General features: G+C 69.7%; 53 protein-coding genes and 1 pseudogene (2 of these 54 cut by a window edge). 25 read left to right on the plus strand and 29 right to left on the minus strand.

The window, feature by feature from the left end:
* The 7 genes from ACIQZN_RS31940 to dacB all read right to left on the minus strand — a co-directional run.
* Nucleotides 1-497 carry the 5' portion of a hypothetical protein gene (locus ACIQZN_RS31940; protein ID WP_404001426.1) on the minus strand. It extends 403 nt beyond the left edge of the window, so only the first 497 of its 900 coding nucleotides appear in the window; its start codon is at nt 495-497; the stop codon falls past the left edge of the window.
* A gap of 157 nt (nt 498-654) precedes the next feature.
* Complete coding sequence (folE, locus tag ACIQZN_RS31945; RefSeq protein ID WP_404001429.1) at nt 655-1260, minus strand: GTP cyclohydrolase I FolE; 606 nt, start codon at nt 1258-1260, stop codon at nt 655-657.
* Between the two features lie 149 nt (nt 1261-1409).
* Entirely contained in the window at nt 1410-3434 is a 2025-nt protein-coding gene (gene ftsH, locus ACIQZN_RS31950; protein WP_404001432.1) for an ATP-dependent zinc metalloprotease FtsH, read from the minus strand.
* A 193-nt stretch (nt 3435-3627) separates the two neighbouring features.
* Nucleotides 3628-4167, minus strand: coding sequence for a hypoxanthine phosphoribosyltransferase (hpt, locus tag ACIQZN_RS31955; RefSeq protein WP_147971393.1), 540 nt, complete (start codon nt 4165-4167; stop codon nt 3628-3630).
* Nucleotides 4168-4267: 100 nt separating this feature from the next.
* The gene (gene tilS / locus ACIQZN_RS31960) at nt 4268-5350 is read right to left on the minus strand and encodes a tRNA lysidine(34) synthetase TilS (RefSeq protein WP_404001434.1); all 1083 of its coding nucleotides are present in this window, start codon (nt 5348-5350) and stop codon (nt 4268-4270) included.
* A gap of 189 nt (nt 5351-5539) precedes the next feature.
* Nucleotides 5540-6673, minus strand: coding sequence for a zinc-dependent metalloprotease (locus tag ACIQZN_RS31965; protein WP_404001437.1), 1134 nt, complete (start codon nt 6671-6673; stop codon nt 5540-5542).
* A 49-nt stretch (nt 6674-6722) separates the two neighbouring features.
* Entirely contained in the window at nt 6723-8213 is a 1491-nt protein-coding gene (gene dacB / locus ACIQZN_RS31970; RefSeq protein WP_404001440.1) for a D-alanyl-D-alanine carboxypeptidase/D-alanyl-D-alanine-endopeptidase, read from the minus strand.
* 86 nt (nt 8214-8299) lie between these two features.
* Between dacB and ACIQZN_RS31975 the strand changes: the two genes are divergently transcribed.
* Nucleotides 8300-8794 (plus strand): inorganic diphosphatase, encoded by a 495-nt coding sequence (locus ACIQZN_RS31975; protein WP_018520452.1) that lies wholly within the window; start codon nt 8300-8302, stop codon nt 8792-8794.
* Between the two features lie 143 nt (nt 8795-8937).
* The gene (locus tag ACIQZN_RS31980; protein WP_404001443.1) at nt 8938-10632 is read left to right on the plus strand and encodes a threonine/serine exporter ThrE family protein; all 1695 of its coding nucleotides are present in this window, start codon (nt 8938-8940) and stop codon (nt 10630-10632) included.
* A gap of 46 nt (nt 10633-10678) precedes the next feature.
* On the opposite strand, the gene ACIQZN_RS31985 is transcribed toward ACIQZN_RS31980, so the two are convergent.
* Nucleotides 10679-11383, minus strand: coding sequence for a DedA family protein (locus tag ACIQZN_RS31985; RefSeq protein WP_404001446.1), 705 nt, complete (start codon nt 11381-11383; stop codon nt 10679-10681).
* Nucleotides 11384-11483: 100 nt separating this feature from the next.
* The gene (locus ACIQZN_RS31990; protein WP_404001449.1) at nt 11484-12242 is read right to left on the minus strand and encodes a MerR family transcriptional regulator; all 759 of its coding nucleotides are present in this window, start codon (nt 12240-12242) and stop codon (nt 11484-11486) included.
* A gap of 129 nt (nt 12243-12371) precedes the next feature.
* Between ACIQZN_RS31990 and ACIQZN_RS31995 the strand changes: the two genes are divergently transcribed.
* Together ACIQZN_RS31995 and ACIQZN_RS32000 are read left to right on the plus strand one after the other, a co-directional pair.
* Nucleotides 12372-13649, plus strand: coding sequence for an ion channel protein (locus tag ACIQZN_RS31995; protein WP_404001452.1), 1278 nt, complete (start codon nt 12372-12374; stop codon nt 13647-13649).
* A 97-nt stretch (nt 13650-13746) separates the two neighbouring features.
* A complete protein-coding gene (locus tag ACIQZN_RS32000) occupies nt 13747-15171 on the plus strand; it encodes a glutamate decarboxylase (RefSeq protein ID WP_404001598.1) in 1425 nt (474 codons plus the stop codon).
* A 15-nt stretch (nt 15172-15186) separates the two neighbouring features.
* Here ACIQZN_RS32000 and ACIQZN_RS32005 read toward each other — a convergent pair whose 3' ends face one another.
* Genes ACIQZN_RS32005 through ACIQZN_RS32015 form a run of 3 tightly spaced genes read right to left on the minus strand, consistent with a single transcriptional unit; the run spans nt 15187 to nt 18233 of the window.
* Nucleotides 15187-15804 carry a PadR family transcriptional regulator gene (locus ACIQZN_RS32005; protein WP_404001601.1) on the minus strand — a complete coding sequence of 206 codons (618 nt, stop codon included), beginning with the start codon at nt 15802-15804 and terminating at the stop codon, nt 15187-15189.
* 53 nt (nt 15805-15857) lie between these two features.
* Complete coding sequence (locus ACIQZN_RS32010) at nt 15858-17315, minus strand: aldehyde dehydrogenase family protein (RefSeq protein WP_404001455.1); 1458 nt, start codon at nt 17313-17315, stop codon at nt 15858-15860.
* Nucleotides 17316-17369: 54 nt separating this feature from the next.
* A complete protein-coding gene (locus tag ACIQZN_RS32015) occupies nt 17370-18233 on the minus strand; it encodes a helix-turn-helix domain-containing protein (RefSeq protein ID WP_404001458.1) in 864 nt (287 codons plus the stop codon).
* A gap of 347 nt (nt 18234-18580) precedes the next feature.
* Here ACIQZN_RS32015 and ACIQZN_RS32020 point away from each other — a divergent pair, with 347 nt between their 5' ends.
* On the plus strand, nt 18581-19081 hold the full coding sequence (locus ACIQZN_RS32020; protein ID WP_404001461.1) for an ATP-binding protein: 501 nt from the start codon (nt 18581-18583) through the stop codon (nt 19079-19081).
* Nucleotides 19082-19187: 106 nt separating this feature from the next.
* Here the strand turns inward: ACIQZN_RS32020 and ACIQZN_RS32025 are convergent, their stop codons facing one another.
* On the minus strand, nt 19188-19424 hold the full coding sequence (locus tag ACIQZN_RS32025) for a DUF397 domain-containing protein (protein WP_018102227.1): 237 nt from the start codon (nt 19422-19424) through the stop codon (nt 19188-19190).
* Between the two features lie 249 nt (nt 19425-19673).
* Here ACIQZN_RS32025 and ACIQZN_RS32030 point away from each other — a divergent pair, with 249 nt between their 5' ends.
* Nucleotides 19674-20183, plus strand: a complete 510-nt coding sequence (locus ACIQZN_RS32030) for a hypothetical protein (protein ID WP_404001464.1) — start codon at nt 19674-19676, stop codon at nt 20181-20183.
* Between the two features lie 18 nt (nt 20184-20201).
* On the opposite strand, the gene ACIQZN_RS32035 is transcribed toward ACIQZN_RS32030, so the two are convergent.
* Both ACIQZN_RS32035 and ACIQZN_RS32040 read right to left on the minus strand, forming a co-directional pair.
* Entirely contained in the window at nt 20202-22340 is a 2139-nt protein-coding gene (locus ACIQZN_RS32035) for an FUSC family protein (RefSeq protein WP_404001466.1), read from the minus strand.
* Between the two features lie 61 nt (nt 22341-22401).
* Nucleotides 22402-23559 (minus strand): DUF2786 domain-containing protein, encoded by a 1158-nt coding sequence (locus tag ACIQZN_RS32040; RefSeq protein ID WP_404001469.1) that lies wholly within the window; start codon nt 23557-23559, stop codon nt 22402-22404.
* A gap of 116 nt (nt 23560-23675) precedes the next feature.
* Between ACIQZN_RS32040 and ACIQZN_RS32045 the strand changes: the two genes are divergently transcribed.
* Nucleotides 23676-25361 carry a bifunctional 3'-5' exonuclease/DNA polymerase gene (locus ACIQZN_RS32045; protein ID WP_404001472.1) on the plus strand — a complete coding sequence of 562 codons (1686 nt, stop codon included), beginning with the start codon at nt 23676-23678 and terminating at the stop codon, nt 25359-25361.
* Nucleotides 25362-25482: 121 nt separating this feature from the next.
* Here the strand turns inward: ACIQZN_RS32045 and ACIQZN_RS32050 are convergent, their stop codons facing one another.
* Together ACIQZN_RS32050 and ACIQZN_RS32055 are read right to left on the minus strand one after the other, a co-directional pair.
* Nucleotides 25483-26355, minus strand: coding sequence for a carbohydrate-binding protein (locus ACIQZN_RS32050; RefSeq protein ID WP_404001475.1), 873 nt, complete (start codon nt 26353-26355; stop codon nt 25483-25485).
* Nucleotides 26356-26477: 122 nt separating this feature from the next.
* Complete coding sequence (locus ACIQZN_RS32055) at nt 26478-27848, minus strand: alpha-lytic protease prodomain-containing protein (RefSeq protein WP_404001478.1); 1371 nt, start codon at nt 27846-27848, stop codon at nt 26478-26480.
* 166 nt (nt 27849-28014) lie between these two features.
* Here ACIQZN_RS32055 and ACIQZN_RS32060 point away from each other — a divergent pair, with 166 nt between their 5' ends.
* Nucleotides 28015-28698 carry a phosphotransferase gene (locus ACIQZN_RS32060; RefSeq protein ID WP_404001481.1) on the plus strand — a complete coding sequence of 228 codons (684 nt, stop codon included), beginning with the start codon at nt 28015-28017 and terminating at the stop codon, nt 28696-28698.
* 8 nt (nt 28699-28706) lie between these two features.
* Here ACIQZN_RS32060 and ACIQZN_RS32065 read toward each other — a convergent pair whose 3' ends face one another.
* Genes ACIQZN_RS32065 through ACIQZN_RS32075 form a run of 3 tightly spaced genes read right to left on the minus strand, consistent with a single transcriptional unit; the run spans nt 28707 to nt 29550 of the window.
* On the minus strand, nt 28707-29063 hold the full coding sequence (locus ACIQZN_RS32065) for a hypothetical protein (protein WP_404001484.1): 357 nt from the start codon (nt 29061-29063) through the stop codon (nt 28707-28709).
* Nucleotides 29063-29326, minus strand: coding sequence for a hypothetical protein (locus ACIQZN_RS32070; RefSeq protein ID WP_404001487.1), 264 nt, complete (start codon nt 29324-29326; stop codon nt 29063-29065). Before ACIQZN_RS32070 ends, ACIQZN_RS32065 begins: the two co-directional genes overlap by 1 nt.
* Nucleotides 29323-29550, minus strand: coding sequence for a hypothetical protein (locus ACIQZN_RS32075; protein WP_404001490.1), 228 nt, complete (start codon nt 29548-29550; stop codon nt 29323-29325). The genes ACIQZN_RS32070 and ACIQZN_RS32075 overlap by 4 nt, the downstream gene beginning before the upstream one ends.
* Before the next feature lie 152 nt (nt 29551-29702).
* On the opposite strand from ACIQZN_RS32075, the gene ACIQZN_RS32080 reads away from it, so the two are divergent.
* From ACIQZN_RS32080 to ACIQZN_RS32090, 3 genes are read left to right on the plus strand one after another with little or no spacing between them, the layout of a single operon-like run.
* A complete protein-coding gene (locus ACIQZN_RS32080) occupies nt 29703-30551 on the plus strand; it encodes a helix-turn-helix domain-containing protein (protein WP_404001493.1) in 849 nt (282 codons plus the stop codon).
* Nucleotides 30526-30735 carry a DUF397 domain-containing protein gene (locus tag ACIQZN_RS32085; RefSeq protein WP_404001496.1) on the plus strand — a complete coding sequence of 70 codons (210 nt, stop codon included), beginning with the start codon at nt 30526-30528 and terminating at the stop codon, nt 30733-30735. The genes ACIQZN_RS32080 and ACIQZN_RS32085 overlap by 26 nt, the downstream gene beginning before the upstream one ends.
* A 36-nt stretch (nt 30736-30771) precedes the next feature.
* Nucleotides 30772-30975 (plus strand): DUF397 domain-containing protein, encoded by a 204-nt coding sequence (locus ACIQZN_RS32090; RefSeq protein WP_404001498.1) that lies wholly within the window; start codon nt 30772-30774, stop codon nt 30973-30975.
* A 42-nt stretch (nt 30976-31017) separates the two neighbouring features.
* Here the strand turns inward: ACIQZN_RS32090 and ACIQZN_RS32095 are convergent, their stop codons facing one another.
* The gene (locus tag ACIQZN_RS32095) at nt 31018-31608 is read right to left on the minus strand and encodes a TetR family transcriptional regulator (protein WP_404001501.1); all 591 of its coding nucleotides are present in this window, start codon (nt 31606-31608) and stop codon (nt 31018-31020) included.
* Nucleotides 31609-31751: 143 nt separating this feature from the next.
* Here ACIQZN_RS32095 and ACIQZN_RS32100 point away from each other — a divergent pair, with 143 nt between their 5' ends.
* From ACIQZN_RS32100 to lptA, 10 genes and pseudogenes are all read left to right on the plus strand, one after another.
* Nucleotides 31752-32012: a hypothetical protein gene (locus ACIQZN_RS32100; protein WP_404001504.1), complete on the plus strand. Its 261-nt coding sequence runs from the start codon at nt 31752-31754 to the stop codon at nt 32010-32012.
* Between the two features lie 254 nt (nt 32013-32266).
* Entirely contained in the window at nt 32267-32620 is a 354-nt protein-coding gene (locus ACIQZN_RS32105) for a VOC family protein (protein ID WP_404001507.1), read from the plus strand.
* Nucleotides 32621-32921: 301 nt separating this feature from the next.
* Entirely contained in the window at nt 32922-34814 is a 1893-nt protein-coding gene (locus tag ACIQZN_RS32110; protein ID WP_404001510.1) for a hypothetical protein, read from the plus strand.
* 125 nt (nt 34815-34939) lie between these two features.
* A complete protein-coding gene (locus ACIQZN_RS32115) occupies nt 34940-35725 on the plus strand; it encodes an SDR family oxidoreductase (protein WP_404001514.1) in 786 nt (261 codons plus the stop codon).
* 123 nt (nt 35726-35848) lie between these two features.
* Nucleotides 35849-37357 carry a glycoside hydrolase family 43 protein gene (locus ACIQZN_RS32120; RefSeq protein ID WP_404001517.1) on the plus strand — a complete coding sequence of 503 codons (1509 nt, stop codon included), beginning with the start codon at nt 35849-35851 and terminating at the stop codon, nt 37355-37357.
* Between the two features lie 146 nt (nt 37358-37503).
* Entirely contained in the window at nt 37504-38628 is a 1125-nt protein-coding gene (locus ACIQZN_RS32125) for a TRM11 family SAM-dependent methyltransferase (RefSeq protein ID WP_404001520.1), read from the plus strand.
* A 147-nt stretch (nt 38629-38775) separates the two neighbouring features.
* Nucleotides 38776-38920: pseudogene (locus tag ACIQZN_RS32130) on the plus strand (alpha/beta hydrolase); the annotation flags it as partial.
* A gap of 466 nt (nt 38921-39386) precedes the next feature.
* Nucleotides 39387-40715, plus strand: a complete 1329-nt coding sequence (locus tag ACIQZN_RS32135; protein ID WP_404001523.1) for a hypothetical protein — start codon at nt 39387-39389, stop codon at nt 40713-40715.
* 23 nt (nt 40716-40738) lie between these two features.
* Nucleotides 40739-40957, plus strand: a complete 219-nt coding sequence (locus tag ACIQZN_RS32140) for a hypothetical protein (protein ID WP_404001526.1) — start codon at nt 40739-40741, stop codon at nt 40955-40957.
* A 299-nt stretch (nt 40958-41256) separates the two neighbouring features.
* Nucleotides 41257-41682, plus strand: coding sequence for a lipopolysaccharide transport periplasmic protein LptA (gene lptA / locus ACIQZN_RS32145; protein WP_404001528.1), 426 nt, complete (start codon nt 41257-41259; stop codon nt 41680-41682).
* A 248-nt stretch (nt 41683-41930) separates the two neighbouring features.
* Here lptA and ACIQZN_RS32150 read toward each other — a convergent pair whose 3' ends face one another.
* Entirely contained in the window at nt 41931-42305 is a 375-nt protein-coding gene (locus ACIQZN_RS32150) for an FKBP-type peptidyl-prolyl cis-trans isomerase (protein WP_404001531.1), read from the minus strand.
* A gap of 177 nt (nt 42306-42482) precedes the next feature.
* Here ACIQZN_RS32150 and ACIQZN_RS32155 point away from each other — a divergent pair, with 177 nt between their 5' ends.
* Entirely contained in the window at nt 42483-42689 is a 207-nt protein-coding gene (locus ACIQZN_RS32155; protein ID WP_404001606.1) for a hypothetical protein, read from the plus strand.
* 4 nt (nt 42690-42693) lie between these two features.
* Here ACIQZN_RS32155 and ACIQZN_RS32160 read toward each other — a convergent pair whose 3' ends face one another.
* The 5 genes from ACIQZN_RS32160 to ACIQZN_RS32180 form a co-directional block, all read right to left on the minus strand.
* Complete coding sequence (locus ACIQZN_RS32160) at nt 42694-43077, minus strand: transposase (RefSeq protein ID WP_404001534.1); 384 nt, start codon at nt 43075-43077, stop codon at nt 42694-42696.
* A gap of 338 nt (nt 43078-43415) precedes the next feature.
* Entirely contained in the window at nt 43416-46397 is a 2982-nt protein-coding gene (locus tag ACIQZN_RS32165; RefSeq protein WP_404001536.1) for a DEAD/DEAH box helicase family protein, read from the minus strand.
* Between the two features lie 17 nt (nt 46398-46414).
* A complete protein-coding gene (locus ACIQZN_RS32170) occupies nt 46415-48292 on the minus strand; it encodes a site-specific DNA-methyltransferase (protein ID WP_404001604.1) in 1878 nt (625 codons plus the stop codon).
* A gap of 91 nt (nt 48293-48383) precedes the next feature.
* The gene (locus tag ACIQZN_RS32175) at nt 48384-49154 is read right to left on the minus strand and encodes a DUF4391 domain-containing protein (RefSeq protein WP_404001539.1); all 771 of its coding nucleotides are present in this window, start codon (nt 49152-49154) and stop codon (nt 48384-48386) included.
* On the minus strand, nt 49151-52363 hold the full coding sequence (locus ACIQZN_RS32180) for a helicase-related protein (protein ID WP_404001542.1): 3213 nt from the start codon (nt 52361-52363) through the stop codon (nt 49151-49153). The genes ACIQZN_RS32175 and ACIQZN_RS32180 overlap by 4 nt, the downstream gene beginning before the upstream one ends.
* Before the next feature lie 193 nt (nt 52364-52556).
* On the opposite strand from ACIQZN_RS32180, the gene ACIQZN_RS32185 reads away from it, so the two are divergent.
* Nucleotides 52557-53120: an HD domain-containing protein gene (locus tag ACIQZN_RS32185; protein ID WP_404001545.1), complete on the plus strand. Its 564-nt coding sequence runs from the start codon at nt 52557-52559 to the stop codon at nt 53118-53120.
* Here ACIQZN_RS32185 and ACIQZN_RS32190 read toward each other — a convergent pair.
* Nucleotides 53108-53575 carry an NUDIX hydrolase gene (locus ACIQZN_RS32190; protein WP_404001548.1) on the minus strand — a complete coding sequence of 156 codons (468 nt, stop codon included), beginning with the start codon at nt 53573-53575 and terminating at the stop codon, nt 53108-53110. The two genes, ACIQZN_RS32185 and ACIQZN_RS32190, sit on opposite strands and share 13 nt — an antisense overlap.
* Nucleotides 53562-54335, minus strand: a complete 774-nt coding sequence (locus ACIQZN_RS32195; RefSeq protein WP_404001551.1) for an XRE family transcriptional regulator — start codon at nt 54333-54335, stop codon at nt 53562-53564. Before ACIQZN_RS32195 ends, ACIQZN_RS32190 begins: the two co-directional genes overlap by 14 nt.
* A 96-nt stretch (nt 54336-54431) precedes the next feature.
* Between ACIQZN_RS32195 and ACIQZN_RS32200 the strand changes: the two genes are divergently transcribed.
* Together ACIQZN_RS32200 and ACIQZN_RS32205 are read left to right on the plus strand one after the other, a co-directional pair.
* Complete coding sequence (locus ACIQZN_RS32200; RefSeq protein ID WP_404001554.1) at nt 54432-55124, plus strand: HAD family hydrolase; 693 nt, start codon at nt 54432-54434, stop codon at nt 55122-55124.
* A gap of 105 nt (nt 55125-55229) precedes the next feature.
* On the plus strand, nt 55230-55461 hold the beginning of the coding sequence (locus tag ACIQZN_RS32205) for a radical SAM protein (protein WP_404001557.1). Its footprint extends 671 nt past the window's final position; the window shows 232 of its 903 coding nt (coding positions 1-232); it begins with the start codon at nt 55230-55232; its stop codon lies off the right edge, out of view.

The raw sequence follows: 55461 nt of genomic DNA on the forward strand, positions 1-55461 counted from the left end.
TGCCTCATATGGTGGGCATCGCCCCCGACGTACTGGCGCAGGGCATCCGCAAGGTACGAGGAAACCACTCGCACGCGGAACCCTGGAACATCCCGCCCGAGATAGCCAGACGGGCGTGTCACGGCCTCCAGCCGGGCACGCAACCCTGTGGCCGCGCTCAGGCACCGGGCGTACTCGGCTGCGAACGCCTCGTCGTTCACCACGAGCGAGACGTAGTTCGTACCCACCGTTCCGTCGGCACACGTCGCGCCGACGAAGTAGCCGAATTCGTACCCGGGCCTGATGGTCAGCCTCTCCCGGCACAGCTTCCTGGCGTGTGCCCAGGCCAGCACTGTCCCGGCCGAGTCCCGGGCGTGCACCCAGCCGTCAGGGGTCCCGAGCAGTTGGTCCGGGGCCACGGTGAACGTCGTGTGGCTGGTCCTCACGTCCACCGCGGCACGCCCCTTGACAGCGCTCACGGCGACGACGTCGGTCGGAACCGTACGGTCGCCGTCCAATGTCCACAACCGCGAACCCACACTCACGCTCGCGGCCCGACCGCGCCCTCCGACGACGTTCACCGTCTGCCGACTCGGTAATCCCCCCATGACCAACCTCCCGAATCACACGGCCATGCCTGATTCGGGAGGTTACGTCGCAGCACTGACAATCCGGCTATCGCGCCAGTATCAGGCTCATCGCCTCGGCCCGGGTGGATGCGTCACGCAGCTGTCCGCGCACCGCGGACGTCGTCGTCTTCGCACCCGGCTTCCGGATGCCGCGGACGGACATGCACATGTGCTCCGCCTCGACGACGACGATCGCACCGCGCGCCTCCAGGATCCGCATCAGCGCATCCGCGACCTGCGTGGTCAGCCGCTCCTGGACCTGCGGTCGCCGGGCGAAGACATCGACAAGACGCGCCAGCTTGGACAGACCCGTGATCTTGCCGCTCTCCGCAGGGATGTATCCGACGTGTGCCACCCCATGGAACGGGAGCAGGTGGTGCTCGCAGAGGCTCATGATCTCGATGTCCTTCACCAGGACCATCTCGTCGTGCCCCAGGTCGAATGTCGTCGTCAGGACATCCTCGGGCTCCTGCCGCAGACCGGCGAGGATCTCCCTGTACGCCCGCGCCACCCGCCCCGGCGTCTCCTTCAGGCCCTCGCGGTCGGGGTCCTCGCCCACGGCCAGCAGCAGCTCCCGGACAGCGGCCTCGGCACGTTTCTCGTCGAACTCGCCGATCGGCCCCTGGGGGTCCAGCGTCACCGGGTCGGTCATGTGTGCCTCGTTCCTTGAGCGGTCACTGCGGGGGCATCCGCGCAGGTGTACGGAAAAGCCGCGCCCCCAACAGGCTAGAACCTGGGGGACGCGGCATCCATTCCGGGCCTGGTGGGAGCCCCGTGACGGGGGACACACCGGGTCGGTGACTAGCTCTCGGGACGCTCCTCGGGGAGGGTCTCCGTGCTCGGGACGGTGTCCGTGACCGAGCCGGCGGCCGTGCTCGCGCCGTTGGTGAGGGCGAGCTCCTTCGGGGAGAGGACCGGCGGACGGGTGGACGGGGTGCGCCGGGCGGAGCCGGTCCACGCGGGGCGGGCCGGGCGCTTGACGATCGGGGCGAAGATCTCGGCGATCTCCTCCTTGCCCAGGGTCTCCTTCTCCAGGAGGCGGAGGACCAGGGTGTCCAGCACGTCGCGATTCTCGACGAGGATCTCCCACGCGTCGTTGTGGGCGGTCTCGATGAGCTTCTTGACCTCTTCGTCCACCAGCGCGGCGACCTCTTCCGAGTAGTCGCGCTGATGGCCCATCTCGCGGCCCACGAACGGTTCGGTGTTGTCGCCGCCGAACTTGATCGCGCCGAGCCGCTCGGTCATGCCGTACTGCGTGACCATCGCGCGGGCCGTTGCCGTGGCCTTCTCGATGTCGTTCGCGGCGCCGGTGGTCGGGTCGTGGAAGACCAGCTCCTCGGCCGCGCGCCCGCCCAGCATGTACGCGAGCTGGTCGAGCATCTCGTTGCGCGTCGTGGAGTACTTGTCCTCCTCCGGGAGCACCATCGTGTAACCGAGGGCGCGGCCGCGGGAGAGAATCGTGATCTTGTGGACCGGGTCCGACTGGGGGGAAGCCGCCGCGACCAGGGCGTGTCCGCCCTCGTGGTACGCGGTGATCTTCTTCTCCTTCTCGGACATGATCCGGGTCCGCTTCTGCGGACCCGCCACGACGCGGTCGATGGCCTCGTCCAGCATCGCGTTGTCGATGAGCTTCTGGTTGCTGCGCGCCGTCAGGAGCGCGGCCTCGTTCAGCACGTTCGACAGGTCGGCACCGGTGAAGCCGGGCGTGCGGCGGGCGACGGCGCCGAGATCGACGTCCGGGGCCACCGGCTTGCCCTTCTGGTGGACCTTCAGGATCTCCAGACGGCCCTGCATGTCCGGCCGGTCGACCGCGATCTGCCGGTCGAAGCGGCCCGGGCGCAGCAGCGCCGGGTCGAGGATGTCCGGGCGGTTCGTGGCGGCGATCAGGATGACGCCGCCCTTCACGTCGAAGCCGTCCATCTCGACGAGCAGCTGGTTGAGCGTCTGCTCGCGCTCGTCGTGACCGCCGCCCATGCCGGCGCCGCGGTGGCGGCCGACGGCGTCGATCTCGTCGACGAAGACGATCGCCGGGGCGTTCGCCTTGGCCTGCTCGAAGAGGTCGCGGACGCGGGAGGCGCCGACACCGACGAACATCTCCACGAAGTCGGAGCCGGAGATCGAGTAGAACGGGACGCCCGCCTCGCCCGCGACGGCGCGCGCGAGCAGGGTCTTGCCCGTACCGGGAGGCCCGTAGAGCAGGACGCCCTTGGGGATCTTGGCGCCGACGGCCTGGAACTTGGCCGGCTCCTGCAGGAACTCCTTGATCTCGTGGAGCTCCTCGACCGCCTCGTCCGAGCCCGCCACGTCGGCGAACGTCGTCTTCGGGGTGTCCTTGGTGATCAGCTTGGCCTTGGACTTGCCGAACTGCATGACCTTGGAGCCGCCACCCTGCATCTGATTCATCAGGAACAGGAAGACGACCACGATGAGGACGAACGGCAGCAGTGAGAAGAGGATCGAGACGAACGGGGACTGCTTCGACGGCGAGACGGTGTACCCGTCCTTGATGTCGCCGCTCTCGTACTTCTTCTGGAGCATGTCGGCGAGCTGGACGCCCTGGTTGCCGATGTAGCTCGCCTGGAACTTGCTGCCGGACTCGCCGGACAGCTTCTGACCGTCCTTCAGTTCGATCTTGATGATGTGATCGTCACCGGTGGTGAGCTTGGCCTGGTCCACCTGGTTCTTGCTGATCGCCTGGATCACCTGTCCGGTGTCCACCGTCTTGTAGCCGCCGCCCGAGCCGACGACATTCATCAACACGACCACGGCGAGGACGGCCAGCACGATCCACATGACCGGCCCACGGAAGTATCGCTTCACGTCCATCCATACGAGGCGAAGACGCCCCGTCCCTCCTGCCCGTAGGTAAATGCTGCTGTGAGTAAAGACTGTTCTTCGGACGGTACCCCAGCATGGTCACCGGCGTCCGCCTCGGACGTCCGGCAATCGCGCCTCGAAGGCTCAACGGCGGGCGGCCCGTGAGGGTTCCCGGCGGGCCCTGCGACGGGTCCGCGGGCCCTCAGCCTCCGTATACGTGCGGGGCGAGGGTCCCGACGAAGGGGAGGTTGCGGTACTTCTCCGCGTAGTCCAGCCCGTAGCCGACGACGAACTCGTTGGGAATGTCGAAGCCGACCCACTTGCAGTCGAGCGCGACCTTGGCCGCGTCCGGCTTGCGGAGCAGGGTGCAGATCTCCAGCGAGGCGGGCTCGCGCGAGCCCAGGTTCGACATCAGCCAGGACAGCGTCAGACCGGAGTCGATGATGTCCTCGACGATCAGGACGTGCTTGCCCTTGATGTCGGTGTCCAGGTCCTTGAGGATCCGGACGACACCGGAGGACTGGGTGCCCGCGCCGTACGAGGAGACGGCCATCCAGTCCATGGTGACGGGGGTGGACAGCGCACGCGCCAGGTCCGCCATGACCATGACGGCGCCCTTGAGGACCCCGACGAGGAGCAGGTCCTTGCCGGCGTACTCCGCGTCGATCTTCGCGGCCAGCTCCACGAGCTTCGCGTCGATCTCTTCCTTGGTGAGGAGCACCGACTGGAGGTCGGCGCCCATGTCCTTCTCGTTCACCCGCGTCTCTTTCTGTGCCTGCCGGGTCCGGGGGTGGAGTCCCGGGCCTGCGCGGCCGTCGCCCTGCATGTCAGCCGCTCGTGCGTCAGCTCTGCCGGATGACCAGTCTGCCACCCTGCCGCAGGGCTTCGACGCGGCCGGGGAGGTTGATGGCCTGCTGGCCGCGCCAGCCGGTGACCAGGCGGTCCACTTCCTCGATGTGCCGGGCGAAGAGCGAGCCAGCAGGGGAACCCGCCTCTATGGCGGCCCGGCGCAGCACCCGGCGGCGTACGGCGGGGGGCAGCTCGTACAGCTTGGCGCACTCCAGCCGGCCCGCGTCGTCGCGTACGTCACGGTCGGCGGCGGCGGCCCAGGTGTCGAGGGCGTCGGCGTCGTCGCGGGAGAGCTGGGCCGTACGGGCGAGGGCTTCGACCACGCCCTTGCCGAGGGCCTTCTCCAGGGCGGGCAGGCCCTCGTGGCGCAGCCGGGAGCGGGTGTAGGCGGGGTCGATGTTGTGGGGGTCGTCCCAGACGGGCAGGGACTGGGCGAGGCAGGCGGTGCGGGCGGTCTGCCGGTCGAGCTGGAGGAAGGGGCGGCGGTAGCGGCCGGCCGGGCCGGAGGCGGCGGCCATGCCGGACAGCGAGCGGATGCCGGAGCCGCGGGCGAGGCCCAGCAGGACGGTCTCGGCCTGGTCGTCGCGGGTGTGGCCGAGGAGGACGGCGGCGGCGCCGTGGTGTTCGGCGGCGGCGTCGAGCGCGGTGTAGCGGGCGTCGCGGGCGGCGGCCTCGGGTCCGCCCTCGCGGCCGACGTGGACGGCGACGGCCTCGACGGGGCCGAGGCCCATGGCGGCGAGCCGGGCGGCGACCTCGGCGGCGCGGGTGTCGGAGCCGTCCTGGAGGCCGTGGTCGACGGTGACGCCGCCGGCCCGGACCGGGAGTTTGCGGGCCTCGAAGGCGAGGGCGGAGGCGAGCGCCATGGAGTCGGCGCCGCCGGAGCAGGCCACCAGCACCAGGGGGGTGTCGGGGCGGGCGGGGAGCGTGCCGAGGCGGCTGCCCCCGCCGGCCGGGGCGAGCTCGGGGTGCGGGGCGTGCCCGGCGCGTTCGTTCTGTTCGGCGTGTTCGGCGATGACGTCGTGGAGTACGCGGCGGACCGCCAGGCGTATCGCCGCGACCGCAGGATGGGGACCCATGTCCGGTGCCCTTCGTGAGGAGCTTGAGGGGTGTCTCGGAGTGCCGGGACGGGAAGGAGTGCCGTCACTCAGAGTGCGTCGATGGTGACAGAGCAATGCCGTTCATCGAGCATTGCACGCCTTCCCATGCCCCTACGGTCCCTCGGATGGGTGATTACCGGCGCGTTGCCTTCGTACCGGGGACCTTGATCACGACTCTGCCTTACGGTGCACCCTCGCGATCCAGTCCGCGGGGCGGGCGATCTCCGCCTTGGTGGGGAGGGTGTTGGGCGAGGTCCACACCCGGTTGAAGCCGTCCATGCCGACCTCGTCCACGACGGCGCGCACGAAGCGTTCGCCGTCCCGGTACTGGCGCAGCTTGGCATCGAGGCCGAGCAGCTTGCGCAGGGCCTGGTCGAGGCGGCTCGCGCCGCGGGCGCGGCGCTGCTGGAACTTCTCGCGGATCTCGGCGACGGAGGTCACGACCTCGGGGCCGACGCCGTCCATGACGTAGTCGGCGTGTCCTTCGAGGAGGGACATCACGGCGGTGAGGCGGCCGAGGATCTCGCGCTGGGCGGGGGTCTGGACGAGCTCGACCAGGCTGCGCCCGCCGTCCTCGCCCTCCTCGCCCTCGGGCCGGCCGCCGGAGAGGGACTGGACGGCCTCGCGCAGCCGCTCCAGGAAGGTCATCGGGTCGACGTCGGTCTCGTCCAGGAAGGACTGGATCTCGCCCTGGAGGTGGTCGCGGAGCCAGGGCACCGCGGTGAACTGGGTGCGGTGGGTCTCCTCGTGGAGGGCGACCCAGAGCCGGAAGTCGTGCGGGTCGGCCTCCAGCTCGCGCTCCACGTGGACGATGTTGGGCGCCACGAGCAGGAGGCGGCCGCCGCCGTCGGCGGAGGCGGGGAGCTCGCGGGAGGCGGGGGCGAAGGTCTCGTACTGGCCGAGGACGCGGGAGGCGAGGAAGGACAGCAGCATCCCGACCTCGACGCCGGTGACCTTGGAGCCGACCGCTCCGAGCACGGCGCCGCCCGCGCCGCCGGAGCGCCGTTCCTCCATCTTCTCCAGGAGGGGGCGGAGCAGTTCGCGGAAGCCGGCGACGTTGGCCTTGATCCAGCCGGTGCGGTCCACGACGAGGACGGGGGTGTCCTCGGGCTCGGTTCCCTCGGGGATCATCCGGGTGAAGGCGCGGACGTGCTCCTCCGCCGCCTTCGCGTGCCTGCGCAGCTCCGCGACGACCTCGCGGGCCTCCTCGCGGCTGATCTCGGGGCCCGGCCGCACAAGCCGGGTCGCGGTCGCGACCGCGAGGTTCCAGTCGACCATCCCTGCACCACCGATGCTCGTCATGCGTCAACCGTACGTGCTCGCCCCTTGATGCGGTGCGGTGTTGACGGGCTCATCGCTTCCCGGCGCCGAGTGCGGTGGCGAGTTTGTCGAGGGCCTTCTGGGCCTCGGTGGGGGCGGTGGTGCCGGAGGCGAGGAAGGCGAAGGCGAGGAGCCGTCCCCGGGTGTCGACCACCGTGCCGGCGAGGCTGTTCACGCCGGTGAGGGTGCCGGTCTTGGCGCGGATGAAGCCGGTGCCGCCGGACGCGCTGGTGTAGCGGCTGCTGAGCGTGCCGCTGAATCCGGCGACGGGGAGGCCGGTGAGGACGGGGCGCAGTTCGGGGTGGGCGGGGTCGGCCGCCCGGGCGAGGAGGCCGGCGAGCAGGGCGGCGGTCACCTTGTCCTCGCGGTTGAGCCCGCTGCCGTCGGCGATGTTCACGCCCTTCAGGGGCAGGCCGAGCTTCTTCAGGCGGGCGGTGACGGCCCGTCGGCCGCCCGTGAAGTCGGCGGGCTGCCCGGCGGCGATGGCGGTCTGCCGGGCCAGGGCCTCGGCGATGTCGTTGTCGCTGTTGGTGAGGGCGCGTTCGACCAGGCCGGAGAGGGGCGCGGAGAGGTGGGTGGCGACGGTGCGGGACGTCTTGGCGGGGCGGCCGGGGGCGGGTGCGCCCTTGGTGGTGACGCCGGCGTCCTTCAGGTATCCGGCGAAGGCGCGGGCGGCGTCGCCCGCCGGGTCCTCGGTGCGCGCGGCGGGTCCCTTGACGGAGTCGTCCTGGCGGCCCTCGTTCAGCATCAGGGCGCTCATGGGCGCGATGTTCTCGTTGGGGCCGATCGGGTGGTGCGTGGGCCCCGAATAGGCGGAGGCGTCGTAGCGCAGCCGTACGGAGGGGGTCTTGCCGGTCTTGAGGGCGCGGGCGGCCTCGGTGGCCAGGGCGCGCAGGGCGGCCTTGTCCAGGGTGGGGTCGCCGCCGCCGACGAGGGTGACGGTGCGCAGGTCGTCGGAGGCGCGCACGGTGGTGGGGATGCGGTGGGCGGGGCCGAGGGCGCCGAGGGCGGCGACGGTAGTGGCGATCTTGACGGTGGAGGCGGGCGTCATGGGGGCGTCGGCGCCCTTGCCGTAGAGCCGCTTGCCGGTGGCGGTGTCGATGACCACGGCGCCGCGACGGGAGCCCAGCGCGTCGTTCTCCAGCAGCGGGTCCAGGACGGCGCGCAGGTCGCGGGTGGCGCCGGCCGGGGCGTCCTGTGTGCCGGTGCCGGGGGCGGACAGGGCGGCGAGGACGGCGGGGGCGCTGGGGGCCGGGGCGGGGCCCTCGGGGTCGCCGCCGTCGTGATGTACGCCACCTGTGCCTTCGGCGGCGACCGCCCGGTCCCGCTCGGCCTTACGCTGACCCGAGTCCCAGGGTCCGGCGGCGAGGACGACGCCGGCCGCGAGGGCCAGTCCGACGACGGCGGACACGGCCGTGAACTGCCAGTCGTTCACTCCGCCGCGTACGCCCAGGCGGGCCGCGATACCGCCGCCGGGCCTGCCGGGCGGTTCCGTCGACGGTCTTTCCACCGGCTCGGCCACCGTTGACCAGCCCCTTTCGCGAGCACACATCTGCGTGAGGGACACTTAACCACCAGTCGTATGTGTTGATCATGGAGGAGCCACCCGTGGAGTTCGACGTCGTTATCGAGATCCCGAAGGGTTCGCGCAACAAGTACGAGGTGGATCACGAGACCGGCCGGATTCGTCTGGACCGTCGGCTCTTCACCTCGACCAGCTACCCGGCGGACTACGGCTTCGTCGAGGACACCCTCGGTGAGGACGGCGACCCGCTGGACGCGCTGGTGATCCTGGAGGAGCCGACGTTCCCGGGCTGCCTCATCAAGTGCCGTGCGATCGGCATGTTCCGGATGACCGACGAGGCCGGCGGCGACGACAAGCTGCTGTGCGTCCCGGCGTCCGACCCCCGGGTGGAGCACCTGCAGGACATCCAGCACGTGTCGGAGTTCGACCGCCTGGAGATCCAGCACTTCTTCGAGGTCTACAAGGACCTGGAGCCGGGCAAGTCCGTCGAGGGCGCCGACTGGGTCGGCCGCGCCGAGGCCGAGGCCGAGATCGTCGCCTCCCGCAAGCGCCTGGAGGCGCAGGGCGGCGCGCACTGACGTTCCGCTTCGTGTGAGCGGGCTACGAAACGGGCGGTACACCCACGCGGGTGTGCCGCCCGTTCCGTGTGCCCTCCCTTGGGCGTGGCCATACTGGGCAGGAGTGCGGCCGAGGACGCGCAGCCGAGGAGGAACGAGGTCGAGTGGTGGCGGAACCGGGCGGTTTCGATGACGAGAAACCCCAGTCCGACGAGGCGCACAGCGCCTTCTCGCAGCCTGCCGGGACCGAGCCGGCGGCTCCGCCCGAGGAGGACCACCCGACGTCGGAGTTCGCCCTTCCGGCGGGGGTGACGCCCGAGTCCCCGGCCCCGGGTTCCGGTTCCGGTACGGGTTCCGCTTCCGGGTCCGAGGCGGCTTCGGCGTTCGCCACGCCGAGCACGTACAACTTCCGGGACTCCCCGCCGGCGTTCACCCCGGCGTACGGGGTGCCGATGGTCCGGCTGACCAAGGAGGCGCCCTGGCAGGACCGGATGCGCACGATGCTGCGGATGCCGGTGGCCGAGCGCCCGGCCCCGGAGCCGGTCCAGCGGCACGATGAGGAGGCGGGGCCCCCGGTTCCGCGCGTGCTCGACCTGACGCTGCGTATCGGGGAGCTGCTGCTCGCGGGCGGTGAGGGCGCCGAGGACGTCGAGGCGGCGATGTTCGCGGTGATGCGGAGCTACGGGCTCGACCGCTGCGAGCCGACCGTGACGTTCACGCTGCTGTCGATCTCGCACCAGCCGTCGCTGGTGGACGACCCGGTGACGGCGAGCCGTACGGTACGCCGCCGGGGCACCGACTACACGCGGCTCGCGGCGGTCTTCCGGCTGATCGACGACATCACCACGGCCGACGACGAGGTGTCGCTGGAGGAGGCGTACCGGCGGCTCGCGGAGATCCGGCGCAACCGGCACCCGTATCCCGGCTGGGTGCTCACGCTGGCCGCCGGCGGGCTGGCCGGGGCGGCGTCCGTGCTGGTCGGCGGTGGTCCGCTGGTGTTCCTGATCGCGGCGCTCGGGGCGATGCTCGGTGACCGGCTGGCCTGGCTGTGCGCGGGGCGCGGGCTGCCGGAGTTCTACCAGTTCGTGGTGGCGGCGATGCCGCCCGCCGCGATGGGCGTGGCGCTGACGCTGACGCACTGGTCGGACGTACGGCCGTCCGCGGTGATCACCGGTGGACTGTTCGCGCTGCTGCCGGGGCGGGCGCTGGTGGCGGGCGTGCAGGACGGCCTGACCGGGTACTACATCACCGCCTCGGCGCGGCTCCTGGAGGTCATGTACTTCTTCATCGCGATCGTCACCGGGGTGCTGCTGGCGCTGTACGGGGGGCTTCAGCTGGGGGCCGAGCTGGACCCGGAGGCGCGGTTCATCACGCATGACCGGCCGGTGATCCAGATCTTCGCGTCGATGCTGCTGACCCTGGCCTTCGCGATCCTGCTCCAGCAGGAGCGGGCGACGGTGCTCGCGGTGACCCTGAACGGCGGAGTGGCCTGGATCGTCTACGGGGCGATGGCCCGGACGGGCAACCTGTCGGCGGTGGCCGCGACGGCCGCGGCCGCCGGGCTCGTCGGGCTGTTCGGGCAGCTGTTCTCGCGCTACCGCTACACGTCGTCGCTGCCGTACATCACGGCGGCGATCGGGCCGCTGCTGCCCGGTTCGGCGACGTACTTCGGTCTGCTGGGCGTCGCGCAGAACGAGCTGGACCGGGGCCTCGCCTCGCTGTCCACGGCGGTGGCGACGGCCCTGGCCATCGCCATCGGGGTGAACCTGGGGAGCGAGATCTCCCGGCTGTTCATGCGGGTGCCGGGCGCGGTCGGCGGCGCGAACCGCCGCGCGGCCAAGCGGACGCGCGGCTTCTGACCGGGGCGCCCCTCAGGGGCGTACAGAGCTCAGGGGCGTACGGCGCTCAGCGCTTGGCGTGGCGGCCGCGGCGGCCGGCGGACGGGTCCTGCGGGGGCACCTCGCCGCTGCCGGCGGCGGGGCCCTCCTTCTTGGCCTTGCTGCGGGCGCGCAGGAACTCGATGGCGATCGGGACGACCGAGATCAGCACGATCAGGACGAGCATCGCCTCGATGTTCTTGTGGACGAACTCGACGTTGCCGAGGGCGGCGCCGAGCAGCGTCACGCCGACGCCCCAGAGGACGCCGCCGATCACGTTGAACACGATGAACGAGCGGTAGTTCATCCGGCTGACGCCCGCGATGATCGGGGTGAAGGTCCGCACGATCGGCACGAAGCGGGCCAGGATCAGCGACTTCGGGCCGTGCTTCTCGAAGAACTCGTGGGCCTTCTCGACGTTCTCCTGCTTGAAGAGGCGGGAGTCGGGGCGGCTGAAGAGCGAGGGGCCGACCTTGCGGCCGAAGAGATAGCCCACCTGGTCGCCGATGATCGCGGCCAGCGCGACCAGGACGCAGACCAGCCAGAGCGGGGTGTGCAGCTTGTCGGTCGTGACCAGCAGGCCCGTGGTGAACAGCAGGGAGTCACCGGGCAGGAAGAAGCCGATGAGCAGCCCGGACTCGGCGAAGACGATGACCAGGACGCCGGCCAGGCCGAACTGTCCGATGAGATAGTCCGGGTCCAGCCAGCTCGGTCCGAGCGCAAGCGTATTCAAGGGTCCGGGCTCCAGGATGAGGTCGATGGGCGGCTGCGTGGCCGCCCCAAGCTATCAACGCCTCGGGACGGCCCCGGGTTCCACCCGCCTCCGTGACCGTTTACGCCCGGCGGTGCGCGTTCGCCTCGATCGCGTCGCGCAGGTGCTCGGCCAGGCCCGGCCGCATGGAGTCGTAGAACGCCTTGAACTGCGGATCGGCGACGTACATCCCGCCGAGGCCCCGGTGGATCTCGTAGGTGCACTCGTAGAACCAGGTCGAGATGTGCAGCCGGTGCTCCTCGGCGAGGTCCGTGGCGCGCTCGCCGTCGGCCGGCTCGCCGGCCTCCATCAGTGCGTCGTAGCGCTCGCCCCAGGAGGCGACCTCGGCCTTCATCCGCTGCCAGTCCTCCTTGGTGTAGCGGGCGGCGCGGCGCTGCGACTCGGCGTAGGTGTCGGTGGAGCCCCAGCGGCGCTCGGCCTCCTCGGCGTACTGGTCGGGGTCCTTGTCGCCGAAGACCTCGAACTTCTCCTCAGGGGTGAGGTTGATGCCCATCCTGCGTGCCTCCATCGCTGTCTCTACGGCGGCGGCCATCCGCTGGAGCTCCGCGATCCGGTGCGACAGCAGCGCGTGCTGGCGGCGCAGGTGCTCCTGCGGGTCCGCGTCCGGGTCGTCGAGCAGGGCCGCGATCCCGTCCAGCGGGAAGCCGAGCTCCCGGTAGAAGAGGATCTGCTGCAGCCGGTCCAGATCGGCGTCGTCGTAGCGCCGGTGGCCCGCGTGGCTGCGCCCGCCCGGTGAGAGCAGGCCGATGGTGTCGTAGTGGTGCAGGGTGCGCACCGTGACCCCGGCATAGCCGGCGACCTGTCCCACGGAGTGCTCCATGGCTCCCCGCTCCTTCCTGTGTGGGTACGGGTACGAGCCTGGGCCCTCACGCCGCGTGAGGTGCAAGTCCCGCCCGCCGCCCGCACCATTTGAACGGTTTTACGGCTTTCGCATCGCTATGGTGTGCCGATGCCGACCGATTCCGTCGTCGCCGCCGAGCCCGCCCCCGCCGCCCGCCGGCTGCTCGTGCTCATCGTGCCCGCCCTGGCCGTGGGCGTGGTCTCGGCCCTGGTCCTGCTCGGGGTCAGCCTGCTCGCGGAGCAACTCCAGGACGTGCTGTGGGAGACGCTGCCCGACGCGCTGTCCGTGGGGCGGTACTCCTCGCTGTGGATGATCGTGATGCTGACCGCCATCGGCCTGGCGGCCGGTCTGGTCATCCGGGCCGTGCCGGGCCACGCCGGTCCGGACCCGGCGACCATGGGTCTCGTCGAAGCGCCGCTGCCGCCCTTCGTGGTGCCCGGCGTACTCGTGGCAGCCGTTCTCACCCTGGCGGGCGGGGTCAGCCTGGGCCCGGAGAACCCGATCATCCTCGCCAACATCGCCCTGGCCACCTGGGCCGGCCGCCGGTTCGCCCCGGGCGCGCCCGGCGAGGTGTGGCTCGCGCTCGCCGCCGCCGGCACCGTCGGCGCCCTCTTCGGCACCCCGGTCGCCGCCGCCCTGATCCTCACCGAGACGCTGGCCGCCTCGCCGGGCCCCGGCGCGCTCTGGGACAAGCTGTTCGGGCCGCTCGCGGCCGGGGCCGCCGGATCGCTCACCATGTCACTGGCCGCCCACCCCAGCTTCGACCTGTCGCTGCCCCCGTACGGGCACACCGGCTGGAGCGACCTGCTCGCCGCCCTCGTCATCGCGTCGGCCGGAGCGGTCCTCGGCCTCGCGGCGGTGTACGCGTTCCCCCTGGTCCACCGCTTCTTCCGGGCCCTGCCGCACCCGGTGCTCGCCCTGACCCTGGGCGGCCTCGCGCTCGGGCTGCTCGGGGCGCTCGGCGGGCACCTGACGCTGTTCAAGGGGCTGGACGAGGTGAAGACGATCGCCGCCGATCCGGACGGCTGGTCGGCCGCCGAGTTCGGGACGATGGCGGTGGTGAAGACGGCGGCCCTGGTGATCGCCGCGACCTGCGGCTTCCGGGGCGGCCGGATCTTCCCGGCGGTGTTCTCGGGCGTCGCGCTCGGCCTGTGCGCCCACGCCCTCGTCGGCGGGGTGCCGGTGGCGCTCGCCGTAACGTGCGGGGTGCTGGGCGTCCTGCTGGCCGTCACCCGGCAGGGCTGGCTGAGCCTGTTCACGGCGGCCGTCCTCGCCTCCGACACGGCCCTGCTCCCAGTGCTGTGCGTGGCCTCGCTGCCCGCCTGGCTGCTGGTGACCGGCCGGCCGCTGATGCAGCTGCGCGAGGACGGTACGGCGATGCGCTGAGCCGGACGGCCCAGCACCGGATGTCGGACCCGGAGGCCGTCCGTATCGTCGGATTCGTCCGGTATCGCGGGCGCGAGCCGAGAAGGGCAGGTCCGTGATGCCGCTCCACCGGGGCTCCGCGCACGAGGGCGAACCGTCGGCCGAGCAGCGCAAGCTGGCGCTCAACCCCTTCTACGGGGTCGCCGACCCGGTCGCCGGAATGGAGGCGGCGCCGCCCCGGCACCGGATGCCGGACGGACCGCTGCCGCCCCACACCGCGTACGGGCTGGTCCACGACGAGCTGATGCTGGACGGCAACTCGCGGCTCAACCTCGCCACCTTCGTCACCACCTGGATGGAGCCCCAGGCCGGGGTGCTGATGGGCGAGTGCCGCGACAAGAACATGATCGACAAGGACGAGTACCCGCGCACCGCCGAACTGGAGCGGCGCTGTGTGGCGATGCTCGCCGACCTCTGGCACGCCCCCGACCCCTCGGCGGTCGTCGGCTGTTCCACCACCGGGTCCAGCGAGGCGTGCATGCTCGCCGCGATGGCGCTCAAACGCCGCTGGGCGGCCAAGAACGCCGACCGCTACCCGGCGAGCGCCAAGCCCAACCTCGTGATGGGGGTGAACGTGCAGGTGTGCTGGGAGAAGTTCTGCACGTTCTGGGAGGTCGAGCCGCGCCTCGTCCCCATGGAGGGCGACCGCTTCCACCTCGACCCGCAGGCCGCCGTGGAGCTGTGCGACGAGAACACCATCGGCGTCGTCGGCATCCTCGGCTCCACCTTCGACGGCAGCTACGAGCCCGTCGCCGAGCTGTGCGCGGCCCTGGACGACCTCCAGGAGCGCACCGGTCTCGACATCCCCGTCCACGTCGACGGGGCCTCCGGCGCCATGGTCGCGCCGTTCCTCGACCCGGACCTGGTGTGGGACTTCCGGCTTCCCCGGGTCTCCTCCATCAACACCTCCGGCCACAAGTACGGCCTGGTCTACCCGGGCGTCGGCTGGGCGCTGTGGCGCTCGCCCGCCGAGCTGCCCGAGGAACTGGTTTTCCGGGTGAACTACCTGGGCGGCGACATGCCCACCTTCGCGCTGAACTTCTCCCGGCCCGGCGCCCAGGTCGTCGCGCAGTACTACACCTTCCTGAGGCTGGGCCGGGACGGCTACCGGGCCGTGCAGCAGGCCGCCCGGGACGTGGCGACGGGGCTGGCGGAGAAGATCGAGGAACTGGGCGACTTCCGGCTGCTCACCCGGGGCGACCAGCTGCCCGTCTTCGCGCTCACCACCAAGCCGGAGGTGACGGCGTACGACGTCTTCGACGTGTCACGGCGGCTGCGCGAACGCGGCTGGCTGGTGCCCGCGTACACCTTCCCCGCCCACCGGGAGGACCTCTCCGTGCTCCGGATCGTGTGCCGCAACGGCTTCTCGTCGGACCTGGCGGAACTGCTCCTGGAGGACCTGCGCCTCCTGATGCCCGAACTCCGCGCCCAACCGCACCCGCTGACCCGGGACCAGAACGCGGCGACGTCCTTCCACCACTGAACCAGGGCAATACACCTAGCCCGTCGCGTACGGGTTCTCCTCGCCCTCCGCGAGTACGCCGACGAACGGGTCGCCCTCGCCCGCGAAGACGTAGGCGCCGGCCTCGATCCGGGCGATCAGGCCGCGCGTCCACTCCGCGCCCGCGTCCGCCGAGTGCACCCAGAAGTTCATGACCTCGCCGATGTGGCCCAGCTGCTCCGGGCCGCCCTCGGGGAGGTAGTGCTCGGTGACGGCGGCGCGCCAGGCCGCGAGGTTCTCCAGACGCTCCCGGAGCAGGGCCACCGCCTCGGCGCGTTCCAGGTCGACGATGAAGCCGATGCCCGCCGAGAGGACGTCCATCCGCTGGTCGTACGAGGTGAGCGAGGCGCGCAGCAGGGTGAAGTACTCCTCGGTGCCGCGCCCCGTGATCTCGTACTCGATGCGCGGCGGTCCGCCCACGGTGCTCTGAGCCACCTCGTGGGCGAGGAGCAGGTCCTGCTTCGCGAGCTGCTTCAGCGCGTGGTAGACGGAGCCGGGCTTGGCGTTGGACCACTCGTGGGCGCCCCAGTACTCCAGGTCGTTGCGGACCTGGTAGCCGTGGGCCCGGCCGTGCTGGCGCACGGCGCCGAGGACCAGCAGCCGGATCGCGGACATGCCCTCCACCTCTCTGGTCAACCCGACCAGCGTATCGGGCCGAGCCCGCGAGGTCAGAAGGGGAAGACGCTGCGGCCGTGCTGGACGGAGATCCACTTCTGGGTGGTGAACGCGTCCACCGCCGCGTCCCCGTTCATCCGGCCCAGGCCGGAGTCCTTCTCGCCGCCGAACGCGATGCCCGGGTCGTCGTGCACGGTGGAGTCGTTGACGTGGAACATCCCGCTGCGGATGCGCTGGGCGAAGCCGACGCCCCGGCCGGTGCTCGCGGTGTGCACGGCGCCGCTGAGGCCGTACGGGCTGTCGTTGACGATCCGGACCGCCTCGTCCTCGCCGTCGAACGGCACCAGCAGCGCGACCGGGCCGAAGATCTCCTGGTGCAGCAGCGGGGAGCCCTCGGCCAGCCCGGTGAGCACGGTCGGCTCGACCAGATTGCCGCGCACCCGCCCGTGCACCGGCGCCTCGGCGCCCTCGGTGATCGCCTGGTCGACCAGGGCGGCCAGCGAGTCGGCGTGGAAGGTGTTGATGACCGGGCCGATGTGGGTGTCCGGCTCGCGCGGGTCGCCGGTCTTCAGGGCGGCGACGCGGGCGCAGAACTTCTCCGTGAACTCGGCGGCCACCGGGCGGTCCACCAGGATGCGGTTGGCGGCCATGCAGACCTGGCCGGAGTAGATGAACCGGCTGAAGACGGCGGCGTCGACCGCGTAGTCGATGTCGGCGTCGTCGAGCACCACCAGGGCGCTGTTGCCGCTGAGTTCGAGAATGGTCCGCTTGAAGAGGGCGCCCGCGGTGGCGGCGACATGGCGGCCGACCCGGTCCGATCCGGCGAAGGAGATCACCTGGGGCACGGGGTGCTCGATGAACGCGTCGCCTATCTCGGCTATGTCGGTGACGACCACGTTGAGCAGCCCGGCCGGCAGCCCGGCCTCCTCGAAGATCCTCGCGACGAGCCCGCCGCCGACGACCGGCGAGTTCTGGTTGGCCTTGACGACGACCGCGTTGCCGAGGGCGAGGGCGGGTGCGACCGACTTCATCGTCACCAGGAGCGGGAAGTTGAAGGGGCTGATGACGCCGACGACCCCGACCGGCAGCCGGTAGAGGAGGTTCTCCCGGCCGTCCGCGGCGGAGGGCAGGATGCGGCCCTCCGGCGAGAGCGCCTGCCGGGCGGCCTCGCGCAGGAACTCCTGGGTGAGGCTCAGCTCGTACGCGGCCTTGGTGCGGGTGCCGCCCAGCTCGTCGATGATCGCTTCGGTGATCTCGTCGGCCAGTTCCTCGGTGACGCGCAGCGCGCGCTCCAGGACGTCCCGGCGGCGGTACGGGCTCGCCGCCGCCCACTCGCCCTGCGCGCGCTCGGCGGCGCGGTAGGCGCTGTCCACCTCGGCGGCGGTGGCGATGGTGATCGCGGCGAGCTTCTCGCCGTTGTACGGATTGAAATCGATGATGTCCCAGGAGCCGGTGCCCGTCCGCCATTCACCGTCGATGTACTGGCCGGCCAGCTCTTGGAAGAAGGACATGCGATCCCTTAACTCAGGTGCAGACTCCTGTAGGAGTGTCATCGTACTGAAAATTCAGGAGAGTTGGAGAAGTCCTCGGAGCAGGTCACGACTCTCCTCCGGGTCCGGGCTCTCCTCGTGGAGCCGCGTCATCGCCTTTTCGTACTGGGCGACTTCCTCGTCCTTGTCCAGATAGAGCGCGCTGGTCAGCTGCTCCAAATACACGATGTCCGACAGATCGGATTCCGGGAATCGCAGCATGGTGAACGATCCGCTCTCGCCGGAGTGCCCGCCGAAACTGAACGGCATCACCTGGAGCGTGATGTTCGGCTGTTCCGACATATCGATCAGATGCCGCAATTGCGCACGCATCACTTCGCGTCCGCCGTACGGTCGGCGCAGCGCCGCCTCGTCCAGCACGGCGTGGAAGTGGGGCGCCCGTTCGGAGACGAGGACCTTCTGCCGTTCGAGGCGGAGTGCGACGCGGCGCTCGATCTCGGCGGGGGGCGCGCCGCGCATGCCCCGGGAGACGACCGCGTGGGCGTAGTCCTCGGTCTGGAGGAGTCCGTGCACGAACTGGACCTCGTAGATGCGGATGAGCGAGGCCGCCCCCTCCAGACCGACGTACGTCTGGAACCAGCCGGGCAGTACGTCCCCGAAACTGTGCCACCAGCCCGCCACATTGGCCTCACGGGCCAGGGCGAGGAGGGAGTCGCGCTCCGCCTCGTCCGTGACGCCGTAGAGCGTGAGCAGATCCTCGACGTCCCTGGCCTTGAAGCTCACCCGTCCCAACTCCATGCGGCTGATCTTCGATTCGGAGGCCCGGATCGAGTAGCCGGCCGCCTCGCGCGTGATGCCTCGCGAGTCACGCAGTCTCCTGAGCTGAGAGCCCAGCAGGATGCGCCGCACCACGGACCCACTCGACTCGCCTGCCGCCACTGGTCCCAACCCTCCCCATCGCTTCCTGGCACCGGGGCTCCCCCTGAACCCCAAGTGCCGGATTCTGCCATCAAAACGCTTCGCCCCGTACTCATTCGATTACGGAAATGGGAAGAGCTTGGGAAGACGGCGAAACCGGGACGGGGAATAAATGAGCAAGAACCGGACGGGGTCGGACAGGTCAGGCGCGTGCACGTGCATCTGCCCTTGCATCTGCTGTGCGCATTCGGAACCATGGAGCCCGCGCACCTGCGTTCTCGTTCGTGTTGTGCCGCTGTCGCCGGTACGGAGTACCGGTCCAGCCGCGATTCCCGGGAGTGCCTCGCATGGGGACGAATGGATCGACGATGCTCGAGCCGTTACGGCAGGGGCTTCCTCCCATCGACCCCTCGGCCGTCTCCGGGTCGGCCACCTGCACGCTGCCACCGCGCTACGAAGCGGTGGGCGGAGCACGGCAGTTCACCCGGTCCACCCTGGGCGGATGGGGTCTGAGCGAGCGCTTCGACGACGTCGCGCTCGTCGTCTCCGAGCTGGTCACCAACGCCCTGCGGCACGCCCTGCCGGCCGACGCCCCGCGTGAGCCCCAGGAGCCGCCCGTACGGCTGCACCTGATGCGCTGGACCTCGCGGCTGGTGTGCGCGGTGCGCGATCCGAGCCAGGCGAGCCCGGTCGCCTCCGAGGCGGCGGACTCCGCCGAGTCGGGGCGGGGGCTGTTCCTGGTGGAGTCCTTCAGCGACTGCTGGGGCTGGCACCCCTCCCCCGTACTGACCGCCGAGAGCGCGCCGGGCACGGCGGCTTCCCGAGGCAAGGTCGTCTGGGCACTGTTCCGACTGACCGACCCGGTGTGACGGGGGCGGTGCGACCGGCCGGCCGGCGCACCGCGTGGCACACCGCCCTGGGGCCGGACACCGCTGAATCAGGCGGGGTTCGGCCCTTTGTGGTGCGTACGGGCCATCAGCCCACGAGGTGGTCGAACTCGCCGTCCTTCACGCCGAGGAGCAGCGCCTCTATCTCGGCGGGTGTGTAGACCAGCGCCGGCCCGTCGGGGTGGCGCGAATTGCGCATCGCCACATCTCCGTCGGGCAGTTTCGCGAACTCCACGCAGGAACCCTGGGAGTTGCTGTGTCTGCTCTTCTGCCAGACGACTCCGCGAAGCTCTGTGGCCGCCATGCCGTTGTACACGTGGTGCACAGGACGCTCCCCGAGTTGCAAGGTGCAAGTGTCAACTGTCCCGGATCATAGCTCTGTTCAATTCTTGATGCATGAGCGGATGCACGGGCGGATGCACGTGCACGCGGGGTGTCGTCGTGATTACAGCTCCCGTCGACAGAGACGCGTGAACGGCCTCTCAGGCTCCCGATTCCGGGAGTTGACTTCTCAACGCCCCTTGCGACCCACTGGTAGCTTGGATGGCCATTCGTCTTCCAGGGGGAATTCCACATGTACAAAATCGCACGTACCGGCGCAGTCCTCGCCACCGGCCTGCTGGCCGCGTTGGCGCTCACCGGTTGCGGAAGCGACGGTGACAAGGGCGACTCGGGCAAGGATTCCGGGTCCAGCGCGAGCCCCACGGCGGGCGGGAGCGACGCGTCGTCCGGGGCCGACGGCGGCGACGCGTCCGCCGGGGACGCCAAGGCGCTGGAGGGCGCCTGGGCGGGCGAGAGCGACGGCGATCCGGTGGTGCTGTCCGTCGCCGCCGGGAAGGCGTTCGTCGTCGCCGGTTCCCATGTCTGCTCGGGCTCCGTGTCGGGCGAGGGCAAACCGGCCCTGGAGCTGAAGTGCGCCGACGGCGACACCGCCCGGACCACGGGGGAGGTCGAGTCCAACGACGGCAAGACCGTCGTCGTCGTGTGGGGCAGCGGGAAGAAGGACACGCTGGAGAAGACCGACGCGGACGCGCTGGAGAACATCCCGGACCTCCCCGGCATGTCGGACCTGCCGACGCCGTGACGTCATGACGTCACGGGGTCACGAGGTCAGGCCCCGCGAGAAGTCCTCCAGCACGTCGAGGACCAGGGCCACGTTGTTGCGTACGAGTCCGGCCCCGGCGGAGGGCGGCGCACCGCCCTCCGCCGCCTCCTCCTCGCGCACCCGGCACTCCGCCTCCCAGCGCTCCAGCGCCTCCCGCACCGGCGTCCAGTCCGGCACCCGCCGCTCCCGCACCGCCTTGGCGCCCCGGTCCGTGGCCCGGCGCAGCGCGTCGGCGAGCGCGGCGGCCCCCGGCACCGGCTCGGCCGCGCCGCGCGGGATGTGGGCCTCCAGGAGCATCGCGACCCGGCCGAGCTGGGCCAGGGAGTGCTGGGTGGCGTCGGCGGCGGCGTGCGAGAGGCCCCGGTGGCGCACCGGTTCGTGCCGGGCCGTCGCCACCGCCTCCTGCCAGGCGACCCGGGCCTCGCGGGTGGCGAGCAGGGCGTGCCGCACATCGCCCCGGCCGCGTTCGGCCGGGTCCGCGTACTGGTCGACGACCGCCGCCGCGTAACGGCCGTCCGCCTTCAGCCAGTCGCCGAGCCGGGTCCGCAGGCGCGGGGTCTCCCAGGCCGGGTAGACGGCGTACGAGATCATCGCCAGGAGCCCGCCGCCCAGGGTGAGGAGCACCCGCTCGAAGACCGTCTGCGACAGGTCGTCGCCCGCCATGCCGAGCAGGAAGACGACATACGCGCCGACGCACGCCTGGGCGACCGCGTAGCCGGTCCGCATCAGCAGGTACATCAGCAGGGCGCAGATCACGGCGAGGGCGGCGAGCGGTCCGGTGCCCGGGTGCGCGGCCTCCACGATCGCGGAGGCGAGGAAGACGCCGACGAGCGTTCCGCCGAAGCGGGCGACCGCGCGGGAGTACGTCTGGGAGAACTCCGGCCGCATCACCATCACCGCCGCCAGGGGCGCCCAGTAGCCGTGCCCGAGCGGCAGCAGACGGCCCAGGAGATAGCCGACGGCGGCGACGGCGGAGAGCCGGATCGCGTGCCGCAGGATCGGGGAGCCGTGGTGCGCCTCGCGGCGCATGGCTCCGACGACGACAGGGACGAGGCGCAGCAGTCCGGGGCGCGGGTGGTGTTCGGCGGGCAGCCGGCTCTCCTTGATGGCGTCGGCGGCCTCCTCGGCCCCGGCCCGCTCCTCCTTGGTGCCGTCGCCCTCGGCGGCCTCGATGACGTCGGAGAGCAGGGCGGCGAGCCGGTCGGCGGCGCGCAGCGGCGGGCCGGTGAGCAGGGCCCCGGTGTCGGGGGTCTTCAGCGCGGCGACGGCCGGGGCGGGCAGCCTGACCGGGTCGCCCTTGCGGATCGCCCGGGCGGCCGCGTCGAGGAGGGATCCGGCGGCGGCCAGCAGCTCGCGGACGCGGTCGCGCTCGGGGCCCTCGGCGGGCACGCCCATGGCCGGGTCGGCGAGCGAGGCCAGGACCGGCCTGATGCGTTCGGCGACCCCGCGTGAGCCGTGCAGTTCGGCGGGGCGACGGCGGGCCTCGCGGGCGGTGACGGCGGCGGCCCGGCGCGCCAGCATCAGGGGCACCGGGTCGAAGTGGGCGACCGGGTCGTGGCGCAGCCGCCGGGCGTAGTCGGCCTCGGCGGCCAGGGCGTCGGCGAGCGCGTCGCGCTGGGCGCCCCATCTGCGGATCGGGAAGAGCACGATCAGCGCCGCCTGGACGACCCCGCCGAACATGATCATCGCGCCGTGCAGGGCCGCCTGGGCGACGGAGGTCGGCAGGGTGATGGTGACGAGCATGATCGCGACGTTGGACGCGGCGATGATCCCGCCGGTCGGGCCCGCCGCCCAGGCCAGCCCGGCGAGGAAGGTCCAGATCACCAGGAGGACCATGAAGAGCGCGAGATGGACGCCGGTCACATAGCCCAGGAAGGTGGACAGGCCGAGGCTGATGCCGGAGACCAGGGCGAGCACCGGGCGGGGGCGCCAGCTGCGCTGGAAGGTGGCGATGGCCGCCTGGAACGCGCCGAACGCCGAGCTGGCCGCGACCACGGGCCCGAACAGCGCGAGGCTGACCCCGATGACCAGGGCGAGCCCGGCCGCGCCGCGCACCGCGATCAGCGGTTCGAGGCGGCGCCGCTCGATCTTCAGGCCGGAGCGGGCGGTCTCCTTCAGCGCCCGGAGCCAGCTCATGTGCCGAGCCTAACCGGAATCACCGCTTTGCCCGAGTTGTGGTTTTACGACCGTGCGGCGCTCAGCGCCTGATGCCCCGCGGCTCCCCGCCCATCCGCGCCCGGTCCGCCGCCTCCGTGCCGTGCGTCCAGCCGTCCAGGTCCGTGGCGCCCCTGACCCGGGTGGTCGTGGTGCGCGGAAACATCTGGTCGGCGGTCTCGGTGACCGCCAGGTCGCGGGCGGCGAGCACCGGGAGCAGCGCGCTGTCGGCGGCCGTGTCGCCCTCCGCCTCGGCCGTGGCGCGGGCGGTGCCGTCGGCGAGGCGGCCGCCCAGGCGCTGGGCGTAGGCCATCAGGAAGGACTGCCGGAACGTCTTGGTCCGCTTACGTCCGCCGGCCCGCTGGCCCGCCTCCGCGCGGGTCATCGCGGCCGTGCCCTGGACGAGCAGCGAGGTTTGGAGCAGTTCGACGGCCTCCAGGTCCGCCTCGAAGCCGACGACCGTGGTGAAGCCCAGGTCGCTGTTCCACACGGCCCGGCAGCGGTTCGCCGAGGCCACCGCGTCGAGCAGGATCGCCTTGGCCGTCTCGTACGGGGCGTCCACGCCGATCCGGCAGGCGCCGGGGGTGCGGTCGCCGTGCGTACGGGCGGCGAGCAGGGCCTCGTCGATGCTGTGCCGGGCCATCAGCTCCTGCGCCTTGGTGGTCAGGGCCTCGGCCTCCTCCGGGAAGCCGGTCGCCTCCGCCTTCGCGAGCAGGGCGCGGATGCGGGTCAGCATGCGGGGCTCCCCGGCGGCGGGCGGCCGGGTCAGGGCCTCGCGCGCCGCGCCCGGCGGGGGCCCGACGGGCTCGATGGCCGGGAGGGCGAGCAGCAGCCGGAAGAGGACGAGGAGCCCGGAGGCGTACGAGAACCGGTCGGGCCGGTTGGCGGGCGGCGCGGCGGGCAGCTCGTCCAGCTGGGCCCGCCAGCGCGGCGGCAGCTCGTCGTAGCGGCGGACCTCGGAGGCGATGAGCCCGGCGGCCAGGCCCGCCGCGTGCTCGTCCAGGTCGCGGCGGACGAGGCGGACGACGTCGGCGGGGAGCCAGCCGCGCTGCCAGGCCCGGCGGACGAACTCCTCGCCCCGGCGCACCAGCTCCGCGTCGGACTCCGGGGCGGCGGCGAGCAGCGAGGCGCCGGCGTCGAGACCGGCGTCGCCCTCCGTGTAGAGGGCGGCCGCGAACGCCTGGTCGATCACCGATTCCATGAGGTCAGCGTAAGCAAGCCCTGTCCACAGCGGTCTCCACAGGCTGTGGATATCGAACGCGCGCACGAGACTCCGGCTCCGGGGCGTTGTCAGTGGCGGGTGCCAGACTCGGCCGTATGACCGAACGCTGGGCGCTGGCCGTCACGGAGGGCGGGGGCGCGCGCCTCGCCCCGCTGGACCGCTCCGGACTGCCGGCGGGCCCGGTCCTGACCGAGCCGGACCTCGCGGAGGCGGTCCGCTCCCGGCCGGACGTCACCCGCTGGGTGTGGCGCTCGACGGCCGAGGTCTACCCCCGGCTGCTGGCCGCCGGGGTGCGGGTCGAGCGGGTCTACGACGTGGAGGCCGCCGAGTCCCTGCTCCTCGGCCACGAGGGCCGGCTCGGCGAGCCCCGCTCGGCCGCCGCCGCGCTCGCCCGGCTGCGCGGCGGCCCGGTCCCGCCCGATCCGCCGCCCCGGTCGGCGGAGCCCGGCTCCCAGTCCTCCCTGTTCGATCCGCCCTCGGGCCCGGAGCTGCCGTTCGACGCGCTGACCGAGGTGTACGCGGCCCAGCTCGCGCGCCACGAGGCGACGGACCGGCCGGACCGGATGCGGCTGCTCACGGCGGCCGAGTCGGCGGGGATGCTGGTCGCCGCCGAGATGAACCGGGCGGGCCTGCCCTGGCGGGCCGACGTCCACCGCGAGGTGCTGCGCGAACTGCTCGGCGAGCGGTACGCGGGCGGCGGCGAGCCCCGCCGCCTCGCCGAGCTGGCCGACGAGGTGTCCGCCGCCTTCGGCCGCCGGGTGCGCCCGGATCTGCCGGCCGATGTGGTGCGGGCGTTCGCGCAGGCCGGGATCAAGGTCCGCTCGACGCGCCGCTGGGAGCTGGAGGAGCTGGACCACCCGGCGGTGGCGCCGCTCGTCCAGTACAAGAAGCTGTACCGGATCTGGACCGCGCACGGCTGGGGCTGGCTCCAGGACTGGGTGCGCGACGGCCGCTTCCGCCCCGAGTACCAGCCGGGCGGCACGGTCTCCGGGCGCTGGACGACCAACGGCGGCGGGGCGCTCCAGATCCCCAAGGTGATCCGGCGGGCCGTCGTCGCGGACGAGGGGTGGCGGCTCGTCGTCGCGGACGCCGCCCAGATGGAGCCCAGGGTGCTGGCCGCGATCTCCCGCGACCCGGGCCTGATGGAGGTCGCGGGCCATGAGGGCGACCTCTACACCGCGCTGTCCGACCGCGCCTTCCACGGCGACCGCGACCACGCCAAGATCGCGCTGCTCGGTGCCGTCTACGGGCAGACCTCCGGGGACGGCCTGAAGAATCTGGCGGCCCTGCGCCGCAGGTTCCCGCGCGCGGTCGCCTATGTGGACGACGCCGCGAAGGCGGGCGAGGAGGGCCGTCTCGTACGCACGTGGCTGGGCAGGACCAGTCCGCCGGCGGCCGGGCACGGGGAGGACGAGGAGGCGGGCATCCCGCAGGAGGAGGACGGGGCGCGGGCGGAGTACACCCCCGGATACGCCTCGTCGGACGCGCGGGCGCGCGGCCGGTTCACGCGGAACTTCGTGGTCCAGGGCAGCGCGGCGGAGTGGGCGCTGCTGCTCCTGGCGGCGCTGCGCCGGGCGCTCGCCGCCGCCGGGCTCCGGGCCGAGCTGGTCTTCTTCCAGCACGACGAGGTGATCGTGCACTGTCCGCTCGCGGAGACGGACGCGGTCGTCGCGGCGCTCCGGGAGGCGGCCGGGGTGGCCGGCCGGACGGCCTTCGGGGAGACACCGGTGCGTTTCCCGTTCACCACGGCGGTGGTGGAGCGCTACTCGGACGCGAAATGAACGGCTGAAACGGCCCGGGACCGAACCCCCTCCGGCCCGGGCCGTGCGCCGTACGCGCCCCGGGGAGAGAGCCCGGGGCGCGTGGGCGCGGCGGTTGCGGCCGCTCAACCGGTCTGCGTGTCTACCCGCGTTCCCACAACGCGGGGACATTCGGCGGCTCCCAGCCGGTCAGGGCGGTGTGAGCCTGCAGACAGCGGTAGGCGGCCCCGCCGTATGTGACGCGGTCTCCCGCGGTGTAGGACGTCCCTGCCGCCCAGGTGCCGCCCGGGGTGGTCGGCGGATCGGTCGGGTCGGTGGGCGGGTCGGTCGGGTCCGTGGGGTCCTGGGCGACGTCGAGGACGAAGTCGAAGGTGCCCTCCTTGCCGGAGCCGACCGCCCGGACGTTCATCAGCAGCGCCGCGTCGTACAGCATGTCGGTGCTGTTGCGCGGCTCGCCGGGGAAGTAGAGCTGGGTAGTGAGGATGCCCGAGCCGGGGGCCTGGGCCTTCACATGGATGTGCCGGGTGCGGCCGGGGTAGAGGCCGGGCACGATCGTGGTGAGCGTGAACGCGCCGTTCTGATCGGTGAACTGGTGGCCGCGGAAGTTGAATCCGCTCATGTCGTACGCGCCGTTGGTGTCGGCCTGCCAGAAGTCGAGCAGCACACCGGGGATCGGGCGGCACTCGCGCCCGAAGACGTAACCGCTGACGGTGAGCGGGACGCCGGGCGTCGACGAGGTCACCAGGCTGGTGCGCAGCGGGGAGTTGGGCTTGAAGTACGGGCCCTCGATCTGGTCGTGCGTCGGCTCGTCGCCGTCGTCGCAGTCCGGGGTCGGGGCGAGCGGCCGGCCGGTGTTCCCGGCGTCGCGGGCCAGCGCCACTCCACCGCCCGCGAACAGCGGTACGGCGGTGGCCACGAGCGCCGCCTTGAGGAGGGACTTGCGGCTGATCGCCGGACCGCCTGCGGCTGCGGCTGCGGCTGCGGGCTCGTTGCTCTCGGGGGATGCGGGGGGCATGGCTGACGGACTCCTCGGGGTGGTGGGGGGAAGGGGCACGTGCGCGGTGCGGGGGCCCGGGGCGGTGTCGGTCGCCCCGGGCCCGTTCCTCGATCGCCTGAGGGGGTGTGGTGCGGGGGTGGTTACACGGCCTGCCAGAGGGCCGGGACGTTCGGCGGGGTCCAGCCGGGCTGGGCCTGGTGGCCCTGGAGGCAGCGGTAGCTCGCCGAGCCGTACGTCACGACGTCACCGGCCGCGTAGGTGGTGCCGGCCGCCCAGGTGCCGCCCGGGTTGGTCGGCGGGTCGGTCGGGTCCGGCGGGGTGGTGGAGCCGTTGGTGACCAGGGTCAGCCCGTACGCCTGGAGCGCCGGGCTCAGCGGCTGGAAGTAGGTCACCCCGCCCTGCGAGCAGTTGCCGGTGCCGCCGGAAGTGACGCCCTGGGCCTGGCTGCCGGAGATGAACGAGCCGCCGGAGTCGCCGGGTTCGGCGCAGACATTGGTCCGGGTCACCCCGGAGACGGTGCCCTCCTGGTAGGTGACGCTGCTGTTGCGCTGCTGGACCGTGCCGCAGTGCCAGCCGGTGGTGGAGCCGGAGCGGCAGACCGACGAACCCTCGACCGCCTCGGTGGAGCCGGTGACCGTCACATCGCCGTTGCCGTAGCCGTTGACCAGCGGGCGCGGGGTCCAGTTGGTGTTGGTGGCGACCCAGGAGTAGTCGCGGCCGGGGAAGGTGGACCCCTGGAAGGAGCCCTGCGCCTGCTGGTTGTAGCCGCTGGTGGAGACGCCCGGCGTGCCGCAGTGCCCGGCGCTGACGAAGCCGCCCTGGGTGCCGCGCTTGACGGGGAAGCCGATGGAGCAGCGGCCCGAGCCGTTCATGTAGTACGCGTCGCCGCCGCGCAGGTCCGTGAAGGTGCGGGGCCGCTCGGTGGACGGGGCGACCGTCACCAGGTCGCGGGCGACCCCGGCCTTCGCGAGGAACGCGTCGGCGGCGGCCGCCTTCCCGGCCTGGACGACGACGCGGTTGGTGCGTACGTCGACGTACCAGGCGGGTATGTCCTTCGGCGCGGTGCGCAGCGCGACCGCGTCCAGGGCGGCCTTGGCGGCGTCGAGTTCGGCGAGGCTGTGGTCGACGACCACGGCGCGGGCGCCCGCCTTCGTGATGCGGGCGGCGTCCGAGGCGTCGGTGGTGGCGACGGTCAGGTCCGCGTCGTCACCGCTGACCCGGGCACCGGCGAACCGCTCGCCGAGCGAGTACCGCAGCCCGGCGGTGAGGGCGGCGGCCCGGGACTCGCCCGCGACGCGGCCACGGGCCTCGGCGGCGGTGAGCCCGAGGTCCCGCTGCATGGCCTTCAGCAGGCCGGGCGACAGCTGGGCGGAGCCCGCCACGGGGGTGGGGGCGGTGGAGGCGGGGTCGGCGGACGCGGTGCCGGTGAGACCGGCGAGCGCGAGCGCGCCGACGGCGACGGTGGCGGTACACGCGGCCAGGGCCCGTCTGCGGAGCGGGGATCTCTCCACGGAACTCTCCTTGACTTCGGGGGAAGCGCTTCGGGGGAATCGCCGCCAAGGTAGCCGCGTACACGTCAGCTTCAGGAGATCCCGTCCGCCCCATCGCGCCGCGTTATGGGGCACCCGGCCCGGGCCTGAACTCCCTTTGTATACGGGGCCCGAGTAGGTTCCCCTCATGCGAATAGGCCGACTGCTGGGCAGTGGACGCAACGCGGACGTGTACGAGCTGGACGAGGCGTGGGTGCTGCGGCGTTACCGCGACGGGATGGACGCGTCCCGGGAACTGCCCGTCATGTCCTACCTGTCCGCCTCCGGCTATCCGGTGCCCCGGCTGGGCCCGCTGCCCCCGTCGGCCGGTCCCGGCGATCTGGTCCTCCAGCGCCTGCACGGTCCGACGATGCTGGAGTCGCTGATGTCCGGGGCGGTGGGCGCCGAGGAGGGCGCCGGGCTGCTGGCCGGGCTCCTCACCGAGCTGCACTCCGTCCCGGCCCGGCTCTCGCCCGACCCCGAGGACCGGGTGCTCCACCTGGACCTGCACCCGGACAACGTGATGCTGACGGCGGACGGGCCCGTGGTCATCGACTGGAGCAACACCGAGGAGGGCCCGCCCGCCCTGGACCGGGCCATGTCGGCGCTGATCCTGGCGCAGGTCGCGGTGGACCCCGGCCACCCGGCGGCGGACGGGGCCCGGGAGCTGGTCACCGCCCTGGTGCCCCGCCTGGCCGCCGACGACGGCATCCCCGCCGCCCAGCTCGGCGCCGCGGCCGACCGGCGCAGCCTCAACCCGACGATGAGCCCGGCCGAGAAGGCCCTGATCGGGGAGGCGGCGGCCCTGGTGGCCGCGCTGGCGGGCCGGTAGCGCGGGCCTCACAGATACAACTGGCGGCTGCACTCGCCGCAATGGGTCTTGCCCCCGTGCAGGACGACCCGGCGGTGCTCGCACGACCGGGGGCGGGGCCGCTGCGCTGCGGCCGGGGCCGCGATGCCGTCCCGAAGGTGGGCCTGTACGCGGACCAGGCGGGCCAGCTCCGCGACGCACGGGCCGCAGGCGTAGACGTCGCCCGTCGCGGCCGGAGTGACCACGGCGCCGAGCCACAGCACCGCGACCGCCTCGCGACGGCAGTACAGCCAGCACGTCCCCGTCACCCACGCGTTCCCGTCACCGGCCTGCGCGGGCAGCGGCCACGCGTCGCGCCATGAACGCTCGACGGCGGGAGTGAACATCACCCCGCGCCACCGTTCGACCCCGCGAGCTCGGCCGGCCGCATGACCGCGTAGTCGCCGAAGTTCCGCCGGTAGCGCCGGTGTCCGGTGTCCTGCGTGTGGCGGCGCAGCCACTCCTCGACCGGCTCCGGCCCGGTCCAGGTGCCCGACCGGGCCCCGCACTCCGCCTCGTCCCCGGACACGCACCGCGCCTCGTACTCCGGTTCGGCCGTCCCGTCCTGCTCGATGGTGAACGGCACGTACCGGAACACCCGCCGCGTCACCGCGGTTCACCCGTGCCCGAGCGGAGCGCCACGGCCAGCGCGCGGGCCGTGCCCGCGTTGCAGCGCCCCAGGTCGATCAGGGCGAGCGAGTACGAGACGGGGTCGATCCCCAGCGACGGCAGGGTCACCCCCGCCGCGCCCAGCGCCTCCCGCAGCTCGTCCCGCGCCCGCTCGGCCTCCGCGACCTTCTCGTCCGCCGTCTGCTTGCCGTCTTTCGTCGCCATGCCGTCTCTCCGTACGCCCTCGTGCGCCCGCTGCGCTCCGTGTGCGCCGGGTGCTCTCTGTGACCAATCACTCACACCATGACGCGCGAAGCCGTACGCTCGGTAGGTCTTCGGGCATTCCAACGCGTGGGGTATAGCGGGGAGTTGAACAGATGAGCGAACAGCTGGACCAGGACCGGGAGCCCTCGAACGGCGCGGCGTACTTCGGCGAGGAGGTCCGGGCGTTACGGGACGCGCTGGACCTGTCCCAGACGGGGTTCGCGGACCGGCTCCATTACCAGCAGGCACAGGTCAGCAAAGTCGAGAACGGAGCCGCGCTGGCCTCCGAGGCGTTCGCCCAGGCGATGGACCGCGTGGCGGGCACGCCGGGCACGTACGTCCGCCTGCGCGCCAAGCTGAGCAAGCGCGGGCACCCCGAGTGGTTCATCCCGTACATCGAGTTGGAGCGGACTGCGGCGAAGATCGAGAACTATTCCAACGCGTTCGTGATGGGGATGTTGCAGACCCCGGAGTACGCCGAGGCCGTCTACCGGGCGGGGTTCCCGCGCGAGTCGGACGCTCAGATCAAGCAGCGGGTCGAGACCCGGCTGCGCCGCCAGGAAATACTGGAGCGTGAGACTCCGCCCTTCCTGTGGGTGATCCTGCACGAGTCCGTTCTCCGTACGGTCGTCGGCAGTTCCGCCGTCATGGTGGGCCAGCTTGAACATCTCCTCGCGATGGCGGCCAGCCCCCATGTCTCCCTGCAAGTGCTGACGTTCGCAGCGGGTGCTCCTGCGGCCCAACTACCGTTTATCCTGCTTACGCAAGCTGACGGGACGACGGCCCTGTACTCGGAGGCGGCAGAGCAGGGGCACGTGAACGACTCCATGGCGGCCGTGCAGGAGTGGACAGCCACGTACGAGCGGCTACGTGCTTTGGCCGAGTCAGAGGCCCGGTCGCTGCGTCTTATCCACTCGATCATGGAGGAACACGCGAATGAGCAGCACCTCGGCCCCTCGTGACGCGCGTTGGGTCAAGAGCACCTACAGCGGCGCTCAGGGAGAGTGCGTCGAGTGGGCGCCCGGGCACGCGCTCGCCACGGGTGAGTTCCTCGTCCGCGACAGCAAGAACCCGAGTGGCCCGCATCTCGCTCTGTCCTCCAACGGCTTCGCCGGTCTCGTGGAGCTCGCCAAGAACCACGCGTAACCCCGCTCTCCCAACTCGACCTGGAGGACACGCGATATGAGCAGCACACCGGCCCTGCGTTGGGTCAGCAGCACCTACAGCGACGGTCAAGGAGGCGAGTGCATCCAGTGGGCGCCCGAACACGCGCTCGCCACGGGTGAGTTCCTCGTCCGCGACAGCAAGAACCCGAGTGGCCCGCACCTGACCCTGTCCTCCAACGGGTTCACCGGTCTCGTGGAGTTCGCCAAGAACTGCGCGTAACCCGCTTTCCGATGACGGCCCCCGCCCCCACGGCGGGGGCCGTCATCGTGCCGCCGGGACGTCCGAGAGCGCCTGTCGGGCGAAGGCCACCACATGGGCGCGCAGATCGAGGCCTCCGGCCTCCCCCGCGTCGGGGCCGATGATCAGGCGGGCCAGCTGCGGCACCGCGTTGGGCCAGGCGGCGAGGCCGATCAGGCTCAGCAGACACGCCGCGACCTGCGGCGACGCCTCGGTCCCGAAGCTCTCCGCGAGGGCGGCGATCTTCTCCTCGTAGTGGCCGCGGCGGCCCTCCTCGTTGGGCAGGACGCCGTCGCGGTAGTGCAGGCCCTCCCAGAAGAAGAGCCGGACGAGGACCGGGTTGTCGCGGTGGAAGTCGTACACCCGGCCCACGTACTCGGCGGGGTCGTCACCGCCCTTCAGCGGGACGGCCGCGGCCAGCTCGTCCAGCGCACGCCCCACGACGGCGTCGAACAGCTTCTGCTTGTTGCCGAAGTAGCCGTAGATCCGTTCCTTGTTCACACCGGCCAGTTCCGCGATGCGGTCGACGCGCGCTCCGGCGATGCCGTGCGCCGCGAATTCCTCCTTCGCCGCAGCGAGGAGCCGTTCCTTGGTGGGGGTGATGTCCGAGGCCATGACGCCAGCGTAGAACGACTCCCCACCGATGCCAACCAACTGGATGGTTGACATCCAACTAGTTGGTTGGAAGAGTGGAACGCATCGCCGAGGGCAGCGCCACCGCCTTCCGTAAGCGTTCACCGACCCGGAGGGGACTCCTCATGACCACCGTCGCCCGCCCCACCACCGCTTCCGCACCGCCGGCCGCGCCACCCTCCGTCCACCTGCGCGCACTGCTCACCTGGATCGCGGTGTTCGCCGCCCTGACCGTGGTGCAGTCGCTCGTCGGCCCGTACGTCAAGGGCTTCCCGGTGCTTCTGCGCACCCTGGTGATCACCGGGATCGTCGTGCCGGCGGTTGTCTACACGCTGGTGCCGAACCTCCTGAAGGTCCGCGCCGCCGTGCTGCGCCATCGTGGCTGAGGCGCGGAGCAAGGGCGGCCCGCCGACCGAGCGCATCCAGGGCATTACAGCTATGCTCCGACACGTTTTCCACACGGCCCGGACCCACCGGACCACGCCCGCGATCGCGGCCAGGCGACGCGCCGGGCAACGGGTTCGCCGGGGACTCCCGCCCCCAACCCACCCGCAGCGCGCCCCCGACCTCGCGGGCAGGACGGGCCGATGGAGTCCGAGCCGCCGACATCCCGCGCGACAACAAAGCGAGCACTGACACCATGGCGAACCGCTGGGGCGGAGTGACCATCGACTGCATCGACGTGGAACGGGTGGCGGCCTTCTGGAGCGTCCTCCTCGACCGCCAGAGGGGGCCGTCGGAGCCCGGCTGGGTGTACCTCGGCCACCGCGGCGACCCCCAGCCCCGCCTCGTCTTCCAGCCCGTCAAAGAGCCGAAACACGGCAAGGCGCGCCTGCACCTCGACGTCGTGGTCGACGACATCGATCAGGGCATCGCCCAAGTCATCGCCCTCGGAGGCCGGTTCACCGGCGAACGCCACGACTACGACGAAGGCGTGGTCGTCGTGATGGCCGATCCCGAAGAACACGAATTCTGCCTGGCCCAGTACTACTGACCCGCGCCACGCCCCGCGCTCTCGGGAGCGACACAGACCGGCAACGGAGCCGTCCCCACGGCCGGAGGAGAGCGTGACGGCCGCCTGGGGTCAGCGGCTCCTGGACGACGACGCCGGTCCGGCAGGATCGCCGGACACATTGCAGTCGGAATCTCACAGCCCGTCGTCCGCGCCGAGAATGCAGACACGACAGGCCATTTGAGGGATCGCGGAACCGTTTGCACATGCTTATCGTCCGTGTGTATGAACGATCCGCCCTCCGTCTCCCCGACCGACGGACAGACCTCTTGGGAGCACCTTCGTGAATCCGACACCTTGGCGGCGCCGCGTACTCGCCGCGCTTCCCGTGCTGCTGGCCGGCTCCCTCCTGGCGTCGGCGACGCACGCGGGCGCGACTCCCAGGGCATCCCCGGACACTCCGGAGCCCGCCAGGATCGACCTGGTGCTCGACCTGTCCGGGTCGATGAACCAGGCCGACGCGGGTGGGGGCCGGACCCGGCTCGCCGCCGCCAAGCAGGCGGTCACCCGGATCATCGACAAGGCGCCCGAGCAGGCTCCGCTGGGACTGCGCGTCTACGGCGCCACGTACCCCGGGGAGGACAAGAAGAAGGGCTGCGCCGACACGCAGTCGGTCCTGCCGGTCGCCACGATGGACCGGGCGGCGCGCGCCGACGCCAAGAGCCGGATCGCCGGCTTCGAGGCCGTCGGGTTCACCCCCATCGGCGTCTCGCTCCGCGCGGCGGCCAAGGACCTCGGCACCAGCGGCGAGCGGCGCGTGATCCTGGTCTCCGACGGCGAGGACACCTGTGCTCCGCCGCCGCCGTGCGAGGTGGCCCGGGAGCTCAAGAAGCAGGGCGTCGACCTGGTGGTGGACGTGATCGGGTTCCGTACGCCCCGCTCGGCGCGCACCCAGCTGAAGTGCATCGCCGACGTCACGGGCGGCTCGTACACGGATTCCGGCGACGGCGACGCGCTGACCTCCGATCTGGACGCCCTGTTTCGCAAGGAGTGGCGGACCTATCAGGCCACCGGGAAGCCGGTCGACGGCTCGCTCGACGGCTGCCGGGACGCGCCGCTGGTCACGCCCGGTCAGTACCTGGACGAGTTCACCGGCGGACGCGACCTCTACTACCGGGTCAAGAAGCGGACGGACCAGCTGCTCCAGGTGAGCGCCACCGCCGTCGCCGAGGAGGGGTACGACCGCGGGTCCATCATCACCGTCGCCGCCGGTCCCGCGGATGAGAGCGAACCCCGTTCCTGGCTGCGGGAGTTCGACCAGTCCATGGGGTGGGCGAACAACATCTCCACCGGAGGCCGCAGCGGGGCCGGAGGGAAGAGCGACAAGCCCGCCGGGGACGACATGGGCTGCATCATGGTCGAGAACAAGGTCACACGGTCCGGGGACAAGGCCATGCCCGTCGAACTGCTCGTCGGCATCGCCGACCGTACGCCGTCGGGGGACGAGGTCCGGACTCCGGAGCCGCGCACCGGAGCCGACGCCGAGGGAGGCTTCTCCTTCAACAGCGCCACCCCGATCGGACCGGGCACCCACCGGCAGTCCATCACCGTCGGCGAGGCCCCCTTCTGGCGAGTGGACCTGAAGGCGGGTCAGAAGCTGACGGTCAAGGCCGGTGCGGACATCCCCGCCGACTTCCCGCACAGCACCACCGCCGGCTGGGGTGTCACCGTCTACAACGCACAGCGCCAATCGACGCTGTGCAACGAGGACCAGAAGCTGACCGAGCTCCTCACCGGCCGGACCGGGCACATCGAGCGGGTCTGCGGCCCCTGGGACATCACCGATCCGAGCACCACGACGAGCGGCGACCCCAACGGCTACGACGTGCCGGGCACCTACTACATCCAGGTGCAGCTCGCCGAGCCGGGCGACCGGGCGAAGGGCATGGTCGTCCCGGTCTCGCTGTCCGTGGACATCTCCGGCACGCCGCGCGCCGGTGCCGGCCCGGTCTTCCACTTCGGCGACGACACCGGCCGGAAGGCCGCGACGCCCGAGAGTGCGAAGGGCCCGGAGCCGGGCGCAGCCGCCGCCACGCCGAAGACGACCGCTTCGGAGAAGGACGACTCGCCCCTCGGCCTGCTCGCCACCCCGGCCGGCGCCGGGAGCGCCGGAGGCGTGGTGCTCCTCGTCTGCGCCCTCACCTGGTACACGCTGAGGCGCCGCCGGACGGGCTGAGACCCCGCCCGCCCGCCGCCTCGGAGGCCCGTCCGGCACACCGTCCGGACGGGCCTCCGCGCGTCTTCCGTCAGTCCCCGAATCCCATTGCCCGGGGCCCGGGTTGTCGAGCAGGATCGGGCCCCGTGACCACCACCGAAACGCCGCCGCCCGCCGTCCCGCCCCGCCCCCTCGCGCTCATCACCGGGGTCGGCCGCACCGTCGGCATCGGTGCCGGGATCGCGCGCCAACTGGGCGCCTCCGGCTGGGACATCGCCTTCACCTACTGGACGCCCTACGACCGGCGCATGACCTGGGGCGAGGAGCGCGGCGCGACCGAGGCCATCGAGGCGTCGCTCGCCGCGCACGGCGCCCGTGCCACCGCGATCGAGGCGGACCTGATCGACCCGGACGCGCCCACCCGCGTCTTCGACGAGGCGGAGCGGCGGATCGGGCCGGTCACCGCGCTCGTCCTGAGCCACGCCGAATCCGTGGACTCCGGGCTCCTGGACACCACCCTCGCGAGTTTCGACCGCCACTTCGCGGTGAACGCCCGCGCCACCTGGCTGCTGATCCGGGAGTACGCGCTGCGCTTCCGCGCCCCCGCCGGGACGGGCCGGATCGTCGCGCTCACCAGCGACCACACCGTCGGCAACCTGCCGTACGGGGCCAGCAAGGGCGCCCTGGACCGCATCACCCTGGCCGCCGCGCGCGAACTGGCGCACCTCGGGGTCACCGCCAACGTCATCAACCCGGGCCCCGTGGACACCGGGTGGATGACCGAGGAGCTGGCGGAGGAGCTGCGCCTGGGCACCCCGCTGGGCCGGCTCGGCACCCCGCAGGACACCGCCCACCTGGTCGACTTCCTGTGCTCGCCGCAGGGCCAGTGGGTCAACGGCCAGCTGCTCAAGAGCAACGGCGGAGCCGCGTAGGGCCACGGCACCCCTTGTCGCGCGCGCACCCGGTTATTAAGGTCGCCTCGGTGTCGAAGCGCTTCGACAGACACACTTCGACGCCCCCTCCGGCAGCACGCGCGACGTACAGGAACGGATGCCATGCCAGTCCGAGACCAGACGGGCACGACCGTCAGCAACCCGGTGATCCCCGGGTTCCACCCCGACCCCAGCGTCTGCCGCGTCGGCGACGACTACTACCTGGCGTGCTCCAGCTTCGAGTACTTCCCGGGCATCCCGCTCTTCCACAGCCGCGACCTGGTCCACTGGACGCAGATCGGCAACGTCCTCGACCGCCCCGAGCAGCTGCACCTGACCCCGGGGACCCGGGCCTCCGGCGGCATCTACGCGCCGACGCTCCGGCACCACGACGGCCGGTTCTGGCTCGTCGTCACCAACGTCGAGGTGGGCAACCTGCTGTTCACCACCACCGACCCGGCCGGCCCCTGGTCCGACCCGGTGCCGCTGCCCGGCGTGCCCGGCATCGACCCGGACCTCGCCTGGGACGAGGACGGCACCTGCTGGTGCACCGTGGCCGGGGTCTCCCAGGTCCGCATCGACCCGCACACAGGAGAGACCTTCGGCGAACCGCGCCGCGTCTGGTCCGGGGCGCCCGGGGCGAAGGCGCCGGAGGCCCCGCACCTCTACCGGATCGGCGACCACTGGTACCTGGTCATCGCGGAGGGCGGCACCGAGCGCGGGCACGCCGTCTCCGTGGCGCGCGGTCCCTCGCCCGCCGGGCCGTTCGAGCCGTGCCCGGACAACCCCGTGCTCACCCACCGGGGCCGCGAGCACCCCGTCCAGAACACCGGCCACGGCGACCTGGTGCAGGGGCCGGACGGCTCCTGGTGGCTGGTGCTCCTCGGCGTGCGGCCGGGCGGCGGCACCCCCGGCTGGCACGTGCTCGGCCGGGAGACCTTCCTCGCCCCGGTGACCTGGGTGGACGGCTGGCCCGTCGTCGGCGAGGTCTCCCTCGAACTCCCTGCGCCCGCGTGGCCGTTGGAGCCCGCGCCTTCAGCCCCGGCCCGGGACGACTTCGATGAGACCGAGCCGCGCCCGTACTGGATCTCGCCGCGCCGCTCGACCGCCGGGCGGGCCGGGACGAAGGAGCGCCCCGGCTGGCTGACCCTGCGCGGGCGGGGCGGCACGCTGGACGACCCGGACGCGGTGTTCACCGGCCGCCGCCAGCAGCACCTGGCGTGCCGGACGCGCACGCTGGTGGACGCGGCGGACGGGCACGGCGGGCTCGCGGTCCGGCTCGACGAGGCGCATCACTACGCGGTCGAGGCGGGCGGCGGCCAGATCCGGCTCGTCGCCCGGATCGGCCCGCTCCGCACGGTCGTCGCGTCCCGCCCGGCCCCCGCCGGTCCGGTGGTCCTCGGCATCGACATCGTCCCCACCCGTGCCCCGCTCGACCCGTGCACGGGGCCCGACACGGTGACCCTGGGCGTCGAGGAGCCGGACGGCACGTTCACCGCGCTCGGCTCCCTCGACGGGCGCTACCTCTCCACGGAGGTGACCGGCGGCTTCACGGGCCGGGTGATCGGCCTGTACGCGGCGAGCGGCACCGTGCACTTCGACTGGTTCGGGTACGAAGCGCTGGAGGGTTAAGCGCTGCCGCCTGCGGACCGAAATGACCAACGGGGCAAACCACCGGATCGGAGATCCTGCCGATCCGGTGGTCACCAAAATGCAAGAGAATCAGGCTGTTTACGAGACGCCGGTCCGGATGGCCCCGGTTCCGGTACGCTTCCCGGATGCGCTATTTCATCCAGTACCCCGCCGGGACCAGCGAACTCGTCGCGGATGCCATGGCGCACTTCGTCGACGACTTCCGCGCGGAGTACCAGGATGACAGCGCCATGCTCTTCTCCTCCAGTTCACCGATGGAACGCGTCGCGGACATTCCCTTCGCGAAGAACGCCTTCGCGGTGATCAGCGAAATCCGGCGCGGCGACATTAACGCGAATGTGGAGCAGCTGGCGGGCTCGCTGAAGGAATCGCAATTCCCGCCGCTCCCCGGGCCCCGCGCCCGGGGTTTCCGCGTGATGGTCCACGTCGACGGCGAACTGGCCTCCGTCGCGGGTGCCCCGAAGCGGGAGATCGAGCGCACGGTCTCCGCCTGCACGGGGATGCGGCTCGAACCCAGCGGCCGGGGCCAGGAGTACTGGGTCATCGGCCGGCTGGACATGCGGGACCTCATGTTCTGCGCACGGCTGCCCAAGCCCGCCCGGCCCAAGAAGGCCCGCGGCGCCCTGTCGCACGAGTTGTCGTCCATGCTGGTCCTGGCGTCCGAGCCACGCCCCGACGACACCTTCCTGGACCCGTTCGCGGGCAGCGGCTCGTTCGTGGCCACGCGGCTCACCCTGCCGGCCCAGGCGGTCATCTACTCCGACCTGAATCTCGCGGACCACCGCGAACAGTTGCCCGACGAGGCGGTGCGCGACCGGCGGGTGCGCCTGCTGGACGAGGACGCGATGGTCCTCCCGTCCGTCCCCGACGGCTCGGTGGACGCCGTCGTGACGGACCCGCCGTGGGGCGAGCACGAGGAACTGCCCGTCCCGTACGAGGAGTTCGCCCGGACCACGACGCTCTCCCTGGCCCGGGTTCTGAACCCCGCGAAGGGCCGGTACGTGCTGCTCTGCGCCCGCCGGGGCGCACCCGCGTTCGACGAGGCCCTCACGGACGCGGGCCTCGCGGTCCGCGCGACGCACGAGATCCTGGTCAACGGCCACCCGGCCACGGTCTTCGTCGGCGACAGGCGCTCCGCCGCGGAGCCGGCACAGAAGCAGGAGAAGCCGCAGCCGCCCAGGAAGCCCGCCAAGCCCCTGCTCATCGGGATGGGCACCTACCGCCGCTCCCTGAACCGCTTCTCACGCTGACGCCTCCCGGCACGCGACGCGGCGGGAGTCGTCGCATCCTTGGACGGCGCTGCGCCGGCTGGGCCTCGCAGTGGGGGCACGATGCCGGCCACCTGGCTCGGCCCCTCTCCGACCGCCGCACACCCGCGTCGCGGGCCCGCGACGTACGTGCTGGTGCACGGGACCCATAGCCGGCGCATTCTGGATGCCGATCGCGCGGAAGCTCGCGCTGCGGGGCCACCGGGCCGTCATGGTGGACCAGCCGCGGCACGAGGCGGAGGCATTCGTGGCGGAATCGTGTCAGCGACAGGATGCCCAAGATCTCGTCACGGCCTGGGCGGTGAACCGTGACTCGCCGGCCGCCCGCCGCCGAGGGGCGATGGACGACGATCGGCGCACTTCCTTCAGTTTCATCCGGGCAGTCGGGGTTCCTGCCGATCCTCTCCAGAACGGGTGGTCGGCGATCCGGGTCGACAGCTCCAGCAGACGGCGGCGGCCTTCGGTCGGGCTGGCGGCCGGGGCATATGGCGGGACGGCACTCGTTCCGGTCAAGTTCGGTGACGCGGCTGGTCGGGCGGGTGGGCGCGCGCCGTGATCGCGGGCTCTCCGGTGAATCGATGGGCGGCAGTGGGAGTTGATTTGCTGGAAATCCGGGCCGATGCCCTCTGCCCGTGAGGCGTCATTTAGAGAGCATGAACAAGATCATCTCTGTCGCCGAACCCCCGGCAGCCATGACGCCGTGCGACTGAACGAGTGCGATGAGTTGAGATAGTGGGGGTATGGCCAAGTACCCCGAAGGCAACTTCACCATCGTCAACAACGAGACCGGCCGGGCCCTGCGCGTCCAGTTGGGAAGGACCCGGGACGCCAGCTACCACCGGGTGGGCACGCACTACCTCCAGTACGTGACAGAGGCGCCCACCTTGCAGCTGGGCGAGGCAGACAACAGCCCCGCCACCGTTTGGTGGTACAGCACGAGCCACGAGGACTCCCGGCAGATCGTCAGCTACGCGGTCGGCGAGTATCAGAACATCGGCGACTACTGCGTGTGGATGAGTACGAATCCGGGCGGCAACTTCGTCGACGTGGAGGCGTTCAGGGACCGGCTGAATGACATGCCCGTCGACGTGCGCAGCCGCCTCGCGCCACTGATCCCCACTGAGTGGACAGCGCTGCGTGCGCGCAGGCGCGCCTCTGATGCCGACACTGACGAGTACAAAGCGCGCGAGAGGATGCGCGCCCTCGGAGACGCCGAGCAGGAGGCGTGGATGGGCGAGGACAACCCGCCCAGCGCAGGGGACCTTGCCGCGCTGCACAGGTACAGGTCTGCGGTTGCGGAGGAGACCGCGCCTTTTCTGGGGCTGTTGAAGGACGTCATGAAGAGGCTCAAGGTCGAGGAGGTGGGGCAGTTGCTCTCCCTGCTCGCGGCCGAGGATGCGGATCACCTCAGCGAGGAGCAGAAGGATGCGTTGTTGCTCCTGCCCGAGGAGATGAGGAAGGGGATGGCCGACATCGACTGGGCTGTCGTGGAGCGTCTGGATGCCGACCCGCGTACATCGAAGGTGATTGAACGCACCCATGAGCTGCTGCCTGCGCTCTTGGAGCGCCGTGCGGCTGCCGCCCTGGCGGCGGCTCCGCTCGACGATCTGCTCAGGTGGCACAACGCGTGCGCCCTCCGAAAGGCCAACAAGAGCACGAGCGTCATCCGGTTCACGGACCCCGACCACATCACCACCGAGGATAGGCGCATCACCGCTGCGTTGGACGCCTATCTGAAGGCTGCGGCCGTGGAAGACCTCGTCCTGCGGGTGATCGTCTCCGGCGCGCCCACCCGGCTGTACGGCTGCGGAGCCAGCCGGGGCGCGGGCAGCACATACGGATGGACCTACGACGGCACGTACATCTACGGCTCCGACAGCAAAACGGTGCCCTCCGAGCAGACCTACTGGACCGACGAGGACGGCCACCTCCTGGGCAAGCCCAAGGGAGGCCCCGGTCAGACGTGGTCGATCAAGCCGTGGGCACCCAGCAAGTCGGCGGAGATCAGCCGCTTCGACATCGCCCTCACCGGCCTGTTCGGGCCGATCGGCCGAGCCCTCGGACTTTGACCGGCCTAAAGCCTGTCCGACGGGTGCGCGCCATCACGGCCGGGTACCAGTTCGACATCGCAGGCGGCCGCCTCCGGGTCCTGACCGGGGACGACGACCTCACCGTGCGCACCCGCGCCGGCGTGGGCTTGGCTCCCGTGCCCAGCGGGACCTGCCAGGAGACGAACAACGTCCGCGCCGACGGCCGCGGCTGCCCGGTGTACTACCGGTGCTTCTCCTGCAATTGCTTCACCATCGCCTGAGACATCGCTGGCGGCCACGGAAGCCCGTGTACCTGTCGGCCTGCCGTGTTCCCGGGAGGCCGCAAGGTCACTCGTTTCAGTGGTGCACTAAACGTCATAACGCTGCGCCGCGAGGCGGAGGACTAGGGTCGCTGATCGGGCCGCTCGGCTCTACTGCCGTATTAGTTCACCGGTCGCGCGGCACCGCGGGCGTCCTGCGATGCCGGCCCGCAACGGTGGTGGGGTGGGGACCGTAATGGCCCTTGCCGGCCCACACCATCTCGACGCACGCACTTGGGACAAACCCCCTGGAGAGCGGCATGTACGAAGACAGCAACGAACCCATCCACATCGTGGCCGAAGACACCAAGATGAACGCAGCCGAGGGCACCGCGACCTTCACCGGATGCGTCATCGTCACCCAGGGCGGCCTGAAGCTGGAGGCCGACACGGTGGTGAGCCGGGCCTCGGACAGCGGCGATCCTGAGTCGATCACCGCTACCGGCCACCCGGCCGCCCTTGAGCTGGGGCCAACGGACGCTTCTCCCCATCGCCGGATTAAAGGAAAGGCTCTGAAGATCACCTTCGAGCCTGGCAAGGGGCTATGCACCTTCGAAGGCAGCGCGACGGGCTATGCGGGAGACTCCACCAGCAGGGGCGAGAAGGTGGTACTGAACCTTGAGACCGCGGCCTTCGGAACGCCGAGGGCGAGCCGGACTGTGACAATGCCTACCACCCCGGGCTGACGACCTGTTGTGACGGGGTTGACCGCTGCCATTCGTTGATGGCAGCGGCCAACGCCGCGGGCCTTGCCGCAGTTCCCGACAACCAGGAGACGCCGGCGCAGCCAACTGGATTGTGCGTGCAGGTGCCGCTTGGGATAGGCAAAGCAGCAGCTCATGGCCTGACGCCGTGCCATCTACCGGCAGTGGCGCAAGGTCGAGGTGTCGTTCCCTCCGGAGTTATCCAGGGAAGCATCCGGCTTGCATCGGGCTCAGACCGAGACCAGGTCGCATACGAAAATCAAGGTCTCGCCCGGCGCGATCCTGCCGCCGCCCGCGCCTCGATCTCCGTAGCCCAGGTGCGGGGGAATGGCGAGCTCGCGGCGGCCACCGACCTTCATCCCCTGGACGCCCTGATCCCAGCCGGAGATGACCTGTCCGGCTCCGAGCTGGAACTCCAGCGGGTTGCCGCGGTTCCAGCTGGCGTCGAACTCCTCGCCGTTGGACCAAGCCACGCCTACGTAGTGGACCTTGACGAAGTCGCCGGCCTTGGCGACGGGACCGTCGCCCTCCCAGATGTCCTTGATCTGGAGTTCGGTCGGCGGTTCGCCTACAGGGAAGTCGACCTCAGGCTTGTCGATGTTCATTTGCGATTCTCCGTCTGTGCGTGCCAGCTGTGACGCACAGCTGGCCAACTAAAACGCTCAGTCACACTACCCCTCAGCTTTCACCTGCTCCACCAGACGGTTCGGCGAGCTGGAGGTGGAATATCCAGGGCGTTCGTTCGATCGGCTTCCTTGCAGAGATCACGGGAGGGGGCGCTGGTGGCCGAGCTGATGATGTTCCGGCAGGACGCGGACGGACGGGATGTCGAGCTGGCCGGCTCGACGGTTGCGCTGGAGATGGAGCTGCAGCGGCGGGTCGAGGCCGGCCTGGAGCAGATGCTGGGCGTCCGTTTCCTGGCATCGGAGTATCCGACTGGCCCCCGGCACCGGGGGTGTTCCGCGCGGATCTCATCAACGAAGCGGTAGCGGATCACTGCCCCGTCTCCCGTGCGAAATAGGCGTCCGCCCTCTGCAGGATGTCGATGTCCTGCCGGGCATGCGCCAGCTCGCGGTTCCGCTCGGCCAGCAGCCGGTCCAACTCGCGGACCCGTGCTTTCAGCGCTTCGACCTCCCGGCTCACCGCGGCGTCACCGCCGTCGTTGCCGGCGGCCTTGCGCCTCCGGCCCAGCTCACGCTCCACCCACGTGCCCAGCGTCGCCTTGTGCACGCCCAGCGACCGGGCAATGTCCGCAACCGGCCGCTCCGGCGAGGAGAGCACCAACTCGACCGCGTCCCTCTTGAACTCCTCCGGAAACTGCTTGCCACGAGCCATGGCACGCGTGTCCACCGACTGTCCACCGGCGACCTCAGCCACGGTTCTCGTACCGAGCCGCCACTGCAGCACAAGGCAAAGGAAAAGAAAAAACCTCAGGTCACGGCGAGTGAGTCCTGGGGTGATTCCGAGCCGCCTTCGGGATTCGAACCCGAGACCTACGCATTACGAGGGCCTGCATGATCGTCCCGGGTGGTGCTGGACTGTGCCACGGACTCTCGTTTTCGCTGGTCAGAAGCGTTCGGCCGAGACCTCCGTGCCGCCCGATCCATCCTGTGCCACCCCATCCGCTCACGCAGCGCTCACGCAAATCCTTGTGGCGCGCCGCAAGCTGAGGTGCCTGTGATGGGACGGACGCCCGTCCCATCACAGGGCATCTCTCATGCGGTGAACGTCACGTGGCGCCAGTCATCCGTCTGCTCGAAGGTGACATTGGTACCCAGGGCCTCGAAGTGTTTGCGCCCACACTTGATCTTTCCCAGCTCTTCCGGTCGGAGAAGGCTCTCTTGCTGGGTGCCCTTGGTCTCTATCACCAGGTAAAGGCGCTGCTCACCGTCGGGAAGGCGACGCACGATAGCCCAGTCCGGATTGTATGTGCCGAGCGGCGTGGGGACTTTGAACCAGGACGGGAGCTTGGCGTACACTTCGACGTCGCTCGCCGACTCCAGATCCTCGACGAACTTCCGCTCTGTCTCGGAGTCGTAACGAACTTCCTCGTAGACACTCTTCGCCGCAGGGGTCAGGTTCTTGCCGAGATAGCCGTGCAGCTCCTCGGTAAGGAAGAGCTCCTGGGCGTAGACGTCGCTCTCCCCGAGCTTGACGTACTTGATTCCGTCGACAAGCGCCGCACGCCGAGCCTCTGTGATCTTCTCAGCGGCGAGGGATACAAACTCCTGCGGGTTGCGCTGGAAATCCCGGAAGCGGCCGCTCTCAGAGAGGATCCGGTGGATGGTGCGTCGGGTCAGCTTGGTCTGCTCAGCCAACTCGCCGAGGATATCCGGTAGCGGGATGTCTCCCTGCTCGACCAGCTGCGGGGCCGAGGTCGACTCAGCACCGGTTTCGATGCCGCGCTCGCTTATGGCCAACGTCGTTGACGTCCACACCATGCGGGCAGGAAGAATCTGGCGGGCCTCCTTCAGAGCACCCGCTGCGTCCGCGATCAGCTTCTCCGGGTCGAAGTCCACCCGGTAGGTGCTCCTCTGTTTGATGCGGTTCCAGAGTTCGTGGAACTGTGGGTTCTCGAAGACCTGCTTACGGACCTTGACCGTTCGTCGTTCATCCCGGTCGTTGATGGTGACGCCCTTGGCACGCTGCTGGAGCCGCTCCGCAACTACAGACTCCAGGCCGGCGAACTCCGCGGGCAGTGTGAACGTGTCCTCCGCGAGAGCCTGCTGGAGCAGTTGCGCGTCGATCTTGCCGTTGCTCTGAATGTAGCCAGCCTCCTGCAGAGCAGCGAAGAGCCGTTGCGAGCCCTCGCTACCGAGCCGCTTCCCATCGCTGTCGGGCAAGAGAAGGCTGGAAAATTGGTGCGGCTCGATTCGACCGAAGCTGACCTTGGCGTCCTGCTCGTACTCGGTCTGGAGTGAGGTGGCAAACTGCTCCAGGCTCTCAGTCGCAACGACCGTAAGGGTGTTTACGTCGAAGCCATGGAGCCGCTGGCCTTCCTGATTCACTGCGAGCCGTAGGCCGCGGCCGATGGTCTGCCGACGCTGGCGTTCGGAGCCCATCTCTCGCAGGCTACAAATCTGGAAGACGTTCGGGTTGTCCCAGCCCTCTCGAAGCGCCGAGTGGGAAAAGATGAACTTCACCGGCTCGTCGAGGCTGAGCAGGCGCTCCTTGTCCCGCATGATCAGGTCATACGCGCGCTCGGCGTCCGCGCCGTCCTGGGCCGCTCCCTCCTTGATGTCCTTGGGCTTGCCCTTGGCATCCCGAGCGAAGTAGCCCTCGTGGACGGCGCTCGGCTCAGAGTCGAGATCCACCCCGCCGTAGAGGGTCGAGTAGCGGGGGTTGCGCTGGAGCTGCGCATACTCCTCTTCGAAAATCTTCACGTACTCGCCCGGTACCGAAGCGCCATCCGAATCCTCGGCGCGGTAGCGGTCCACGCGATCGATGAAGAACAGGCTCAGCACCTTGATGTCCCTGGAGCGGAGCTCCAGTTCCCGATCAAGGTGCACCCGGATGGTCTTGTTGATCAGATGCCGGGCGCGCTCGAGCACCGGGATGTCGCCGTAAGCCTCGCCTTCCCTGAGGTACTCGTCGATTCCGCCGCCATGGACCTGGATGAACCCCGACTTACTCCTGCCACGGCCCTTTGTGACGTCGCCGACCAACAAGCCCTCGTAAACACGGTTGTCGGTGATCGCCCCAAGACTGCTTCCGGGGCTGACCCTCTCGATTCGGCGCACGACGCGCCCGGACCGCATCACGTCGACTTCCACGGTCGCCGTGTAGTCGTCCTTGCGCGTGCTGACCTTCTCAAGGCGGATATAGGGACGGCCGTGCGCGTGCTCCACGGTACCGCCGGCCACCTCGATCTGCTTGACCAGTCCCGCCTGGTAGGCGTCGACGGCGTCCAGCTTGTAGACCATGTTGAACACGTCGACATGCGTCGCCGAGTAGCGCAAGCTAAACAACGGATCCATCGCGCGTAGGGCCTGTCGCCCCCTGCCCTGGGGACCACCGTCTACGCTCTGCGGCTCGTCAACGATGAGAATCGGCCGCACCTGCTTGATCAATTCAATCGGCGCCTCACCACCGGTCTGCTCACTCCGCTGGTAGATCTTCGCGGTCGCCTGCTTATTGATTGCGGCGGCCGTCACGATCATTAGCTCGATGCCAGAGCTGTAGGCGAAGTTCCTCACCTCGCCCAGCTGCGCCGAGTCGTAGGCGAAGTAGTGCAGCGGGGTGCCATCGTAGAGGGCCTTGAAGTGATCCTCCATGATTTGCAGCGACTTGTGGACGCCCTCCCTGATCGCCACAGATGGCACGACGACAATGAATTTCGTGAAGCCGTAACGCTTGTTCAGCTCGTAGACCGTACGCAGGTATACGTATGTCTTGCCGGTACCGGTCTCCATCTCGACCGTGAAATTCAGATCGCGCTCGTCCGCCAAGTCGGGCAGCGAAGAGAGCGGCAGACCGTTACGCTCCTGGACCTCGTTCAGGTTCGCATGCAGCTGATCGGGCAGGATCCGCAACCTGTTCCCGACGCCAGCTGCAGGCGTGAACAGGTCGTCATTGTCCCCTCCGACAGTGAACAGGCTGCGCCCGCTCTCCTGCCCGTGGAATAGATCACATACTGCATCCACAGCCGCCTTCTGATGTGACAGCTCGGAGTCGAAATGAAGCTTGGGCTTTTTCATCCTGGCGTCCCCTCGGCTCACAGGCTCTTCACGACGAAGGGGGACTCATGCTGCTCGAGGATCGCCACGAGGTTCGCCTTGGCAACATCGTCAGCGAAAGCCACGTCCTTGAGGAAGACGGTCACGTCCGTCTCAGGCTGCAGCTCATCACGCCAAGTAACGATGCCGTCGGCGATCTCTTCCGCATTGCCCCTAGTGATCGAACCGGCGGAAGGCAGGCAGGCGAACAACAGACCCCTTCCAGTCGCGAACACGTGAATGCCCGCGAAGGTCCGCGCGTCCGCCGCCGAAGCGAGGTCGAGCCCCTGGCTCAGCAGCAGCTCGAAGAGGACATCCTGTTCGGAGCGTCCCTCGCGGACGTTGTCGATGTGCTCAAACGCCTGCTGCTCGAAGTCCGGACGGGAGGTGTCCCAGCGGACGATGTTGCCATCGGAAAGAACGAAAGAGCGGAACCCGAAATCCCCAGAGAATTCGCCATCCGAGGGCCTCTTCTGAATTTTCTGGGAAGCCCGCCGCAGGCGCTCGCGCGTGATTTCGGAAATTGTCGGGTAATCCGACCGACCTGTCTTCTCAGGCAGCTGGGCCAGAATAAAGCGTAGCGCTGCAGAGTTGTCAGCCTGCCAGTCCATGACAGCGTGCCCGGTAACACCAGAGCCAGCGAAGAAGTCGAGGACCAGATCTCCGTCGTTACAGAACGCGTCGATGATCCGGCGCACCAGCTTGACCGGTTTGGGAGTGTCAAAAGGAGCATCGCCACCGAAGAGGCTCTTCAGTTCGAGCGTCGCCTCCTTGTTGTGGCCCGCGAACCCGTAGTCCCACCAGGTGTGCGGCTTGATCCCTCGCTCCGATTCCTGCAGGAACGCCTTGAGCATGGGACGGGCGTCGCGATCTTTGCCCCACCAGATCCTGCCGTCCGAGTTCCAAGAGTCGAATTTCTCCTGGTTGCACCGCCAGTAGCGGTTTGCGGGTGGGTTGAACTTCTTGCCAGTTGGCCCGGTGATCTCGAACAGGCCAGCGGCATAGGGCTTGCTCGCCGACAGATCCTGCGCGCGCCAGGGACCTCTCGGGTCGTTGTCGGGGTTCTTGTACGCCTCCAACTGGTCCTCGTTGCGCTCCCAGTCGGAAATCCTGACAGACCCGCGGTCGCGGGCGTACACCATGACGAAGTCGTGCATGTCCGAGAACCACTTGGCGGTGACGTTCGAGACATAGCGTTTCTGCCACATGATGTTCGCCACGAAATTCTCTTCGCCGAAGATTTCGTCGCACATGCTACGGAGGTGGGCCTGCTCTCCGTCGTCGATGGAGATGCAGATGACTCCGTCTTGGCGCAGAAGGTTCCGGGCCAGCGTCAGCCTCGGGTACATCATGTCTAGCCAGGCACTGTGGCGACGTCCGCCGACCTCAGCGTTGCTGCTGAGCCGCCCGCCGGAGCTGTTGATCTGTCCGGTGAGTTCGAGGTAGTTCCGGATGCTGTCCTGGAAGGTGTCCGGGTAGATGAAGTCGCTGTTGCCCGTGTTGTACGGGGGGTCGATGTAGATGAGCTTCACCTTGCCGGCGTAGCTCTTCTGCAGAAGCTTGAGGATTTCGAGATTGTCGCCCTCGACCATGATGTTCCGGGTGGCGTTCCAGTCCACCGACTCGTCCGGGCGGGGCAGCAGGGTCGCCGTGCTCGGCTTGAGGGCAACGCGGCGGGCGTTGCGCTTGCCAAACCAGGTCAGCCCGAACCTCTCGTCGCCGGGTTCGATGGCGTCGCCAAGCAGCTCGCGTAGAGCGTCGAAGTCGACCTTGCCCTCTGCGAAGGCAGACGGGAAGATCTTCCGGAGCTGTTCGAGGTTCTCCGCCACGAGGTCCTTGGAGTGGGTCTCCGGATCCCCCGGCTCAACCGTGTGCATCGTCACCCTGATCGTCCCCTGCTTGACTACGGCACCGTCCGGCTCAACAGGTGCCTTCTTCTTGACCGTGCTCTTCGTTCTTCCTGCGTTACTACGCCAGACGCAACTTATCGTGCGCCACTGACAAAGCGACTCTCTTCACCTTGATCTGGTCCTGTAGCTCGATCCTGCGAGGGATCTGCTTCTCTCTTTTGATCTGGGCGACCAGCTTGTTGATCTCTGCCTCGAGGCGGGTGCTCTCTGTCAGGGCAGACAGCTGGGTCTGCGCCGCATCCAAGGTGCCCGCGGGCGCAAACTCCCCAAGCACCGCAGCAACACGCAAGGCAACCGTCCGAGCCAGCCAACCGTCGTAGACCGCACTGAGGTCGCTGCGTGGCTGCCGGTCGAGTTGGAGCGCGCCCAGGAAGGCATCGCCCACCGGTGCAGGGACGTCTCCGACGGAAGCACTCACAGGCGAACTCTCCAGTGTGACCTCATCGTTCCGCGCGTGTGACATGCGTTTGAGGGCAACCGAAACACGGGGACCGGACTCCTGCTCGCTAACAAGGAGGATCGGGTATGGCACGGCTCGATGGAGGAGTTCTTCCAGGCGAGTGAGTTTGGTTCCGGTCCGGGTCCGCAGAGTCATGACGTGGAGCTCGGGAATGCGCCGACTGCCGTCCGGGGCCATGTAGGCAGGGATTCCCACGGCATCAGGACGTATCGCGGCGGCCCAGCGCAGGGTATCGATGCCATCCTGCAGCAACCGCCGATCAGCGGCGCTGAAGTCGGAGTGCGCCTGCAGCTGGGTCTTGGGCACCCGGACATCCACTGCGCAGTCGGCGGGCAACCGAAGGGCGTCGACCACGTCGTCCGGAGTCATCGCTGGGCTTCTTGGTCGTCGTGTGTGGCGGGACCGACAGGTTCGGCGTCGACACGGGGCAAAACGGCGAGAAAGGCGAGTACTTCGAAGTCATTGGTCCCGGCGAAGCCTCCTGCCGCGGCGGCCTGGGTGCCGTCCAGGCTGAACAGGCTGGCGACCGCGCGCTCTTCCTCCTTGCCGGTGATGGAGCGTACAGCGGCGGCGAGGGCCTTGCGGGCTGCCCCCATGTCGGCGCCGCGCCGAGTCCGGGCGTCGAACAGCGCGGTGAGCCCCGGGTCAACCTGGCCCCGCTCGGCACTAACCCTGCGCACCCGGTCGAGGATGCGCTTGGTCTGGGTGTGGCTGAGCTGCACCACCCCTTCCTCCCCGACGTGGATGAGGTAGTGAGGGGCAAGTGGGTCGCCGGCCTGCACGGCCCGATCGGCCGCCTGGTCTTCGGCACGTAGGCAGAAGATCAGTCCGGGTGGGACGTCGCCATCGGTGTCCGCGACCGCGTGAACTCCGAGTGGCTCCGCATCCAGCTCGCCGGGGTGTCGCTTGGCGTAATCGGCGAGGTCGATGCGCAGATCGGTGAGGGTGAGGTCAGCGATGGACACGCCGGTCGACAGGTCCTCAAGGTCGAGGACGGAGTCTTGCAGCTTGAGGAGTTGTGCGCGCCGGTATTCGAGATCGTTCATCAGGTCGCCGGCGCTGGTCTCGATGACGTTCTCTTCGCCGGTGGCGGAGATGTCGAGGAGCACCATGCGGCCCGTGACTCGCTGCTCGAGGCCGATGTATTCCTCCAGGTCCATCTGCGGCCAGAAGTTGACGAGCTGGATCCGAGAGCTGCGCGAACCGAGGCGGTCGATGCGGCCGAAGCGCTGAATAATGCGCACCGGGTTCCAGTGGATGTCGTAGTTCGCGAGCCAGTCGCAGTCCTGCAGGTTCTGACCCTCGGAGATACAGTCCGTGGCGATGAGCAGGTCGAGTTCTCCCTCTCCAGCCAGATCGTCCGGGCGTTGCTTCGAGCGTGGGGAGAACGCAGAGAGGATGGCGGGAAGATCGCGGCGCAGCTTGAGCGTGGTGCGATTGTTCCCGGACCCCGTCACCAAGCCAGCCTCGACGCCGAGTTCGACTCGCGCCCATTCGGCGAGCTCTTCATACAGATAGGCGGCGGTGTCCGCGAAAGCGGTGAAGACGATGGCCTTGCGATTGCCCGGGTTGACGGGATTACCAACCTTATCCGCGATTAGCCGCTTAAGGTGTCTTAGTTTAGCGTCACGCTCTGGTATCACCTGCTCGGCCCTGTACAACATCGCGGAGAGGCGCTCATGGTCCTCTAGGAGGTCCTGGCGCCAGCGGATTAGATCCATGTCCGCGATGAGAACCCTGATCTTGCCACCACCGATCGCCAGCTCGTCCGAGCGCAGGTCGTCGCGCTCCTCCTCGTCGAGAGAGTCGGGGCGGTAGTAGGTCTCGTGTCGGTCGATCGCACTCAGGTGCGCGTCGATGCGCTCCAGCTGCCGGCTCACCGTCAACCGGAAGGAGTGGACGGAACTCTCCAGCCGCTTGAGGATGTTGACCCTCATCAGGTTGACCAGGCTCTGCTCTCGGTCGGCCTGCTGGAAGCTCCCCTTGCCACTCTTCAGGCGGGTGGCGTACTTGTCGGCGTACTCGGCCCGCTTGTCCGGTCTCAGGTAGTACATGGGCGAGTAAGCAGCCAGATTGAGCTTGCGAATCTGGTCGTTTAGTTCTCCGATGGCGCCGAAGTCACCCTGCGTGTCGATATCCGACTTTACGTTAAGCGGTGCGAGGCGCTCGGGGAAGGATCCAGTCTCGGCAGTGCCGTAGTACTTCTCGATGTGCTTGCGCGAGCGGGCGATGGTCAGCATGTCGAGCAGCGTGAAATAGTCAAAGCCCAGCATGTCCACGAGTAGGGCTGGGGTACGCCCCTCCGGGCCAAGCTCCTGCCACCGATTGAACTGGCGCTGCGCGACGCGGACGGTCTTGGCGATGCTGGCGATACCGTACGGCGCCAAGGACGTGTCGTCGTTCTCGGTAGCGAAGGCGATCTGGTTGCGCAGGTCCGCAAGCCGGTTGTTAACCGGGGTAGCCGAGAGCATCAGGATGCGGGTCTTCACGCCCTCCTGAATGATCTGGCGCATCAGGCGGTCATAGCGAGTCTCGCCGTTCTGCTTCGGAGAGTTGGCGTTGCGGAAGTTGTGCGACTCATCGATGACCACCAGGTCGTAGTTGCCCCAGTTGATATGCGCAAGGTCGATGTCGCCCGATCTGCCAGACTCACGGGACAGGTCGGTGTGGTTGAGCACATCGTAATTGAAGCGATCTGCAGCGAGGAGGTTTCGGCGGTCATTCGCCGTGTACATCGTCCAGTTGTCTCGCAGGCGCTTCGGGCAGAGTACGAGTACCCGGTCGTTTCGCAGCTCGTGGTACTTGATTACGGCGAGCGCCTCGAAGGTTTTCCCGAGGCCGACGCTGTCCGCAATGATGCAGCCGCCGTAGCGATTCAGCTTGTCGATCGCACCGATTACGCCGTCCCGCTGGAACTTGTACAGCTTTTCCCACACCACGGTGTCGTGGATGCCGGTCTTCGCATCGATGACCGTGTCCTCGTCCAGTTCCCCGCCAGCAGCGCTAAACAGATGGTGGAGCATGAGGTGGTAGATGCGCTCCGGGTCGCGATAGCGCCCGAGGGCACGCATCTGCTCCAGCAGCGGGCCTGCTTCAAGAGAAGCGGGCGTGCTCTCCCACATAACCTCGAAGAGTGCAGGAGCGAGAGCGGCCGCCTCGCTCTCGTTGTCGGAGCGAAGGATCGACGTGTACGGATTACCAGGGGCCAGGCCGAGGCCGGCACGATCGAAGCCGAAAGAGCCCTGGGCTAGCGAAATCACTTCACCCGAGGCCGCTCGGGCAACCAGAACCCCCTGGGGGATAGCGTGAAACGCCGCATGCCGCACCTCGGTCCGCCGAGCCAGCCATTCGGCGCACGACGCGGCGAGGTAGCGGCTCGAGAGACGGTTGCGGGCAGCGCGATCATGCTCGCCGCCCAGCAGGTGCAGATCGGCACCTGCACTCGGTAGCAGAAGTCGAGCCTGTTCCAGCTTGGCCAGCTCGTCGCGGAGCTCTTCGAATGCGTACACGGAGAAGGTCGACGAGGCGAGGTCTACAGCCCCGCCTGGTCTCAAAATCGGACGTACCGCGTCGATCAAGCGGTCGCTTCCCCTGTTGCTCACGACCTTCAACCCATCCCCCATGACGTCGGTCCGACCCACCGCCTCGCTGAGGCAAGTCTAGTCAGCCTACTAACGCCGTTGCTGCGTATGGGACGCTGGCGAGAACCTTGTGCAGCTGTCATCGAAGGCGGTGGCTTGGGCCGAGTACACCCCGGGCAGAGAATCAGACATGGGCGATCTCATAGGGGACTGGGCGGCGCACATCGCGAGGGCTGAACTCCGCTGCACACTTCCACGGAGATGGGCGCATACGCAGGGAGTGGCTAACCGCGCCGCCGAAGTAGACCAGGTTCTCAACCAAGACGCCAGCCTTCTCGTCGCCGCCGCCACGCTTCACGACATTGGGTATGCGCCTCGCCTGGCGGTGACGGGGTTCCATCCGCTGGACGGAGCTCGGTTCCTTCGGGACGAGCACGGGGCCGACGAGAGACTGGTGCGGCTGGTTGCGAATCACTCGTTCGCGCTCCTTGAGGCGCAGGAGCGCGGGTTGCACGAGGAGCTCGCCACGGAGTTCCCGTTGCTGGAGCAGCAGCTGTTGGTAGATGCCCTCGTGTACTGCGACATGACGACCACGCCTGACGGCGACCGAACCACCGCCCAGGACCGGGTCGCGGAGATCCGCAGCCGCTACGGGGACGACAGCGTGGTCGGGCGGTTCATCCGCCGGGCGGCTCCGGAGATCTTTGCCTCCGTGGAGCGGGTGGAAGCCGCCCTGATGACTCAGCCGAGGTAGGGGTAGGTGCCGCCGAGGTAGTCCCCGATCTGCTGGCGCATGCTCGGGTGGATGTCGTACTGGTCGAGGTCGGCCGGCTGGACGAAGCGGACGCCGTCGGCCTCCTCGTTGATCGTGGGCACTCCGCCGACGGGCCGGCCGATGTAGGTGTTCTCGTACTGCTGGCGGATCTCGCCGTCGGTGTACGCGACGATGTGGTTCGGGTTGGTGTAGACGCCGAGGAACCCGGTGAGCTCCGCGATGATCCCGGTCTCCTCCAGGCACTCCCTCACCGCACACTCGGCTGCGGTCTCGCCGATGTCCTGAGCTCCGCCGGGGAGGGCCCACTGGCCGGTGTCGCGGCGCCGCTGGACGAGGATGGCGCCCGTCTCGTCGACGACGAGCAGGTTGCTGGCCGGGATGAGGGTGTTCGCCTTCGGAGCAGAGGGGTCGTTGTAGTACTCAGTCCTGCCCATAGTCGGCGGTCCTCTCCTGGTCGGGTGCCCATTGCCTCGCGGCGGCCCAGACGGCGTCGAAGCTTTCAGCGTAGTTGTCGAACCACCCTGTATCGCCTGCCCTCTTGAGGTGCAGGAGCGGGTTGGCGCTGGCCGGTTGACCCCAAATGTGTGGGTTGACGAGCAGGTTGTCGTCGTAGCGGAACATGGACGTGTAGAGGGTGGTGTCGTGGAGTCGCACGCCGCACCCGGCCTCGCCCAGCAGCGGGCGGTAGTACGTCAGTGAAGCGCGGATCTTGGCGGCAAGGGTGTCGCCGATTCCCTCCTCGCGACCCCGTACGGCGACTGCCTGCCCGTCGGGGTCGCCGAAGCACAGGCGCACCCGGACGCCCTCGGCGGCGCGCTCGGAGAGCATCTTGGCGACGTGAGGGTTGGACTGGGCGAAGAAGGTGCCGGAGAAGACGAGGACGCCGATCTCGTGCCGCGCTTCTCGCAGCAGTGCGAGCCATACGTCCCGGGGCACGCTGGCTCGGTTCTGGTAGGTGCCGACCAGCTCGGTGCCTAACCCGTCCTTCGGCCGGCCTGGACGCTTGGACGGCTCGGGCCAGAGAAAGGTCTCTTCGACGCGCAGGTGTCGCGCGACGCGGAAGCGGTGCCGTGCATGGGGAATCCGTCCGCCCAGCCATCGGCTGACCGTCTTGGGATCTACCTCGCAGATCTCGGCGAGTGCATCGGGCGAGACGCCGCGTTGGCCGAGCACGGTGCGCAGTCGGTTGTTCACAGCAGCCATCGAATCGGCACGGCGCGTGATCGCGCAAGGACGTTTTGGGACGCAGTCCGCTGTAATGGAGCCTCGCGGACTGCCTACTCTGGCGGCATGGAGCTCTTCGTCCTGTGGGACATCGACCACACCCTCATCGAGAACGCGGGGGTCAGCAAGGAGATCTACGCCGCTGCCTTTCGTGGCCTCTCAGGTCGGGAGCCCACGGAGCCCGCGCGTACTGAGGGGCGCACGGATCGACTGATCATGCGCGACATGTTCGTCCGCGAAGGGCTGCCCATGCCTGACTGGCACCTCATCGAAGCAGCACTCGCCCAGGCGGGGGAAGCGCGCCTGGAGGAGCTGCGCAGGCGCGGGACCGCCCTGCCCGGTGTGCACGACGCCCTGAAAGCCGCCTCGGCTCAGACCGGTTGGGTCTCCTCCGTACTCACCGGCAACATCTCCGCCAACGCCCTTGTGAAGCTTGCCGCGTTCGGTCTCGACTCCCTGCTTGACCTGCCGGTCGGCGCCTACGGAGCGGACGCCGAACTCCGCCCCCACCTGGTCGCTGTCGCGCGCGAGCGCGCACAACGGCTTCATGGTATCGCGGCCGACATCCCCACCGTCCTCGTCGGGGACACCCCGCGTGACGTAGAAGCGGCTCTGACCACAGGCGCTGGCGTCCTCGCTGTCGCCTCCGGCATCCACACCCAGGAGGAACTGACCGCCGCCGGAGCCGTCGAAGTCCTGCCCGACCTGTCGGACACGAAGCGTGTCCTCAGCATTCTGGAGTCCTTCGCAGGTCACTGAAGACGTCCCAGGACGTCCTTGGACCGTCCCCGAACGCGGTGTCGAGGTCCCCAAGCAGAAGGCCACTATCAGGCTCCCACCAGGCAATCAGCCGAAGGAGCCGACGTGATCGAGGAAGTCACCGGGATCAAGAAGATCCGCATGCTGTACCTGCAGCTGCTCTACCGCTGCAACTTCACGTGCCTGCACTGCTTCCACGGCAAGCGGCTTCAGTACGCCGACGCCTTCACCGTCGACGAAGCCGCGGGTCTTCTCACCCTGATGCGGGACGAGTACGGCACCGAGGCAGTGACCCTGCTTGGCGGAGAGCCCTTCGTCCACCGGAACCTCGCGCAGG

It is taken from the genome of Streptomyces sp. NPDC097595 (assembly GCF_044761525.1).
Taxonomy (GTDB): domain Bacteria; phylum Actinomycetota; class Actinomycetes; order Streptomycetales; family Streptomycetaceae; genus Streptomyces; species Streptomyces drozdowiczii_A.

Bases quoted from the DNA above. Each gene is read 5' to 3' on its own strand.
- folE (WP_404001429.1), bottom strand. From the start codon at position 1,260: ATGACCGACCCGGTGACGCTGGACCCCCAGGGGCCGATCGGCGAGTTC.
- ftsH (WP_404001432.1), bottom strand. From the start codon at position 3,434: ATGGACGTGAAGCGATACTTCCGTGGGCCGGTCATGTGGATCGTGCTG.
- hpt (WP_147971393.1), bottom strand. From the start codon at position 4,167: ATGGGCGCCGACCTCCAGTCGGTGCTCCTCACCAAGGAAGAGATCGAC.
- tilS (WP_404001434.1), bottom strand. From the start codon at position 5,350: ATGGGTCCCCATCCTGCGGTCGCGGCGATACGCCTGGCGGTCCGCCGC.
- ACIQZN_RS31965 (WP_404001437.1), bottom strand. From the start codon at position 6,673: ATGACGAGCATCGGTGGTGCAGGGATGGTCGACTGGAACCTCGCGGTC.
- ACIQZN_RS31990 (WP_404001449.1), bottom strand. From the start codon at position 12,242: ATGGAGCACTCCGTGGGACAGGTCGCCGGCTATGCCGGGGTCACGGTG.
- ACIQZN_RS31995 (WP_404001452.1), top strand. From the start codon at position 12,372: ATGCCGACCGATTCCGTCGTCGCCGCCGAGCCCGCCCCCGCCGCCCGC.
- ACIQZN_RS32000 (WP_404001598.1), top strand. From the start codon at position 13,747: ATGCCGCTCCACCGGGGCTCCGCGCACGAGGGCGAACCGTCGGCCGAG.
- ACIQZN_RS32005 (WP_404001601.1), bottom strand. From the start codon at position 15,804: ATGTCCGCGATCCGGCTGCTGGTCCTCGGCGCCGTGCGCCAGCACGGC.
- ACIQZN_RS32010 (WP_404001455.1), bottom strand. From the start codon at position 17,315: ATGTCCTTCTTCCAAGAGCTGGCCGGCCAGTACATCGACGGTGAATGG.
- ACIQZN_RS32020 (WP_404001461.1), top strand. From the start codon at position 18,581: ATGCTCGAGCCGTTACGGCAGGGGCTTCCTCCCATCGACCCCTCGGCC.
- ACIQZN_RS32030 (WP_404001464.1), top strand. From the start codon at position 19,674: ATGTACAAAATCGCACGTACCGGCGCAGTCCTCGCCACCGGCCTGCTG.
- ACIQZN_RS32035 (WP_404001466.1), bottom strand. From the start codon at position 22,340: ATGAGCTGGCTCCGGGCGCTGAAGGAGACCGCCCGCTCCGGCCTGAAG.
- ACIQZN_RS32040 (WP_404001469.1), bottom strand. From the start codon at position 23,559: ATGGAATCGGTGATCGACCAGGCGTTCGCGGCCGCCCTCTACACGGAG.
- ACIQZN_RS32045 (WP_404001472.1), top strand. From the start codon at position 23,676: ATGACCGAACGCTGGGCGCTGGCCGTCACGGAGGGCGGGGGCGCGCGC.
- ACIQZN_RS32050 (WP_404001475.1), bottom strand. From the start codon at position 26,355: ATGCCCCCCGCATCCCCCGAGAGCAACGAGCCCGCAGCCGCAGCCGCA.
- ACIQZN_RS32060 (WP_404001481.1), top strand. From the start codon at position 28,015: ATGCGAATAGGCCGACTGCTGGGCAGTGGACGCAACGCGGACGTGTAC.
- ACIQZN_RS32065 (WP_404001484.1), bottom strand. From the start codon at position 29,063: ATGTTCACTCCCGCCGTCGAGCGTTCATGGCGCGACGCGTGGCCGCTG.
- ACIQZN_RS32075 (WP_404001490.1), bottom strand. From the start codon at position 29,550: ATGGCGACGAAAGACGGCAAGCAGACGGCGGACGAGAAGGTCGCGGAG.
- ACIQZN_RS32080 (WP_404001493.1), top strand. From the start codon at position 29,703: ATGAGCGAACAGCTGGACCAGGACCGGGAGCCCTCGAACGGCGCGGCG.
- ACIQZN_RS32085 (WP_404001496.1), top strand. From the start codon at position 30,526: ATGAGCAGCACCTCGGCCCCTCGTGACGCGCGTTGGGTCAAGAGCACC.
- ACIQZN_RS32090 (WP_404001498.1), top strand. From the start codon at position 30,772: ATGAGCAGCACACCGGCCCTGCGTTGGGTCAGCAGCACCTACAGCGAC.
- ACIQZN_RS32095 (WP_404001501.1), bottom strand. From the start codon at position 31,608: ATGGCCTCGGACATCACCCCCACCAAGGAACGGCTCCTCGCTGCGGCG.
- ACIQZN_RS32100 (WP_404001504.1), top strand. From the start codon at position 31,752: ATGACCACCGTCGCCCGCCCCACCACCGCTTCCGCACCGCCGGCCGCG.
- ACIQZN_RS32105 (WP_404001507.1), top strand. From the start codon at position 32,267: ATGGCGAACCGCTGGGGCGGAGTGACCATCGACTGCATCGACGTGGAA.
- ACIQZN_RS32120 (WP_404001517.1), top strand. From the start codon at position 35,849: ATGCCAGTCCGAGACCAGACGGGCACGACCGTCAGCAACCCGGTGATC.
- ACIQZN_RS32125 (WP_404001520.1), top strand. From the start codon at position 37,504: ATGCGCTATTTCATCCAGTACCCCGCCGGGACCAGCGAACTCGTCGCG.
- ACIQZN_RS32135 (WP_404001523.1), top strand. From the start codon at position 39,387: ATGGCCAAGTACCCCGAAGGCAACTTCACCATCGTCAACAACGAGACC.
- lptA (WP_404001528.1), top strand. From the start codon at position 41,257: ATGTACGAAGACAGCAACGAACCCATCCACATCGTGGCCGAAGACACC.
- ACIQZN_RS32150 (WP_404001531.1), bottom strand. From the start codon at position 42,305: ATGAACATCGACAAGCCTGAGGTCGACTTCCCTGTAGGCGAACCGCCG.
- ACIQZN_RS32165 (WP_404001536.1), bottom strand. From the start codon at position 46,397: ATGAAAAAGCCCAAGCTTCATTTCGACTCCGAGCTGTCACATCAGAAG.
- ACIQZN_RS32170 (WP_404001604.1), bottom strand. From the start codon at position 48,292: ATGCACACGGTTGAGCCGGGGGATCCGGAGACCCACTCCAAGGACCTC.
- ACIQZN_RS32175 (WP_404001539.1), bottom strand. From the start codon at position 49,154: ATGACTCCGGACGACGTGGTCGACGCCCTTCGGTTGCCCGCCGACTGC.
- ACIQZN_RS32185 (WP_404001545.1), top strand. From the start codon at position 52,557: ATGGGCGATCTCATAGGGGACTGGGCGGCGCACATCGCGAGGGCTGAA.
- ACIQZN_RS32190 (WP_404001548.1), bottom strand. From the start codon at position 53,575: ATGGGCAGGACTGAGTACTACAACGACCCCTCTGCTCCGAAGGCGAAC.
- ACIQZN_RS32200 (WP_404001554.1), top strand. From the start codon at position 54,432: ATGGAGCTCTTCGTCCTGTGGGACATCGACCACACCCTCATCGAGAAC.